General features: G+C 34.3%; 40 protein-coding genes (1 of these 40 running past the window's edge). 14 read left to right on the top strand and 26 right to left on the bottom strand.

What is annotated here, in order from left to right; genetic code table 11:
• Window positions 1-173, bottom strand: the 5' portion of a protein-coding gene (locus tag AAGV28_RS03490; RefSeq protein ID WP_373405435.1) for a helix-turn-helix domain-containing protein. Its footprint begins 67 nt before the window's first position; only the first 173 of its 240 coding nucleotides appear in the window; its start codon is at window positions 171-173; its stop codon lies off the left edge, out of view.
• Between the two features lie 430 nt (window positions 174-603).
• Between AAGV28_RS03490 and AAGV28_RS03485 the strand changes: the two genes are divergently transcribed.
• On the top strand, window positions 604-3,339 hold the full coding sequence (locus tag AAGV28_RS03485; RefSeq protein WP_373405434.1) for a glycosyl hydrolase: 2,736 nt from the start codon (window positions 604-606) through the stop codon (window positions 3,337-3,339).
• Window positions 3,340-3,485: 146 nt separating this feature from the next.
• Here AAGV28_RS03485 and AAGV28_RS03480 read toward each other — a convergent pair whose 3' ends face one another.
• From AAGV28_RS03480 to AAGV28_RS03445, 8 genes are all read right to left on the bottom strand, one after another.
• Window positions 3,486-4,844 (bottom strand): sulfatase-like hydrolase/transferase, encoded by a 1,359-nt coding sequence (locus AAGV28_RS03480; RefSeq protein WP_373405433.1) that lies wholly within the window; start codon window positions 4,842-4,844, stop codon window positions 3,486-3,488.
• 16 nt (window positions 4,845-4,860) lie between these two features.
• Entirely contained in the window at window positions 4,861-6,228 is a 1,368-nt protein-coding gene (locus tag AAGV28_RS03475) for a glycoside hydrolase family 88/105 protein (protein WP_373405432.1), read from the bottom strand.
• Window positions 6,229-6,269: 41 nt separating this feature from the next.
• On the bottom strand, window positions 6,270-7,364 hold the full coding sequence (locus tag AAGV28_RS03470) for a PKD domain-containing protein (RefSeq protein WP_373405431.1): 1,095 nt from the start codon (window positions 7,362-7,364) through the stop codon (window positions 6,270-6,272).
• Window positions 7,365-7,742: 378 nt separating this feature from the next.
• The gene (gene xylA / locus AAGV28_RS03465; protein ID WP_373405430.1) at window positions 7,743-9,068 is read right to left on the bottom strand and encodes a xylose isomerase; all 1,326 of its coding nucleotides are present in this window, start codon (window positions 9,066-9,068) and stop codon (window positions 7,743-7,745) included.
• A gap of 15 nt (window positions 9,069-9,083) precedes the next feature.
• Window positions 9,084-10,565 (bottom strand): xylulokinase, encoded by a 1,482-nt coding sequence (locus AAGV28_RS03460; protein WP_373405429.1) that lies wholly within the window; start codon window positions 10,563-10,565, stop codon window positions 9,084-9,086.
• A 3-nt stretch (window positions 10,566-10,568) separates the two neighbouring features.
• Window positions 10,569-11,567, bottom strand: a complete 999-nt coding sequence (locus AAGV28_RS03455) for a GntR family transcriptional regulator (protein ID WP_373405428.1) — start codon at window positions 11,565-11,567, stop codon at window positions 10,569-10,571.
• Between the two features lie 137 nt (window positions 11,568-11,704).
• Window positions 11,705-12,880: a mannonate dehydratase gene (gene uxuA / locus AAGV28_RS03450; RefSeq protein ID WP_373405427.1), complete on the bottom strand. Its 1,176-nt coding sequence runs from the start codon at window positions 12,878-12,880 to the stop codon at window positions 11,705-11,707.
• An 11-nt stretch (window positions 12,881-12,891) separates the two neighbouring features.
• On the bottom strand, window positions 12,892-13,629 hold the full coding sequence (locus AAGV28_RS03445) for an SDR family NAD(P)-dependent oxidoreductase (protein WP_373405426.1): 738 nt from the start codon (window positions 13,627-13,629) through the stop codon (window positions 12,892-12,894).
• A gap of 671 nt (window positions 13,630-14,300) precedes the next feature.
• On the opposite strand from AAGV28_RS03445, the gene AAGV28_RS03440 reads away from it, so the two are divergent.
• The 7 genes from AAGV28_RS03440 to AAGV28_RS03410 all read left to right on the top strand — a co-directional run bounded on the left by AAGV28_RS03440 (window position 14,301) and on the right by AAGV28_RS03410 (window position 29,593).
• Window positions 14,301-16,523, top strand: coding sequence for a fasciclin domain-containing protein (locus AAGV28_RS03440; protein ID WP_373405425.1), 2,223 nt, complete (start codon window positions 14,301-14,303; stop codon window positions 16,521-16,523).
• An 85-nt stretch (window positions 16,524-16,608) separates the two neighbouring features.
• Window positions 16,609-19,791 carry a SusC/RagA family TonB-linked outer membrane protein gene (locus AAGV28_RS03435; RefSeq protein WP_373405424.1) on the top strand — a complete coding sequence of 1,061 codons (3,183 nt, stop codon included), beginning with the start codon at window positions 16,609-16,611 and terminating at the stop codon, window positions 19,789-19,791.
• A gap of 10 nt (window positions 19,792-19,801) precedes the next feature.
• Window positions 19,802-21,298 carry a RagB/SusD family nutrient uptake outer membrane protein gene (locus AAGV28_RS03430; RefSeq protein WP_373405423.1) on the top strand — a complete coding sequence of 499 codons (1,497 nt, stop codon included), beginning with the start codon at window positions 19,802-19,804 and terminating at the stop codon, window positions 21,296-21,298.
• Between the two features lie 15 nt (window positions 21,299-21,313).
• Window positions 21,314-23,098, top strand: coding sequence for a fasciclin domain-containing protein (locus tag AAGV28_RS03425; RefSeq protein ID WP_373405422.1), 1,785 nt, complete (start codon window positions 21,314-21,316; stop codon window positions 23,096-23,098).
• 37 nt (window positions 23,099-23,135) lie between these two features.
• A complete protein-coding gene (locus AAGV28_RS03420) occupies window positions 23,136-24,611 on the top strand; it encodes a fasciclin domain-containing protein (RefSeq protein WP_373405421.1) in 1,476 nt (491 codons plus the stop codon).
• Window positions 24,612-24,635: 24 nt separating this feature from the next.
• Window positions 24,636-27,821, top strand: coding sequence for a SusC/RagA family TonB-linked outer membrane protein (locus AAGV28_RS03415; RefSeq protein ID WP_373405420.1), 3,186 nt, complete (start codon window positions 24,636-24,638; stop codon window positions 27,819-27,821).
• Window positions 27,822-27,844: 23 nt separating this feature from the next.
• Window positions 27,845-29,593, top strand: coding sequence for a RagB/SusD family nutrient uptake outer membrane protein (locus AAGV28_RS03410; RefSeq protein ID WP_373405419.1), 1,749 nt, complete (start codon window positions 27,845-27,847; stop codon window positions 29,591-29,593).
• Window positions 29,594-29,755: 162 nt separating this feature from the next.
• On the opposite strand, the gene AAGV28_RS03405 is transcribed toward AAGV28_RS03410, so the two are convergent.
• The 6 genes from AAGV28_RS03405 to AAGV28_RS03380 form a co-directional block, all read right to left on the bottom strand.
• Window positions 29,756-30,649: a pseudouridine synthase gene (locus AAGV28_RS03405; protein ID WP_373405418.1), complete on the bottom strand. Its 894-nt coding sequence runs from the start codon at window positions 30,647-30,649 to the stop codon at window positions 29,756-29,758.
• A gap of 148 nt (window positions 30,650-30,797) precedes the next feature.
• Complete coding sequence (locus AAGV28_RS03400; RefSeq protein ID WP_373405417.1) at window positions 30,798-31,754, bottom strand: geranylgeranylglycerol-phosphate geranylgeranyltransferase; 957 nt, start codon at window positions 31,752-31,754, stop codon at window positions 30,798-30,800.
• Between the two features lie 36 nt (window positions 31,755-31,790).
• Window positions 31,791-32,729 carry a mevalonate kinase family protein gene (locus AAGV28_RS03395; protein WP_373405416.1) on the bottom strand — a complete coding sequence of 313 codons (939 nt, stop codon included), beginning with the start codon at window positions 32,727-32,729 and terminating at the stop codon, window positions 31,791-31,793.
• A 98-nt stretch (window positions 32,730-32,827) separates the two neighbouring features.
• Window positions 32,828-33,127 carry a type II toxin-antitoxin system RelE/ParE family toxin gene (locus AAGV28_RS03390; protein WP_373405415.1) on the bottom strand — a complete coding sequence of 100 codons (300 nt, stop codon included), beginning with the start codon at window positions 33,125-33,127 and terminating at the stop codon, window positions 32,828-32,830.
• Window positions 33,128-33,129: 2 nt separating this feature from the next.
• Complete coding sequence (locus tag AAGV28_RS03385; protein WP_373405414.1) at window positions 33,130-33,351, bottom strand: hypothetical protein; 222 nt, start codon at window positions 33,349-33,351, stop codon at window positions 33,130-33,132.
• A gap of 33 nt (window positions 33,352-33,384) precedes the next feature.
• Window positions 33,385-34,488 (bottom strand): diphosphomevalonate decarboxylase, encoded by a 1,104-nt coding sequence (locus AAGV28_RS03380; RefSeq protein WP_373405413.1) that lies wholly within the window; start codon window positions 34,486-34,488, stop codon window positions 33,385-33,387.
• Between the two features lie 199 nt (window positions 34,489-34,687).
• Here AAGV28_RS03380 and AAGV28_RS03375 point away from each other — a divergent pair, with 199 nt between their 5' ends.
• The gene (locus tag AAGV28_RS03375; RefSeq protein WP_373405412.1) at window positions 34,688-35,164 is read left to right on the top strand and encodes a TspO/MBR family protein; all 477 of its coding nucleotides are present in this window, start codon (window positions 34,688-34,690) and stop codon (window positions 35,162-35,164) included.
• A 27-nt stretch (window positions 35,165-35,191) separates the two neighbouring features.
• On the opposite strand, the gene AAGV28_RS03370 is transcribed toward AAGV28_RS03375, so the two are convergent.
• From AAGV28_RS03370 to AAGV28_RS03325, 10 genes are all read right to left on the bottom strand, one after another.
• On the bottom strand, window positions 35,192-35,935 hold the full coding sequence (locus AAGV28_RS03370; protein ID WP_373405411.1) for a hypothetical protein: 744 nt from the start codon (window positions 35,933-35,935) through the stop codon (window positions 35,192-35,194).
• A 72-nt stretch (window positions 35,936-36,007) separates the two neighbouring features.
• Window positions 36,008-37,228: a BaiN/RdsA family NAD(P)/FAD-dependent oxidoreductase gene (locus AAGV28_RS03365; protein ID WP_373405410.1), complete on the bottom strand. Its 1,221-nt coding sequence runs from the start codon at window positions 37,226-37,228 to the stop codon at window positions 36,008-36,010.
• Entirely contained in the window at window positions 37,225-37,902 is a 678-nt protein-coding gene (locus AAGV28_RS03360) for a glycerophosphodiester phosphodiesterase (protein WP_373405409.1), read from the bottom strand. The genes AAGV28_RS03365 and AAGV28_RS03360 overlap by 4 nt, the downstream gene beginning before the upstream one ends.
• A 212-nt stretch (window positions 37,903-38,114) precedes the next feature.
• The gene (locus AAGV28_RS03355; protein WP_373405408.1) at window positions 38,115-39,914 is read right to left on the bottom strand and encodes a glycoside hydrolase family 13 protein; all 1,800 of its coding nucleotides are present in this window, start codon (window positions 39,912-39,914) and stop codon (window positions 38,115-38,117) included.
• 503 nt (window positions 39,915-40,417) lie between these two features.
• Entirely contained in the window at window positions 40,418-42,328 is a 1,911-nt protein-coding gene (acs, locus tag AAGV28_RS03350; RefSeq protein ID WP_373405611.1) for an acetate--CoA ligase, read from the bottom strand.
• 20 nt (window positions 42,329-42,348) lie between these two features.
• Window positions 42,349-42,711, bottom strand: coding sequence for a response regulator transcription factor (locus AAGV28_RS03345; RefSeq protein WP_373390091.1), 363 nt, complete (start codon window positions 42,709-42,711; stop codon window positions 42,349-42,351).
• Window positions 42,708-45,410, bottom strand: a complete 2,703-nt coding sequence (locus AAGV28_RS03340) for an ATP-binding protein (protein ID WP_373405407.1) — start codon at window positions 45,408-45,410, stop codon at window positions 42,708-42,710. The genes AAGV28_RS03345 and AAGV28_RS03340 overlap by 4 nt, the downstream gene beginning before the upstream one ends.
• The gene (locus AAGV28_RS03335; RefSeq protein WP_373405406.1) at window positions 45,403-45,597 is read right to left on the bottom strand and encodes a hypothetical protein; all 195 of its coding nucleotides are present in this window, start codon (window positions 45,595-45,597) and stop codon (window positions 45,403-45,405) included. The genes AAGV28_RS03340 and AAGV28_RS03335 overlap by 8 nt, the downstream gene beginning before the upstream one ends.
• A gap of 64 nt (window positions 45,598-45,661) precedes the next feature.
• Window positions 45,662-46,222, bottom strand: a complete 561-nt coding sequence (locus AAGV28_RS03330) for an acetate uptake transporter (RefSeq protein WP_373405405.1) — start codon at window positions 46,220-46,222, stop codon at window positions 45,662-45,664.
• Window positions 46,223-46,326: 104 nt separating this feature from the next.
• Window positions 46,327-46,746: a transposase-like zinc-binding domain-containing protein gene (locus AAGV28_RS03325; RefSeq protein ID WP_373405404.1), complete on the bottom strand. Its 420-nt coding sequence runs from the start codon at window positions 46,744-46,746 to the stop codon at window positions 46,327-46,329.
• A gap of 349 nt (window positions 46,747-47,095) precedes the next feature.
• Between AAGV28_RS03325 and AAGV28_RS03320 the strand changes: the two genes are divergently transcribed.
• The 5 genes from AAGV28_RS03320 to AAGV28_RS03300 all read left to right on the top strand — a co-directional run bounded on the left by AAGV28_RS03320 (window position 47,096) and on the right by AAGV28_RS03300 (window position 57,344).
• Window positions 47,096-47,704 (top strand): RNA polymerase sigma factor, encoded by a 609-nt coding sequence (locus AAGV28_RS03320; protein ID WP_373405403.1) that lies wholly within the window; start codon window positions 47,096-47,098, stop codon window positions 47,702-47,704.
• Window positions 47,705-47,787: 83 nt separating this feature from the next.
• Complete coding sequence (locus AAGV28_RS03315) at window positions 47,788-48,903, top strand: FecR family protein (protein WP_373405402.1); 1,116 nt, start codon at window positions 47,788-47,790, stop codon at window positions 48,901-48,903.
• A gap of 146 nt (window positions 48,904-49,049) precedes the next feature.
• Window positions 49,050-52,592 carry a TonB-dependent receptor gene (locus AAGV28_RS03310; RefSeq protein WP_373405401.1) on the top strand — a complete coding sequence of 1,181 codons (3,543 nt, stop codon included), beginning with the start codon at window positions 49,050-49,052 and terminating at the stop codon, window positions 52,590-52,592.
• A 52-nt stretch (window positions 52,593-52,644) separates the two neighbouring features.
• Window positions 52,645-54,753 carry a RagB/SusD family nutrient uptake outer membrane protein gene (locus AAGV28_RS03305; protein WP_373405400.1) on the top strand — a complete coding sequence of 703 codons (2,109 nt, stop codon included), beginning with the start codon at window positions 52,645-52,647 and terminating at the stop codon, window positions 54,751-54,753.
• Window positions 54,754-54,971: 218 nt separating this feature from the next.
• Window positions 54,972-57,344, top strand: a complete 2,373-nt coding sequence (locus AAGV28_RS03300; protein ID WP_373405399.1) for a beta-L-arabinofuranosidase domain-containing protein — start codon at window positions 54,972-54,974, stop codon at window positions 57,342-57,344.
• A 122-nt stretch (window positions 57,345-57,466) separates the two neighbouring features.
• On the opposite strand, the gene AAGV28_RS03295 is transcribed toward AAGV28_RS03300, so the two are convergent.
• Window positions 57,467-57,671, bottom strand: a 205-nt coding sequence (locus AAGV28_RS03295) for a hypothetical protein (protein WP_373405398.1), incomplete at its 5' end; no start/stop codon positions are given.

Raw genomic sequence — 57,671 nt, 5'->3', positions numbered from 1 at the left:
GTTTTGCCTTGTTCTATTTTGGCAATATAGGCACGTTCTTTGCCTATTTGGTCTGCTAATTGTTGTTGGGTTAGCTTTTTTTTCTTGCGTTTTTCTTTTATCAATTCGCCATAATAAAAAGACAATGTTTTTTTTTGTGAACTCTTCACTTTCGGCTGTGCCTTGCTTGCCATTTTTTTCGTCTAAATAGTCATTTACAGAGTGTGTTTCTTTTTTAACATTTCTGTTTAGTGGTTTGGTCTTTGAAACTTTTTATAAAGCAACAAAATAGATTGCTTTTGTGCTTAGATTTCTCATTTATTGATATAAGTCAAAACAAACGCTCTTTTGATTATTCATACGGGTTTTTCACTTTTTTGAATCAATTTCAAAATACTCTCAAATGGCATTGTTGTTGATGATACGGCAGTCGTAAATTAAAAGCTATTTTTGAAATAGTAATCCTCTTTATGGTATAGGTAATTAACAGGATGGGGCAGGATGCTTAAGAAGGTCAAGTTTGATAATTTTATATTCTGAATAAAATTTACTCAAATTTTAAAAAATAAGGAGGTTGGATTTTTCAATTTAAGTTTGACCCCCACTAATTTTAATATAAAATCAATGAAAATTAAACTCAATTATCTTCCGTTTATTGTCGGAATTCTGTTTTCTCTAAATGGTGTTGCGCAGGCAAATAAAACAAATTCAGTTTGGCCCGAAACTAAAAATGTAAATAAACCATGGGCTCGCTGGTGGTGGATGGGAAGTGCAGTAGACAAACCTAATTTGAAATCCAGTTTAATCGATTTTCAAAAAGTGGGAATTGGAGGAGTTGAAATCACACCTATTTATGGAGTAAAAGGAGAAGAAAATAATTTTATTGATTATTTGTCGCCAAAGTATATGGAAATGCTGGGCTACACGGTAAAAATTGCCGATAGTTTGGGTTTACAGGTCGATATGGTTTTGGGAACTGGATGGCCGTATGGCGGATCTCAGGTTTCGTTAGAAAACGCTGCAACTAAATTAGTTGTAGAGAAATATGAGGTTAAGATAAACGAACAGTTTAATAAAGAAATAAAAGTAGATCCAGTAAAGGAAAAAGTTCCAGCGCAATTATTAGCGGTTTCGGCTTACGGATCTGATGGTTCTTTTCTTGATTTGACAAGTGAATTGAAAGGAAATGTACTAAACTGGAAAGCTAAAAAAACAAATTATACACTGTATGCTGTTTTTGCTGGTAAAACAGCTCAGCAGGTTAAACGTGCTGCACCGGGTGGAAAAGGCTACACTTTAGATCATTTTTCTACAGAAGCCCTCAATGCTTATGTCGCTCCTTTTGATAAAGCTTTAGTGGGATTTGAAGGAAAACTGAGAGCCATTTTTAATGACAGTTACGAAGTATATGGTACTGATTTCACTCCGTTGTTTTTGCAAGAATTTGAAAAGCGCAGAGGGTATGATTTAAAAAAATACCTTCCGCAGTTGTTGTCTAAAGAAGATTCTGAAATTGGAAACAGAATTAAAAGTGATTACAGAGAAACAATTTCTGATTTATTGTTAAATAAATTTGATTTGCCTTGGACAAAATGGGCGAATTCGAAAAATTACAAAACCAAGTTACAAGCGCACGGTTCACCTGGGAATTTAATTGATTTGTATGCATCTGCTGATATTCCAGAGTGTGAAACTTTTGGTTCTATGCCTTATGATATTCCGGGATTCAGACGTGAAAAAGAAGATATTAGAGATGGCGATGCCGATCCTGTAATGTTGAAATTCTCTTCTTCGGCGGCGCATATTGCTGGAAAACCATTAACTTCTTCAGAGACTTTTACTTGGCTGAGAGACCATTTTAAAACGGCTTTGTCACAATGCAAACCAGAAGTAGAAGACTTAATGCTTAACGGAATCAATCATGTTTTTCTTCATGGTTCTACTTATTCACCTAAAAGAGCCGAATGGCCGGGATGGAAATTTTATGCTTCTGTAAATTTTAATGCTACTAATTCAATTTGGGAAGACGCTCCGGGATTGTTCGATTATATTGCTAATTGCCAGTCGATGTTGCAAGCTGGAAAACCAGATAATGAAACCTTGTTGTATTATCCAGTTTACGATACCTGGGGAAAAAGCTTAGATGGGAATTTATTTTTCCAATTCAAGATTCACTCGTTAAAGGAATGGCTGCATGGAACTCCATTTTACGATACCACAAAAAAGTTGATGGATAATGGTTATGGAGTTGATTTTGTTTCGGATAGTTTTATTACTCAGGCTACGGTAAAAGACGGGATGCTAGTTTTGCCTGGAGGCAGTTATAAATCATTAGTGATTCCTAATTGCGATAAAATGCCATTGGCTACTTTAGAAAAATTGATTACTTTGAAAAAAGCGGGTGCGCATATTATTTTTGAAGGTTTGCCAAAATCAGTTCCCGGGTTTAACGATTTCGAAGCTCAAAACACCAAATTATCGGCATTACTTTCTTCTAATTCGGCTATTATAAATCCGGTGAGTGATTTGTTTAAAGCTTTGGCTGATGCCAATGAACAACCGGAAACATTAGTGAAAACTGGTTTGAAATTCATTAGAAGAGATTTGGATGGAGAAAAAATCTATTATTTAGTGAATCATACTGCTAAAACAATCGAAGGATTTATTCCTTTGGCTGTAGCCAATAAAGAAGTGTTAATTTTAGATCCATTGAATAGAAATGTTGGTAATGGGATGGTTAAGAAAGAAGGACAAATTACTTTGGTAAAACTTCGCATTGAATCTGGTAAATCATTTATTCTGAAAACGGAGAATACAACTTCTGAAAAACCTTGGAAATATTACGAAGCCGTAGCAGAACCAATTGTTTTAAAAGGAGATTGGAAATTGACTTTTGAAAAAGGAGGGCCAACTTTACCCGCTCCGGCAAAAGTTAGTACTTTAGAATCCTGGACTAAAATTAGCCCAGAAACGGAAGCTTTTTCAGGAACGGCATTGTATACTTTACAATTTGATGCTCCAAAAGTAGCTGCTGATAACTGGCAATTAAATTTAGGGGATGTGAGAGAAAGTGCTAAAATTTGGTTGAACGGTGAATATATTGGCGATGCATGGTCAGTACCTTTTACAATCAATTTAGGGAAATTGAAGAAAAGAAAAAACGAATTGAAAGTTCAGGTTACTAATCTTTCTGCCAATAGAGTGATTGACATGGAAAAGAAAGGTAAGGAATGGAAAATTTTCTACGAAATCAATATGGTCGATAAGGACTATAATAAATTTGATGCTACTAAATGGACTCCAATGCCTTCTGGATTGACTACTTCAGTTACTATAACACCATTAAAGAGTTTGAATTAATTTTAACGCGTTGAAAAAAAACTTCCTAAGTACTCCATTTATAGAGTATTTAGGAAGTTTTCTTTTTAAGATAATTTTAATTTTTATGACAATCCCTTACTTCTGCCATTTTTAAAATTGGTGCAACTAAGGATTGTTATCTTAATTTATTCTCCAGCTGAATTGACTTCTTTAGAATCCTTGGCAAATTGAAGGTCTAAATTTTGTTTTAATTTATTGGTCACATTTGGATGAGTCAGCACTAGATTTTCTTTTTCTTCAGGATCTTTTTCGATATTGAAAAGTTCAAAAACAGTTGGTGCATTTTTATGTCTTGTTCTAATTAATTTCCAAGGTTTTTCAATAATGCTTTCCTGTAGATGACCACGAATGTAGATGGCTTGATTTGGGATAGAATCTTTAGTAATAATCGAATTCCAAATGTTTTGTCCTTCAACAGTTGCAGGAATAGATTTGGCTCCAGCCAAAGACAAAATAGTAGGCATTAAATCAGTTACCGAAATGTAATTGTTGTTCAATGAACTATTTGTTTTGTTTTTCCAATAAATGATTGCGGGAACACGTATTGCGCCTTCATAGTTTGAAGTTTTCCAGTCTCGTAGAGGGAAATTGTTACCCAAAACATCATTGGCTGCGTGTCTACCTTTGTATTGATTTCCAGGATTCCATTTGTCCATAGCGCCATTATCACTCATGAAAATAAGGACTGTATTCTTGTCTAAATGCTGTTGTTTTAAAGTTTTCATTATTTGCCCAATGCTATAATCTAAATGCGACATAGCTGCGGCATAATCTCTTCGAGAATTATTTTTAATGGTTTTTAAATAGGGCTTTTTCCATTTGTCATCTTCTTGCAAAGGAAAATGCGGAGCGCTATAACTCAGCTGAATGTAAAAGTTTTTAGAAGGATCTCTTTTGGTTTTAAGCCATGTGATTGCTTCATTTTCGACCAAATCAGTAACGTGTCCTTTTTCGGTTATGAATTCGCCATTTCGATGCCAACTCGGATCTCCATTTTTATATTCATGGCTGTATTGGTCTATTTGTCCATGTAAAAAACCATACGAATAATCAAAACCATAGGCTTTAGGTCCGCTAGATGGATTTAAACCCAAATGCCATTTTCCAAACAAAGCTGTTTGGTAATTTTGTTGGTGCAAAGCTTGTGGCAAAGTGGTAACATCACTAGGAAGCGTTAAGTTGCTTTTGTCGCTTATAGGTGCTACAATCCCCATACGACTTGAGGGTCTTCCCGTGAAAAAACTCGCTCTGGATGGAGAACATGTAGGAGCAGCGTACAAACGATTGAGTTGTGCACCCTTTTTGGCAAGCCAATCGATATTCGGGGTTTTTATTTCTGAACCATTATAACCTACATCATTCCAGCCTGCATCATCAGCAACAATAACTACAAAATTAGGTGTAGTAGGAGTGGCTGTTTTCTGTGCAAAAGATAAAAAACAGCTTGATAATACTACTATGGTGTTTAAGATGAGGCTTTTCATGAATTGTATTTTAAAATTATTTGCGTGCTTTTAACTGTAAGGAACTATCATTGATTTCGAATTCATTGTTTTTAAGCATCATAATGATTTCTGATCCAGCTAAAATTACTGGGCCATAACCATGAGCAGCAAAAACATTTATTGGACGATAGTAGTAAAAAGCAGGATCAAAGCCCATGCCTGTTCCTACGCAAGTTCCTTCCACTTCTCCTTTGTTGTTTACTTTTGTAGCAACTGCATTCCAAGCTAACAAGGCTGCTGGAGCATAAGCCGCCTTGTCAATATAACCTCTATTGATAGCGCGAGTAATCGAATAAGCATAAATAGCAGTTGCCGATGTTTCTAAGTAGGTGTCATCGCGATCAATCAATTGATGCCAGAAACCAGTCCCATCTTGATAGGCAACTAATCCTTTAATGTGTGATTGTAGTTGGCTTAAAACAGCATTGTATCCTGAATGGTCTTTTGGTAAAACTTCTAATAACTCGACTAAGGTCATCACCGCCCAACCGTTGGCACGAGCCCAATGAAATTGTGGATGTTCTTCCATTGATTGTACCCAGCCGTGCATGTACAGGTTTTTTTGGCTGTTATACATTCGCTCTGAGAATTGTTTTACCTGTTTTACAGCATCATCATAATACTTTACATCGCCTGTTAATTTGCCCATTTGTGCTAAAGCAGGAACCGACATGAACAAATCGTCTAGCCATAAAGTGTTGGGTTGAGGTCTGTTTCTGGCCAGCGTTCCATCGGTAAGACGAAATTCTTTAGTACTGATATAGTTCATGAAATCATCAATTAATGGTCTCAAATCGGCTTTTAAACCCGCTCTTTGTGCTTTAATCATCGAGGCGGTAACAGCGCCGCCATCATCCAAAGCGTGTGGTGTTAAAAAACCGTGTATTGGCGATGGAAATTTTGGATTTTTTTGAAGTTGTTTTTTGTAATATGGAGCAATATCAGCGATTAATTTTAATCGTTTGTTGGTGTAATCGGCATATTTTTGATCTCCTGTAGCTTCTGTGGCTAAAAGCATCGCAGCATAAGTTACTCCCCATTCGTAACTGGTTAATCTAAAAGTTCCGGGAGAAAATATAGTGTTTTCGTCTAGTTTTTTTAGATCACTAACTTCCTGTTTCGTTTTATTGTTTATTAAACTGGCAGGTGTTGTTTTTTCTAAAAAATCATATATTTTATCTATAGTTGCTTTAATTTCCTGTGTTGATTTTACCCCATAAGGCGTTGGATAATCGGCTTGCAAAAGGTGCAGTGGTGCGGTAACATCATTAGCCGGTTGCTGTGCATTTGCCAATGTTGGGATTGCTAATATGGTTACAGCAACGCCTATTTTAATTCGATTTGAGAACGGTTTGGTTTTCATTATACTTAAATTTTGATAGTTAGTTCGATTTTTATTAGCTGTTATTTTACGGCCACATCCCAAACTTTTGATAGTTGAGAAGTTCCTTTTGATCCTTTGATTTTTAAAATTACAATATATTTTCCTGCTTCTTTATATCGATGAATAGGATTTTGAGTGGTATCGGTAGTTCCGTCGCCAAAATCCCAATTCCAGGAGTCGATTTCACCTTCCGATTCATCGAAGAAAGCGACTTCTTTTTTATTCATATTTACAATTTTATGAGACCATTTGGCTTCAATATCTTTTTTGAATTGGTTTTCCAACGGCATTAGTTTAAAAGGCAGACTGTAGGAAGCATTTCCATACATTTTGTGTTCTTTTGAAAGGTTCCAGAAACCGTTATTTTCGGTTTTATGAACATCATCATAATCGATTATGGCCCAGCAAAGACCTATGTTTTTGTTTTCTGTTAAGATGGATTCCACTGCTCTCGATGGATCATTTCCGGCATAATCAAAGGGAGTGATCCAGAATTCTAAGGTTAGTTTTCCGCTTTGTCCTGGTTTAAAATCATAATGATAAGAAGCATTGGCGTAAGGTAAATTCTTAATCCAAGGCTGGCTTCCCCAAACCATAGTCCAGTCTTTCTCAACGGCAGGAGTAAAAATATGATAGTTTTGCGCATGAACTCCGTGATAGGAAAAGTAGGCGTCCATGGTATTGGTTAGATTTGGATTGGGATGAAAACGATCAATAAACGGTCCGCCAGATTGGTCGGCATCAACTATTAATTCGAAAGTGTCATTGTGTAATCCTGGCAGAGAAAAATCCCAATAATCATCATAAGCTTCATAAAGAAAATACAAGCGATTGAGTCCTTTAACCCAACCTACTTTTACGCTAACATCCAGGTTTTTTGGGTCGGCATTCGGTTGTTTTCCACTGTCGTCCCACAATTGATCCATTCCAACCACGTAATTATTAGGAACTATTTTCCAATCTTCGCTATTTCCGTCAATGGTTGGAATTTTATTGGCAGGAAATTGAAAAACCTGAAAACTTCTATTGTCTTGTGCATTAGTTTTTATACCAATGGATAGCAAAATTACTATAGATAATTTAAGATTGAAAAAGGATTTGATTCTAAAAAGCATTGGGTATTTATTTAAGGTTTTTGGCTCTTAATGGGCTAAGTTAAAAAAGCCCCAACAAAAGTTAGGGCTTAAAACTAAAAACTCACTCTAAAACTAAACTAAAAACTAAATTATTATTGTCCTTTAAAGGATTAAATTTCTTTTTCCTGTACCAAAATCATGTTTTGCTTTTTTATGCTATTTAAAAAATGATGCAAAATTAATTTTGTTATTATTAATACTTCAATATTAAAATTTTAATTTGATACCAGAATCCTGTACTGTCCTGCTTTTTAGATATTTAATAATAGTCCATAAAAAAAATACCCAACAGCATAAAAAATCTAGCCATTGGGTGTTTTAAATTATAAAAACTTATTTAATTTTAAATGAGTTTTTTTAGATATATTGGTTGATTATGTTTTCGAAAAGCTCTTGTTTTCCGCTCTTTAAATCCAATTCACCATTTTCTATGGCAATTTTGTATAAATCTTCTAAACCTAATTTTCCGTTTTCGAAATCTTTTCCTTTTCCAGCGTCAAAAGAGCTATATCTTTCTGTTCTTAATTTGTCATAAGGAGAAGAAGAAATTATTTTATCTGCAGTTAATAAGGCTCTTGCAAAAGTATCTGCACCACCAATGTGAGCTAAAAATACATCTTCCATATCCGTTGAATTTCTTCTGATTTTTGCATCAAAATTAACTCCACCACCTTGTAAACCACCTGCTTTTAAGAAAACCAACATTGCTTCAGTAGTTTCCTGAATGTTGTTAGGAAATTGATCCGTATCCCATCCGTTTTGGTAATCTCCACGGTTAGCATCTAAACTTCCAAGCATTCCGGCGTTAGCCGCTACTTCAATTTCGTGTTGGAAAGTATGTTGTGCTAAAGTTGCATGATTTACTTCGATATTGATTTTGAAATCGTCCTGTAAACCGTATTTATTTAAAAATCCAATTGCTGTAGCCGAATCAAAATCATATTGATGTTTCATTGGTTCCATTGGTTTTGGCTCAATAAAGAAATTTCCTTTAAATCCTTGCGCACGTGCATAATCTCTAGCTTTTACTAAAAATTGTCCCATGTGGTCTAATTCACGTCCCATGTCAGTATTCAGCAAAGACATGTAACCTTCACGACCTCCCCAGAAAACATAGTTTTCACCATCTAAAGCAATAGTTGCATCCAAGGCTAATTTAACTTGTCCACCTGCTCTGGCTAACACATTAAAATCAGGATTTGTAGAAGCACCGTTCATGTAACGTGGATTTGAAAAACAGTTTGCTGTTCCCCAAAGTAATTTAATTCCTGATTCGGCTTTCTTTTGTTTTAAGTATTCCGTAATAGCTGCTAATCTGCTTTCTGATTCTGCAAATGTTGCTCCTTCCTGAACTAAATCGTAATCATGGAAACAGAAATAATCAAATCCCATTTTGCTAATGAATTCAAATGCAGCATCGGCTTTGTCTTTTGCAGCCTGAATTGGATCGTTTGATTGATCCCAAGCAAAGTTTTGTGTTCCAGGTCCAAAAGGATCAGAACCTTGTCCGCAGAAGGTATGCCAGTAAGCAATTGAAAATTTAAAATGCTCACGCATTGTTTTTCCAGCTACAATTTGGTCTGGATTGTAATATTTGAATGCTAACGGATTGTCAGATTCTTTTCCTTCGAATTTAATTTCGCCAATACCCTTAAAGTATTCTTTACTTCCTATAATTGCCATTTTTTTTGTTTTTAGTTATTTGTTTATAATGAGTTCTAATTCTTTTTTCCAATTTTGATATGCTATTAAATACGGTGTGTTGTTTTTTAATGGCATAAATGTCATTACGTGATCATTTTTGATGATATTGTCACCAAAAGTTTCGTAATCTCCATCAATTAAACCAACTGCTCTTGCAGCTCCAACAGCTCCTGTGGTGTTGTAAATTTCTATTTCGTGACCTATTAATGTGGCTACGGTATTCGAAAAAATTTCGGATCGAAACAAGTTGTCATTTCCTGCTCGAATGACATTTATTTGTGCATTATCGGCTTTCATAATTTCCATTCCGTACACAAAAGCAAAGGCAATTCCTTCCAAAGTAGCACGGTACAAATGCCCGTGTCCGTGTTTGTTGAGGTTTAGATTTAAGAAATGACTCCCAATATTTTTATTGTTAAACATTCTTTCTGCTCCATTTCCAAAAGGAATCACAACCACACCGTCAGAACCTACCGAAACTTCTTCAGCTTTTACATTCATGTTTTCGTAAGAATCCATTCCGCAATGATTGCGCAACCAGCGGTATTGAATTCCAGCGCCATTAATACACAATAATTTACCTACTGTAGGTTTTTCATTGGTATAATTAACATGAACAAAACTGTTGATTCTGGAAGTCTCTTTCGATTTTAATTGGTCAGTTACAGCATAAATTACTCCTGATGTTCCACCTGTTGCAGCAACTTCACCCGGTTTTAAAATGTTTAGTGATAAAGCATTGTTGGGTTGGTCACCAGCACGATAAACTACAGGGATACCAGCAGGAAGTCCTGACTCTTTAGCGCCTTTTTCGTTTAAGAAACTTTGGTTTGTAAAATTGTCTACAATTGTTGGGGTTAAAGACGGATCAATTCCGTAGTATTTCAACAACCATTCGGCAACTTCGTTTTCTTTGTAATCCCAAAGCATGCCTTCGGATAAACCGTTTTTGGTAGTATTGATTTCGCCTGTTAATTTATATGCAATAAAATCGCCAGGCAACATGTACTTGTGTATTTTGGCATAAATTTCAGGCTCGTTTTCTTTTACCCAAGTCAACTTAGATGCAGTGAAATTTCCTGGAGAATTTAGTAAGTGAGTAGCACATTGCTCTTCGCCTAAGTCTTCAAATGCTTTGTCTCCAATTTCTATTGCTCGGCTATCGCACCAAATAATAGAATTTCGCAATGATTTTCCATCTTTGTCTACTACAACTAATCCGTGCATTTGATAAGAAATACCCACTCCAGTTATTTTTGAAGCATCAATATTGGCTTCTTTGATGGCTCTTTTACTTGCTGTACAGCAGTATTCCCACCACATTTCTGGATCTTGTTCAGCCCAATCTTTATGGTAGGCTGTAATTGCCATTTCATCAGCTGGTTCGTTTAGCGTAATGATTTTCTTCCCAGTTGCAGCTTCTACTATAGCTACTTTTACTGAGGAACTTCCTATGTCATATCCTATATAATACATAATTTATAATGATTCTCTAATGGTTAGTTTTGTTGGTACGTAATATTGCATCGGCTCGTCTTTGGTTACAAATTCGGCTGCTTTAATTCCTAATTCATTGAAGTCAGTTGTAACCACTGAAATCCCTTTGTATATGAATTTTTTCATCGGAGTATCATTATAAGATAAAAAACCAACGTCCTTTCCAGGTTCTAAATCTTTTTCTCGGCATTGTTCTAAGAACATACCTAAAATTCGATCACTTACACTGATGTAGGCAATGTCTCTTTCGATAATAAATTCTTTTGGATTAGTAATTACCTTATAATTAAGATTGAAATCGGTACAATATTTTTTGAAATGAGTAATTGTTTCCTTTGGGTGATTCGTAAACGTTGGGTAAACAAAAACAATTTCTTTGTATTTTTTAAAAAGAAGTTCTCCTTGTTTTAAAGCTTCATAAAAAGCTTTTCCAAAGTCTTGAAAAACATAATTGTTTTTCGATTTCGAATGAATATTCCAGTCAATTAATAATAATTTTTCGTTTGAAATTGACGAAAGAGTAGGGGCGATTTCTTTATTATCGAAATTCATTACTACATATTTAAAATACTTACCTGCACTATTATTGATGATGGTTTTGAAATTTTCAATATTATAATGGTGGAATTGTACATCGACAATTATATTTTCGGCTAAATTATTCACAAAAGAGTGGTAAAGTACTTCTTTGTAGGCTTTAAAAGTGTCTAAAACTAACAGTACTTTTCTGGTTTCTCCAATTACAAAATAGCCTTTGTTTGGCACAGAATCAATTAGTTTTTGTTCTTTTAAAATCGAATAGGCTTTAAAAACAGTATCTCTTGATAATTGATTGTTTTTGCAAATGGAATTTACAGAAGGCAATTGTTCGCCTTTAGCTAAAATATTTTCCGAAATAGCATTGTTTATGGAATCAACCAGCTGCTGATATTTAGGAATATCGCTTTCGTGATTGATGTTAAAAGTGAAATTATTTTCCATATTTTAGTTATGCTGTTCTGTTCCGGTATGCAAATATAGATTTTATTTTTACACGAAAAAATATTTTGAGTTTTTTGCATAAAAAAATTCCATTTTGCATTGTGTTACAAAATGGAATTTTTACAAAAAGAGGAATATTATTTTTGGGCTAACTTGTATTTTAGTCCAATTTCCAGTCCTCTCAATTCAGCCAGTCCTTTCATTCTTCCTATTAAGGAGTAGCCAGGATATTGTTCTTTTCCTTCTTCTAATGAATGTAGAAAACCGTGGTCGGGACGCATTGGTAAACTAATTTGTCTTTTATTCATCAATAAAATTAGTTTTTCCATAACTGCTTCCATCGGATTGTCTCCATTAAGATGCTCTGATTCTCTAAAGATGTTTTCATCGGTGCGAATGACATTTCTTAGATGTAAAAAATGAATTCTATCTCCAAAATCATCAATTATCTGAGTCAAATTATTTTTAGGATCTGCGCCAAGCGAACCTGTACAATAGCAAAGACCATTTGCGTTTACAGGAACGGCTTCGGTGATTTTTTTAATATCATCAGCAGTACAAACGACTCTTGGTAATCCCATCACAGGAAAAGGAGGGTCGTCAGGATGAATGGCCAATTTTAAACCCAATTCTTCTGCTAAAGGTGCTACTTCTGATAGAAAGTAAATTAGATTTTCTCTTAATTTATTATCGTCAATATCTTTGTAATTGTCTAATAAAGACAAGATTTGTTCCGCAGTAAAATTGATTTTGCTTCCTGGTAATCCCAAAAGTACATTTTTAAACAAAAGTTCTTTTTCTTCGATAGAAAGTGAAGCACCAAATTCTACCGCTTGGTTTTTTTGTTCTGCTGTGTATTCGTTTTCGGCATTGGGTCTTTTTAGCAAATGAATGTCGAAATAAACAAATGCAATATGATTGTACAATAATGCTTTGGTGCCATCAGGGTTTTCGAAATTATGATTGGTACGAACCCAGTCTAAAATAGGCATGAAGTTGTACGTAATCACTTTGATGCCGCATTGAGCAATATTTCTCAAGCTGATTTTGTAATTTTCAATGTATTGCTTGAAATTACCACAGGCTCTTTTGATTTCTTCATGAACGGGTAAGCTTTCGATTACCGTCCATTCCATTCCAGCTGCTCTTATTACTTCCTGTCTTTCTTGTATGGCTTCAACAGTCCAAATTTCGCCAACAGGAATTTGGTGTAAAGCGGTTACAATTCCAGAAACGCCACATTGTCTAATATCTTGTAATGCGATGGCATCGGTAGGGCCAAACCAGCGCATGGTATGTTGCATTGTTATCATAAGTGTAAATATTAAAATCCGATGCTGTTTCCACCATCAACTGGTAGAACAGTTCCTGTTACATATTTAGATTCGGAAGTGGCATAAAAGTAAACCGCATCTCCAATATCTTCTGGTTCTCCCAAGAATCCCATTGGCGTTCTTCCTAAAACTTTATTTTTTCTTTCTGGGTCGCTGTCTAATGCTTTTGCAGACATTTTAGTTTTAATAAAACCAGGAGCAATACAATTAACACGAATACCAAATGGAGCTAACTCAACAGCCATAGCACGAGTCATGGCTTCAATCGCGCCTTTGCTGGCAGTATAGGCAATTACTTTTGGAATACCATATTGAGAAGCCATAGAGCTAATATTGACAATGCTACCGTTTTTATGTTCTTTCATGTTTTTTACTACTTCACGGCTTACTGCAAAAACACTTAAAAGATTGGTGTGTATAATAGACAAGAAATCTTCGTCGGTAACATCAGCGAATTCTTTTTTTAGATTGATGCCTGCATTGTTTACTAAAATGTCTATTGGAGCTTCTTTGGTTAGTTCGGCAATCATTGCTGGAATTCCTTCTAAATTGTTTAAATCGAAAATTACAGGAATAGCATTAGAGCCAATTTCAGCACAGGCATCTTCTGTTTTTTCTTTAGAGCGTCCTATTATATAAGTCTTGATTCCGTTATCACATAATTTTTTGGCTGTGGCAAAACCTAAGCCAGAATTTCCTCCAGTAACAATAGCAGTTTTAGTATTCATAATTTTTTATTTTATTGGATATGTATTTTATAGAAAGTCAAAAGTAATTGTTTTTTCTAATTTGTACCTAAAATGTTTTAGTAGAAATAGAAAGTCTACATTTTTGTTAGAACTACTTTTAGGCTTTTTTAAAATAATGTCTTTTATTTTGTACCTTTAAAGGTCATTTTTAAAAAGGGTTGTTTTCTGAATAAATCTAGTTTTAAAAGTTGAAACAATCATTTATGGGGAATAAATTTCTTTAGGTATACTTTTTACTAAAGTAAGATGGCTTCATTTCGACAAAATAAAGTCGAAAATTCTTAACAAACTTTACAATGTAATTTTTATTAATTCTTAACAAGTATCAAGTATTGTAGTTTAGTTAACTTTTTTTTAAAAATTTACAAAATATATGTTAAATTAATATATATAGACTGTGGCTTTTCTTAGAATCTATGGTTTATTGAGTTCATCCCAATAAATACAACAGCTTTTTATTGATAAATTATTCGTTAATAGAATGCTATATGTGTATTTAATCTGAGTTTTTTTTAAATATATATAAAAAACAGGATACAACAGGATAGATGTATTAAGGTTAACTAATAAATTTGAAAAGTTAAAACTTGACAAGAAAGAGTTAAAAAAAACACAAATATTTATTCACCACTTTATAAGCTAACCAAACAATGAAGAGAAAATTTAACTACTATTTATTAATTCTACCTCTTCTGGCCTTATTTGCCAGTTGTAGTCGAGACGTATTTGATGAATACTATGGGCGTCCAGATTATTTGGAAGATCCTATTTATCAAAGATTAGAGGAACTCGGTAATTTTAAGAACTTTACAGTCTTAATTGAAAAAGCAGGATATAAAGATATTTTGAGTAAATCAGGATATTGGACTCTATTTGCTCCTAATGATGAAGCGTTTACTAAATATTTCCAAGAAAATGGCATATCTGATGTAAGTAAGATTGATGATGCTACTGCATCTAAAATTGTGAAATATGCCCTTGTGTTTAATGCCTTCCGTACGGACCAGCTTTCAGATTATCAATCAGGAACCGGTTGGATAATTGATCAAGCTTTTAGAAGAAGAACGGCTTATTACGATGGATTCAAATATGATGTCGGTTTTGATGGAGTTAGACGTTTAATAGTTGATGTTAATAGAAATGGTGGGCTGTTGAATGCAACTGTTAATGGCGTGCCAGTTATTGATAATAATAACAAGTATATCACTTATTTCGATAAAGAATATTTTGCTGCAAAAAAACTAAATGCTAGTGACTATAATTTTTTCTATCCAAATGCTACTTTTACTGATTTCAATGTATTAGGTGGTTTTATTAAAGAGGCCAATATTATCGCTGAAAATGGCGTAATACAGGAAGTGACTGAAGTTTCTCTTCCTTTAAATAGTATTGATGTGCATTTAAAATCAGATCCTAATTACAGTATATTCTATGATATTTTACAAAATAATTTTGTAACATATCCATTTAGCTCTTTAATGACAAATAATTACAGAAATTTTTCAGGGAATTCCGAAGATGTTTTTGTAAAGACTTATAATCCTAATTTAGTTTTTTCACCTAATAATGAAAATTATCTTAAGGCAGTTGATAATGATGGTCAAAATGATGCCTATACTTTGTTAGCTCCTAATAATGATGCTATGCAGGTTTTTATCACAGATGTGTTAACCAAGCATTTTAAATATGAAGAGTTGCCACAATATGTATTTCAAGATTTAGTAAATGCACACATGGTTGCTGGAGCAGTTTGGCCTTCGTTAAAAGGTCAGTATCAAAACGGATTAAAAGAAGAATTGCGTTTTGACTTTGCTACTGATGTTGAAGATAAAAAAGTATTGAGTAATGGTTTCTTTATTGGTACAAATAAAGTACAAAAATCAAATATCTTTTTTAGTGTCTATACATCGGCTTATTTGAATCCAAATTACTCATTAGCTGTAAGATTATTTAATGATGGGTCTGGTTACAGAGAAATTGTTAGTAATATAGATTCGAAGTTTACATTGTTTTTGCCGAGTGATTCAGTTCTTCAAGCTCTAGGGTACAGTTATAATACAATTCAGCTGCGTTGGGAATATTTGTCACCAAACGGAGCCATTTCAGAAACCGGAACAGCTGCTAGAAACAGGTTATTGCGACTTTTTTACAATTGTATTGTTCCAACACCAGACGGAGAATTGGATAATATTGCAACTACTTCAGGGGTTATCAGAACAGGTGATAACGAACTGTTTGGTGAATATATTCAATGGGACAATAATAAAATATACGCAGCTGGTACAATCGTGGCTGGAAATGCAGTAAATATTTTAGGTTCAGAAAGACAAGAAAATGGAATTACTTATTTTATAGATAAATTCCCTGAATTTTCAACAGAATTTCAAGGCTTAGCGATAAGTAGGTTGGCCACGCAAAACGCACAATACAGTAGTTTTTTTAATTATTTGCGTAATTCCAATATTTACAGAGCATCAGACGGAAAGATCGATGGTACTGATTTAGGAACTAGCTACACATTTATAGTACCTAATAATGCAGCAATAGCAAAAGCAGTTACTGATGGAGTTTTACCTGCATCACCAACAACAACTATTGCTGGTCAAAGGGATTTAATAGCTGATTTCATTAGATACCATATAATTGTAGCGAGAACAGCTTCAAATGATAATCTAACCAATGGGCTTTTTGAAACCTTAAGAAGAGATTCTAAAGGGGAAAAGACCTATGTAAATATTAACAGTGAAGCAAAAAATTTAAAATTTAGTGATAATTCAGGTACTACTGCTAATTTTATACTTGCAAGTAGCAACAATTTAGCTGACCGATCCTTAATTCATTTAGTTGACAACTACCTTAAACTTACGGAATAACATGATACAAAAATTTAATACTATATTTTCAAAAATAACCGTCGTTTTACTGTTTCTGTTAGCTATTCCAGCAATTTCACAAAATGTGAAGGGAGAGCTAATTCGTGGTCAAGTTTTAGATTCAGGTGATAATCTTCCTATTCCAGGGGTTACAGTTGCTGAACAAGATAATGAAAACCGAACTGTTGGGGGTGTAATAACCGATTTCGATGGTGGTTTTGCCATAAAACTTAAAGATGCTAATCACAAATTGGTAATTTCTGCCATTGGTTATAAAACCAAAACGGTTACCATTGGTGCGTCCAAAAACATTAAGGTAACATTGGTTTCAACTATAGAAGAATTAAAAAGCATAGTCATTACAACCAAAAAGTCTACTGATAATGGTTTGATGAGAATAGCTGAAAGAGACCGTACCACCAGTTCTGTTACTATTAATGCTGCTGATTTAGCTCAAACTCAAGCCGCTTCAATTGACGAAGCATTGCAAGGACGTATGCCTGGTGTAGATATTGTTGCATCCAGTGGAGATCCAGGTGCAAGTATGCAGATTCGTATTCGTGGTACATCTTCTATTTCGGGATCCCAAGACCCTTTGATTGTTGTTGATGGTATGCCTTTTGAAACCCCCGTGCCTTCTGATTTTAATTTCGCTACTGCAGATGATCAAGGGTATGCTGCCTTGTTAAATGTTGCGCCAACCGATATTGAAACGATAACCATTCTTAAAGATGCAGCAGCAACTGCAATTTGGGGTGCAAGAGCCGCTAACGGTGTTTTATTAATTACTACCAAACGTGGATCTGTTTCTGCTCCCAAAATTTCATATACTTTTAGAGGTACTTTATCCAAAGTGCCAAAAGCAATTCCTATGCTTTCGGGTGATCAATATTCACAATTAATTCCCGAAGCTTTTATGAATTTTCGCGGAGTTCCGCTAAATACCTTAACAGTAAAGGAATTCCAGTACGATCCACAAGATGTGTATTATTTTAAAAATTATAGTAATAATACAGATTGGTTAGATGCTATCACCCAGACAGGTGTGTCTAATGAGCATAATTTATCCTTACAGGGTGGAGGGCAAAAAGCAAAATATTTTACTTCTGTTGGTTTCTTTGATCAAAAAGGGGTAACAGTAGGAACTGGTTTTACAAGGGTTAATGCCCGTTTGAATTTGGATTATGAAGTTTCTGATAGAATTAGTTTCCGTGCAAACTTTGCTTATACTAATTCTACAACCAATAGAAATTCTGTTAACCCTTTCGGTTCGACAGATACTGATCGTTTGCGTTCAATTGCTTTTAGAAAAATGCCTAATATGAGTATTTATGAATACAACGAGGCAGGAGAGTTAACACCAAATTATTTTTTACCGTTAAATAATGTACAACGCAGCCTTAATCCTGTTGCTATTGCTAATTTAGCTACTAACGAACAGGTTGAAAATAGAATTGTTCCCCATTTTAATGTTAGGGTTGATTTAGTGCCAAAATTGCTTATGTCGACATTTGATGTTCAATTTGACTTTAGTAACAGAAAGACTACAGTTATTGAGCCTCAAAGCGCTACTGGTTTGTTGTTTACTTCGCCTAATGTGAATTCTACCTCTGAACGTACAGATGATTCAGCTGTTTTAAATACTAAAACAAATCTATTATTTACTCCTACAATAGGAAAAAACCAAACATTACAATCTGTTCTTTCTATTCAAACTAATGATAGCCGTGGTGGAAGTGTTTTCTTCCGTAACACAAATACAGCGTCCTCTTTATTTACAGACACATCCATACCTTCAAGAACTACCTCTGTTATTAGAGATGAAGGATATGGTGAAGGAAGAAGTGTTGGTGCTGTTTTAAATGCCCAATATGGATTGTTAGACCGTTATATTGTGAATGTCGCGATTCGTGGTGACGGAAATTCAAAACTAACAGGTAATAATAGATATGGTTATTTTCCATCAGCTTCTGCGAGATGGAGGATTTCTGGAGAATCATTTATGCAAAAAGTAACTTTTGTTGATGATTTTAGTATGCGTTTAAGCTATGGTCATGCAGGTAATGCACCAAGATATGATTATACTTTCTTTAATACTTATAGGGCATCTGCAAATCCATACATTGATTTAAATGGGGTTGTTCCAAACAATATGGAGTTAACTAGCTTGCGTTGGGAAACCGTTGTTGGGAGAAATTTAGGGTTTAACCTTAATATGTTTAATAATCGTGTTATGTTAGATGTTGATGTCTATAGTAATTTAACAAAAGATTTGTTCTTTGAAAACTTACAAGTTCCATCCATTTCAGGATTCAATACTCTTTCAAACCAAAATGTGGGTACTTTACAGAATTCTGGTTGGGAGATTGGATTGATATCTACCCCATATAAATCGGGTGAATGGAAAATTGATTTTAATTTTAATATTTCCAGTAATCAAAATGTTATCAAGGAAATGTCTGAATTTGTACCTACTGAAAGTGGTTCCTCAATTGTGAATGGTTCTTTTAAGCGTTTTGTTCAAGTGGATAATCCTTTTGGTTCTTTTTACGGTTACCGATTTAAGGGAGTGTATAAAGATTTAGACGCTACTTTGGCTCGTGATGCAGGTGGAGATATAATTACAGGACCTAATGGTGAAACGGTATTTATGCGTTTTAACTATCCAGCGTCATCTTATGTTTTCCAGCCAGGTGATGCTATTTATGAGGATATTAACAAAGATGGTAATATTGATTCTCGAGACGTAGTGTATTTAGGAAATAGTAATCCTAAATTAGCTGGAGGTTTTGGAACAAATTTTTCTTGGAAAGATCAATATAAATTATCATTTTTCTTTTCTTATCGTTTAGGGTTTGATATAGTTAATGGTACTGATATGACCACGACAAATATGCATAATTACGATAATCAAAGTACAGCTGTACTTTCAAGATGGCGTAATCCTGGTGATGTAACTAATATGCCAAGAGCTGTTTTAGGGGGAGGTTTCAACTGGTTGGGTTCCGATCGTTATGTAGAAGATGGTTCCTTTGTTCGTTTGCGAACTGTAACATTCAATTACATTTTCAAAAAAGAATTTATCAAGAAAATGGGGCTAGAGGCTCTTAATTTTTATGTTACAGCTGACAATTTGTTTACTCTCACTAATTATCGCGGACAAGATCCCGAAGTAGGAAGAGAAAGAGGTATTTTTGGAATTACTATAGACAATGCTGCAACTCCACCAACACAAAGATTTTCGTTTGGATTATCTACTCGTTTTTAATTATATGTATATGAAAACTAAAATAAAACTATCTATCCTTGCTCTGTTCGCTTTACTAGCAACAACTTCATGTGATAATTATTTGGACTTACGCCCTCAAGACGGTATTGTTCGTGATGAATTTTGGAAAACCAAAGAAGATGTACAGGCTGCTGTTATAGGGATTTATACGTCCTTGTTAGACAGAAACTTAACCAATCGACTTTTTTACTATGGAGAGTTAAGAGGCGGTTTAGTGTCGGAAGGGACTAACGCTAATGATGAGATTAGAGATATATTGAATACCAATGTATTACCAACGAATTCTATTGTCGATTGGGATATCTTTTATCGTTCTATCAATTATTGCAATACAGTGATTGAATTGGCTCCTAATGTCAAGAATTTAGATCCAACACTTTCTCAAACACAACTTAATAACTTTCTTTCAGAAGCATTGGCTATTAGAGCTTATTTGTATTTTACACTTGCTAGATCTTTCAAGGATGTTCCTTTGAAATTAGACGCATCACTTTCTGATTCTCAAAATTATCAATTACCAACATCGCCACAGAGTGTTGTTTTTGATCAAGTGATCAAAGATTTGGAACTTGCAAAAAGCTACGCTACAGAAGACTATGGTAATAATGCATATAATAAAGGACGAATTACAGTTTATTCAGTTAATGCCTTATTAGCAGATGTCTATTTGTGGACGGAGCAGTACCAAAAGGCTTTTGATGCTACTGATGAAATTGTAAAATCAAATAAATTTGCTTTAATCAATGCAGGGGGCAGTACTTGGTTTAATAGAGTTTTTGCTGTTGGTAATTCAACTGAAAGTATCTTTGAATTGCAATTCAGTCTTCTTGTTCAAAATCCATTAAACGATTTATTGAATGTGTTTCCTCAAGTGAGAGCTACTCCTCTAATTATGGAAAATGTTTATGGAATTGATTTTGATGTTCCATCTAATAGAGATTATAGAGGCGATCAAGCAGCTTTAATTGGTTCAACCGGTGCGATTTACAAATACACTGGTTTGAATAATACTGAATCTAAAGATAGAAATGAAAGTAACACACACTGGTTTGTATATCGTTATGCTGATGTTTTATTAATGAAGGCAGAGGCTGCTGCTAGACTTGTTGGTGAAGGTCAAATTGATAAAGGTCAAATTGCTTTGGATATCATCTCCGAATTACGAACGAATCGTAGAGCGCTAGAAGCTACTGAACGAACTCCGGGTGCTTCTGAAGTTACTGCTCTTATTGATTATATAATGGAAGAACGTGCACGAGAATTAGCTTTTGAGGGTAAACGTTGGTTTGACTTATTGCGTGTTGCAAAAGCCAATCTTTATGAGCGTAAACAGCTATTAATTGATGTTGCTACCGAGAATGCGCCACCTACAAGTATTCAGTCTATTGTGTCAAAACTACAAGACAATAACAGTCATTATTTCCCAATACATTTTTCTGAACTTCAGGTTAATAAGGCCCTTGTTCAAAACCCTTTTTACAAATAATAAACTAATCAAGCCATGGAAAAATTATCAAGATTACCTCGTTTATTATCCGTTTTTTTCTTTTTTATCGCTTTTTTGCTTTTACAAAGCTGTACAGAACTTAAGTTTAAAGAAACTACTGACGAAACACAAAACGTTACTGAATTCCTGCGTGATAACGAAGAATATTCCTTGTTTTTAGAAATGTTAGATATTACTAACTATGCTTCTTATATGAATACCTATGGTACATTTACTGTATTTATTCCTACTAATGAAGCTATAAACAATTATCTTAAAGATTTAGGTTTTACTTCTTTGACTCAAGTTCCTATTGAAGACTTAAAAAAAGTAGTGAAATTACATATTATGGATACCAAATATACCACTGCTTCTTTTACAGATGGTAAATTATTTAACCCAACTTTATTGGGGCAATTTATTATTACAGGTAACACTGTGGTAAATGATGAATCTTTTAGGACTTTGAATAAAGAAGCTAAAATTCTTATCTCAAATTTAGAATTAGGTAACGCAGTAGTGCATATTACTGATAAAGTGTTAAGTGTTGCCGATAAAACATTGGCTCAAACAATTGAAGAAAATCCAGAATTATCTTTATTTACTGAAGTTCTTAAGGCTACTGGCTGGTTCGAAAAATTAAACCAACCTTTAACATTTGACGCTAATAAAGAGGGTAGCTTTCTTACTGTTTTAGTACAGTCTAATGAAGTTTACAATAATACTCAATGGACTAATCCTAAAACTGAAGAGAAATTAACACTTAATACACTCGAAAATTTAAAAATACGTTACAGTCACCTTGGTGATCCAACCAATGCTGCCGATAGTTTGAATTTATACGTTCAATATCACGTAATACCGAAATTGAACTATCTTGCCGATTTTGCTATTACTCCAGTATTTGAGACGAAAGCACCCGCTGAAGTTATTAGTTCAAAATTAATTGGTGGTAAAATTTTTCTTAATCGAGATATTTTTAACGGAGTTTTAGAACCTGGTTTTTCTGTTGATAGACCAACAAGTGATTTGACTTGTTCTAATGGTGTTTTGCATTCAGTGGATGCCAATTTCACCATCATCAAGCGTCTTCCTTTGCCTGTATATTTTGACCTTTGTGATCAGCCAGAATTTGCGAACAATACTGCTAACTACAGAAAACCAGGTGGTGTTAAATTTGGTCTAAGACCTGGTAGTTTTAAAGACGTAACTTGGTGGGTAGGTTCAGGTACAACTTATACTTTAGATTGGGCATATTCTCCAACTGCCGTGAATGGCGATGATTTACGTCCTTTCCGCTTCCGACTTGGTACAGGAATAAATGACCTCGAATTTACTACTCCAGTTATCATTAAAGGACGCTATAAAATTTGGGTATCTTATCGCCAAAATGATAGAGCCAATGCTAATTTGAGAGTGTTTTTTAATAATAAAATTACCTCGAGAGTTCTTAACATGAGAGAAAGACCAAATAATCCATTTGATACACAAGCTGGTATTCCTGATAATGTATTGGAAACGCAAGGATACAAACGATACATATTTCCACATGTTCAAAATGATCTTCAATACTCTAGGTTGGTAGGTATTGTTGAAGTGGAAACTACAGGAAGACAAAAGATAAAGTTTGTAAGTGATCAAGGTTCAGGTTCTGGAGCTAATGATGCGGATCGTTTTGATATCGTGGAATTCCGTCCGGTCGAGATGGATCAGATTTGGCCAAAATTTAGAAAAGGTCTACCTGTTCCTGGACAAAGTAATTTAGTTCCAAAACCCGCACCTGGAATGCCTGAAAACTAATTTTCAATTTTTATTTTATTAATTCAAATTTTCCTCAATGATTAAATTTCATTCTTTTTATAAAAATATTGCTGTTGCAGTATTAATGCTGATAGCTTTTTCTTGTTCCGATCCATGGAACGATAGGAATACCGCTAATGAAGCAAACATTGATAAAAGTTTAGCAGAAGCAATTAGTAGCTCTAGTGAGTTTTCAGAATTTTCAAAAGTTTTGGTAGCAACTGGATACGATAAGGTTTTGGCATCTTCTAAAAATTTTACAGTTTTTGTTCCTTCGAATGCAGCCATGAGTCAAGTCCCTGTTTCAATTATAAATGATCCTGTGGCCTTAAAGCAATTTGTAGGCAATCATATTGCATTGACTTCTTTTTCATCGGTTCGTGATACCGATGAAGTTCAAATAGAGATGCAGAGCAAGAAGTTTTTAATGCTCAAGGGAAGCGCTACTATTGATGATGCAACTATCATTAAAGCTGACATGTTAGCTTCTAACGGGATCTACCATATTATTGATAAACCGCTTACGCCTAAGCTTAATATATGGCAATTTGTTGCGTCACAATCCGAAACATCTATGATGAGTGCTGATTTGCTTGCCTTGAAAGAGTTTAATATTTATCAAGCAGATTCTGTGAAAAAAGCATTGTCTGAATCTGTTGGTGCAGGTTTTTTGTCCGATTCGTTGACGAATTCTTTTTTAACCAATGTGTATAATTTGAATAATGAAAAGAATTCTTATACGCTCTTTTTGATGGAAAATGATGGCTACACAGAGGAAACAGACAAAATGAAAGCCTACACTATTAAATCTACAACGGATTCAACTGCTACTTATGCGAAGTATTTTACGGTTCGTGATATGGTTTTCAACAAAAAATATGAGCCAAGTGAATTACCAAGCACTTTAACCTCCCGCTTTGGTGTAGAATACGATGTAGATAAAACTCAAATTGTGGGAGAACCAATCCGCTTGAGTAACGGTATTGTTTACATCATGAAAAAGGTTGATGTTCCCTTGGCTAAACGTTTAGTGCCAATTGTAATTCAAGGAGAGAGTTTTGATATAAGGTATAATATGAGTAACAGTATAGCATCTATTATCAGGGATTTTTTCTTACCCAGTGCTGAAAATATCAATGATGTTTTTGTTTTGAATCCTGGTTCTGCATTGCCAAGGCTTGTGTATCAAAACAGGTTAAAAGATCTATACAGCACTACCTATAGAGTACATTGGCGTGCTATAAATAATAAAACAACTGTTTTTAGTCAAACTATATCGATTGGAGGTAATTATGTCGTAACCGGTTCTACTTTTACATTTGTTAATCCCCTTAAAACATTAATTTATACTCCTGTGCCAATTAATAATTTTAACGAGGTTTTTGTTGGTGATTTTACACCTTTACAATCCGGTAACATATTAAATTTAACATTATTAGGTGCTAATACAGCTACTAATGGCCAGAATTCTCTTGCTCTAGATTATTTAAAAATTGTTCCAGTAGTTAAATAAATATTATTATAAAAAAAATTGGTTATGCTAAAAATTATAAAATCGAGTGGCTTTGTTTACGCATGTGTTGCATCTGTGTTTTTTGTGCAATTGCATGCTCAAGAAGCACAAGATTCTACTGCAACTTCAATACCTTCATCAAAATTAATTTTGAATGGATACACTATAAAAGGTACTGTGTTCAATGCTAAAAATAAAAAGCCCTTGTCGGGAATTAGTGTCGCTGTAGAAAATTTTACTTCAACTTTTACAGAAGATGATGGAAGTTTCACGATTGTTGTTCCTAATTATGACGCTGTTTTAAAAGTTAGTGGACAGGAATTTCAGACCAAAGTATTCCCTGTGAAGAACCGAAAGTTAGGTTTAGAAATCTTCCTGAATGAGTCTAATTATTCACAAATTTATCAATTATCAAATTCGGCTAGTGGGCATATCATGCAATACAATACTACTGAAGCTGCTACTGTTGTCAATTTCAATCAAAATCAGTGGTCAAATCCTTCGCATGAGAACGTTGGTGCTTTTTTGCAAGGTAAAGTTTCTGGATTGAATGTTACTCGTAATTCTGGGACACCAGGAGCAGGTAATTATCTATCACTTCGTGGATTTAGCTCTTTGTATGGTACTAATAAGCCTCTAATCGTAGTTGATGGAATGATATATGACGACGAGGACTATGGGTCAGGAATTATTTCAAACAATGTTTCTTCACCTTTTGCTAATATTGATGTTAAAGACATCGAGGATGTTACTGTTATTAAAGACGGTAGCTCCCTATACGGTAGCAAAGGCTCAAATGGTGTTATCAACATTACGACCAATCGACCTACCGAGGTTACTACAAAAATTGATTTTGCCATGTATGCTGGTGTAAATGAACGTCCTGAAAATTATCCTTTATTGGATGCTAGTGGTTTGCGTACCCATTTTACAAGACTAGCTAGTTCACAAGGCTTAAGTCAGCAACAGGTAGCTGCTTTGCCTTATTTGAATGATACGGCTGGTTCTCCAGGTTATTATTTATATCAAAACAATACCGATTGGCAAGATCAAGTACTGCAACAATCGATGAATCAAAATTATTATTTAAAGGTTCGTGGTGGTGATGAAATTGCAAAATACGGGCTTTCATTAAATTACCTTGATTCTGATGGTATTGTTGGAGGAACCAATACACAACGTTATGGAACTCGTTTAAATGCTTCATTAAAATTGACAAAAAAATTCAATGTTGATGCTAATTTATCATTTATCAACAACATTCAAAAACAGTGGGCTCAAGGCGGTGAAAATTTTGTCAGTCCATTGTATTCTGCCTTAATCAAAGCACCTTTTTTAAGTACAAATGCAATAGACGATTTAGGTAATGTTTCACCTATACTATCGGAAGTTGATATTTTTAATCGTTCAAACCCGAATGCTATTTTAGCCAAAGGGATTTCCAATAATAATAATTACCGTTTTTTTGGTAACTTAAAATTTAGTTATTTTTTAAATAATTCATTGAATTTAAACTCTATTCTAGGCTTAACGCTTAACAAGGAAAGAGAAAATTTCTTTACACCAGATAGAGGTGTTACAGATTTTCTATTAGGTGATTTTCTTATCAAAAATCAGTCTGGAAGTGATGCGCAAAGCTATCAAAGTTATTTTGTTGATACCTATTTGAACTATTCCAAAAATTTAAGAAATGATCATAACATAGTAACTCGTCTTGGATTTAGAGCTCAATCTAGTAAATCTGAAAATGACTATGTTCGTTCCTTTAATTCTCCAACTGACGATTTTACTTTTATTGGAACTGGAGCGATTTCTAATCCTATCCGCGGAGGTTTGGCCGAAACGAATTGGTTAAATATTTATGCCAATGCCAATTATGACTTTAGAAATAAATATTTTTTAACAGCTTCTTATGCTGTGGATGGTTCTAGTCGCTTTGGTGACGGTATGAATGGTAAAGAAAGGTTGTCTTTAATGACAGCTATATCTGGAGCTTGGATGGTTTCATCCGAAAAATTCCTTAAAAATTCGGAGATTATCAATTATTTAAAGCTACGCGCTTCTGTAAGCGAGACTGGAAATGATGGCTTCAGTGATTATATTGCACAAAAGCAGTATGTTTCTCAAGGATTTTTGGGCTTTCAAGGACTTGTTTTAGGTAATATTGGTAACCCTGATTTGAAACCAGAGCGCCAACGTCAATATAATTTGGGTGCCGATTTTGGTTTGTTAAAAGAAAGGCTAAATTTTACAGTAGATTACTTTAGTAAAAGAACAAACAATTTGACTACTTTTCAGAATATTAGTACTGTTTCTGGTTTTGATAGTGTGTTAGCCAATAATGGTGCTATGAAAACAACTGGAGCTGAAACTTCATTCAATGCTAGGGTTATTTCATCTCCTGATTTTACTTTTGATTTTGGTTTAAACATTGCTACCTATCAAAATAAAATTCTAAACTTGCCAAATGGTGATATATTAAGCAATTTTGCAGGTGCAACTTATATCACTAGTACTGGTATGGATGCTAACTTATTTTATGGTTTGCAAACAAACGGTGTTTATAGTACAACACAAGAGGCTACAGCTGATGGATTGTCAAGAATAAGTGAAACGGGTGAATTAACGGCGTTCAAGGGTGGTGATATGCGTTTTGTTGATCAAAATGATGATAAGATTATTGATGATAAAGACCGTAAAGTTATAGGTAATCCAAACCCTGATTTCTTCGGTAGTTTCAATGGTAACTTTACTTATAAACGTTTTACCCTTAATGCTCAATTCAATTTTTCTGTTGGAAATGATTTGTACAACGGATTGCGTTACAATTTGGAAAAAATGAGTGGTTATGATAACCAAAGTATTGCTGTGGCAAATAGTTGGAGAGCAGAAGGTCAACAAACTAATATTCCAAGACCTGCTTTTGGAGACCCAATGGGGAATTCAGAATTTTCAGATCGTTGGATTGAAGATGGTTCATATTTGCGTTTAAAGACCTTGGTGGTTAGTTATGATTTTAATGTGGAAAAAATGAAGTACATTAAATATATTAAAATCTATACCACCGCTAATAATCTATTTGTTTTTACCAAATATTTAGGGTTTGATCCAGAATTTAGCGCTACTTCTTCTTTGTTTGGACAAGGTGTTGATATAGGAATGGCTCCTCAATTTCGAAGCATACAGTTAGGTTTGCGTCTAGGACTTTAATTTATTATTTATACAATTTACAAATGATACAATCAATTATATTTCAATCCTCAAAGAGAGCTACACTTATTGCTTCTTTTGTTTTTATGCTATGTTTAAACTCTTGTCAAGATTATCTAGATGTGGAGCCACAAACTAGTTTAATCGAAGAAAATGCGTATAAAACTGTTACAGATGCTGATGCTGCTGTTTTTGGTCTTTATGGTAAATTTGTTGGTTTGGCTGATAAGCATGTTATTCTAAACGAAATGCGTGCCGATTTAATGACTACAACAACCAATTCATCTACTTTTTTAAAGCAACTTTCTGAACATAATGTAAGTCAAGATAATCCTTATATTAGTCCTAAACCTTTTTATGAAGTGATTAATAACTGTAATGATATCTTAAAGAACTTTGATATCATGCTTGCCGAAAAGCGTTTTACTCAAGATCAATACAATCAACGCTATGCTGATGTTGGCTGTATTCGCAGCTGGGTATATCTTCAATTAGGAATTCATTTTGGCAGTGTACCTTATATTACTGAACCTATTTCTACATTAGAAGATGCTAAAAATGCTACTAAATATCCTCGAATTCCTTTTTCAGAATTATTGGATAAATTGATTGCTTTTTCAGAAGGTTTAGAGTATAAAAAACCATACAATGCACAAAGCACTATGGTAACCAATGTTGACGGATATTCTACAGCTAAATTTTTTATTAATAAAGAATGTTTGTTGGGAGATTTACATTTATGGAAAGCAAATTATACTACAGCGGCCTCATATTATAAAAATGTTATGGAAACTGCAAGTACTAGTAGTAACGATACGGAGCGTTATGAATCGTATCGTATCAGTATCTTTGGTGACGGGAACAATCCTAATAACAATTATTTTGTAAGGTATTCTCAAGCAGAGAATGCATCTAGTTTGATAACTGGCAATACATTTGGTTGGCGTTCTATGTTTAGTAGGACTAGAGATGCATTGTGGAATACAGAATGGATTTGGTCAATACCATACACTAGTAATCTTTCATGGGATAATCCTTTTATTAGATTATTCTCTAAATCCAAAGGGGATTATTTGGCTAAACCCTCACAAGCATCCATAGATTTATGGAATAGTAACAAACAAGTAGCTATACCTTATGATGCAAGAGGTAGTAAATTAACCTATTTGATGGAAGGTAATGACCCTGTGATTATGAAATACCAATACAAAAGTGATGCAAATCTTACTGGCCCAGCAAATAATGGGGATTGGTTTTTGTATAGAACTGTTAAATTACATTTACGTTATGCCGAGGCAGCCAACCGTGATAACAAGCACCGTATAGCCAGTGCCATTCTCAATAACGGTTTTCAAAACGAATACAATCGTGGTGGTGTGAGTAATACCTCAGGGAATGTAACAAATATCATGCAAACAAAAGAGCCTTATCCTTACGATTTTGATGCACGTCAGGGTGATTTTCCAAGATTTAGAGCTAACTGGCATAGAAATGGTGGAATAAGAAGACGTGCTAATCTTCCTGCAGCACCAGTTGTTGGGGATAGTTTGATTTCTATTGAAAACAACCTGATTAATGAAGCTGCTCTTGATCTTGCTTATGAAGGAAATCGTTGGGAAGATTTAGTGCGTGTTGCCAGACGTAGAAATGATCCTTCCTTTTTAGCTGATAAAATCTTTGATAAATTACAACAAGAAGGAAATCCAGAAGCTGCTAATGTAAAAGCTAAGTTAATGAATCCTAGTAACTGGTATTTGCCATTTAATTGGTAATGTGTAGAGTGAATAATTTGTAGAGAATTAGCCGTTTCAAAATTTTGAAACGGCTTTTTTTTGCAGTAAAGAGCTTGCTTGCATATTGTATGTATTTATAAAAATAAAACCGCCTCAAATTTTAGTTTCGAGGCGGTTACTTATTTTTATAAAAAAGAATTACTAGGTATTCTTCAAATTAATAATCTCTTGATCCGTAAGTAATCTCCAGTTACCACGTGGTAGGTTCTTTTTAGTCAAACCTGCAAAGGCAACACGGTCAATACGTAAGACATCATAGTCAAAATGTTCAAAAATATTTCGAACTACTTTTACATTAGATGTTTTTAATTTCAATCCAATTTCGCTTTTTGCTTCTCCTTCAATATAACTTACTTCTTCCACAAAAACGCGGTGACCGTCTAGTACTAATCCTTTGCTGATTTTTTCTAAATCTTCAAATTTCAAGTTTTTGTCTAAGGAAACTTGATAGATTTTGGAAGATTTTTGATTAGGTAGCGAAAACTTTCTAATCATATCGGTATCATTGGTAAACAATAAAAGACCGGTGGTGTTTTTATCCATTCTCCCTACAGCAGCAATTTTTGAAGTTGTTGAACCTTTTACTAATTCCAATACATTTCTATATTCCTGACCTTCATCAAGTGCGGTAGTAAAGTTTTTTGGTTTGTTTAATAGAATGTATACTTTTTTCTCTGGAGTCAATTTTACTCCATCAAAATTTACATCATCTCCTGGTTTTACTAAGTAGCCCATTTCGGTAACAGGAATGCCGTTTACTTTTACGTTTCCAGATTGAATATAAATATCAGCATCACGACGGGAACACACCCCAGAGTTGGAAATATATTTGTTCAAACGAATTTCGTCTTTTGCTTTTGCTCTTTTAGGAGCTTGATTTGGCTTTTTCTCTATTTTTTTTGCTACTTCTTCAGCGGCTTTCGTAGTTACTTTTGCTTTTTTAGGCCCTTGTGCCCTTTTTTGCATCGCAGGTTTTGGCTTGTTAGAGCTTGGTCTTGAACCTCCTCTTTTATTGTTGCCTTCCTTGTTATTCATAATAATCTATAATTTACTTCATCAGTTAGAACTATTTAGCTCTCTAATCTGCAAAGATAGTATTTATATAGTTGCTAATGGAGAATTAAGAATTATAAAACACTAACTGACTTGTGAATAACTAAGTTTTGTGAATTTTAAATAAACTTTAAAAAGATAAAAGAAGCTTTTTTCCATGCCACAATACGCTTGGATCGATGAGTACTATGCAAAATACTCCAGCAACAATAAGGAATTTCAACACATTGTGCAGCAATAAAAATTGTCCTTTACTATGGGATTTCCATAAATACAGCAGGAAGAAAATTAACACAATCACACAAGCATAAAAATAGATGTCCATATAACCCACATCGTAGATGTCTATTAAAACATATACTGGAATAATGGTGGCTAGGGTTAGTACCGTAATGAGTTGTTTGGCAATAGCTTCGCCATAGATAATTGGTATTGTTTTGTAGTTGTTCACCAAATCTCCTGTTATGTTTTCTAGATCCTTAATCATTTCTCGGATGAGTAATAATAAAAATAAAAAAGTGGCATGTGCCGAAATAACCATAAACTGATTTTTGTAATTTTCTATTTCGTATATAGGGAGTTTAGTATAATAGTATAATAAAATAGCAAAGAATGGGAGTACTGCTAGTAGAGCTGCCATTAAGTTTCCTACAATAGGATATTTTTTAATTTTATGGGAATAAAACCAAATCAGGAAAATATAAGCTGAAAAGAATAAAAATGCCCGCCAGGAAATAAAAGAAGCGATTAATGCGACTATTAAATTCAATGAAAAATAAACGGTAAGCTTAGTGCTTTGACTGACTAATCGGTCTAGCATGGATTTGTTAGGACGATTGATTAAATCTTTTCGGCTATCATAAAAATTATTAATAATATAGCCTGAAGCAATGGTTATAGAAGAAGCAAAAACAATTAAAAAGAGATTGAAATCCAGCAAAATATCTAAGGCTCTCATTTCTGGCGCAAGGATAAAAATAGCCGATAAGTATTGTGCTAAAATGATAATTGGAATGTTATAGCCTCTAACTACAGAGAACAAACTGATAATTTTTAACGCTAAAAGTTTGTTTTTTCTATTGAACATTTTAATTTTTACTCAGTATGGTTTTTACTTGGGTTTCTAAAATTGATAAACTACTTCTAATTTGTAATCTTTTAGCGATTCTTTGGCTCTTTCTAAATCTTCTGTAAATCCTAGAATATAACCGCCACCGCCAGAACCGCAAAGTTTTAAATAATAATCGTTAGTTTCAATTCCTTTTTTCCAAATTTCATGAAATTGTTCCGGAATCATTGGTTTAAAGTGATTTAAAACGACACGAGATAGCTTTTTAGTATTGGTAAACAAGGATTTCATATTACCATCAAGGAAGTTTTCCACACAAGCATCAGTATGTTTTACAAATTGATTTTTCAACATGGCACGGAATCCTTTGTCTTTAAGGTTTTCCATGAAAATATTAATCATAGGAGCTGTTTCGCCTATGATTCCAGAATCCAATAAGAAAACAGCAGCTTTTCCATCAAAACTTTGATTAGGAATTCCAGTTGCCTCAATATGATCTTTCGAATTAATTAAAATAGGAATGCTTAAATAGCTATTTAATGGATCTAATCCAGAACTTTTTCCGTGGAAAAAACTCTCCATTTGGGAAAATATATTTTTTAACTGCAATAATTTTTCGCGAGTCAAATTTTCTAAAACAGTAATTTTGTTTTGAGCATATTTATCGTAAATAGCAGCTACGAGTGCTCCGCTACTTCCTACACCATAACCTTGTGGAATGCTGGAATCAAAATACATTCCAGTATCAATATCATTTTTTAAAGACTTTAAATCAAAGGAAACTAAATTTGTTTGTTCGTTTTCTAAGGTTTCTAAATAATCAGCAAAACGTTTTAAATTGGCATTAGAAGCAATGGCTTCGGCAGAAGGATTCTCTTCTTTTTTCAATGCACCATTATAAAAATTATAAGGAATAGACAATCCTTTAGAATCACGAATAATTCCATATTCTCCAAAGAGTAATATTTTTGAGTAAAATAAAGGTCCTTTCATATAGGTGAAAATTTTTTATTAGTTGTCATATATGTTATCGCCTTTTAATTATTGGTGTTTGCTTGCGCAAACTTATTGTTAGTGGCGATTTCATATTTTTATTTTAAGTCTTTCAATTTATTTGGGTTTTGTCTGGTGTCAAAAAGTGCAACTACGTTTATTCTTTTACTTGTATAGGTATAAAATATAGTTGTTTGTTTTGTAACAACACATTTATGGAATTTCTTATTTGTTGTTGATTTAGGAAAAATTTCAGGATTGGCTCTGATTATTTTTAACGAGTCGTATAGTTTTTTAGCAAATTTAATTCTAACTTTTTTTGACCATTTTGTTTCAAGGTATTCTAAAAGTAATTTTGTCTTTTTCTGAGCATCAATTGAAATTTTAATGTCTCTCATGATTATTCAATATACTTTTGAATGAATTCGTCAAAATCAACAAACTCGCCTCGTTCTATTTGTCTTTCTCCTTTTTCAATTTCAAATTTTTGCTCTTCCGATAATTCATCCCACCAATCTTTTTTATTTGAATTAAAGATGTTTTTAATGGATGCAATAATAGATTCATCATTGGTTTCAGCCAATAATTTTATCAATTCTAATTTCTCTAATTGAATATTCATAATCTAAAATTTACTTTAAAGATACTAAATAAATTATTCTAATTGAGTAGCTCCGTTTCCAATTTCGTCACAAAGGTACTGCCCATTTTGACAATAGCCAACTAATTCGTCCTTAATAAATTGTAATACGCTTTCTTTATTCTTATTTGGATATAAAACATGCACATTTGCACCTGCATCAAGGGTAAAACAAACTGGAATTTGTGTTTCTGTTCTAAATTTCCAAATTCTATTGATGATTTCTAGGGTATTTGGTTTCATTAAAATAAAATAAGGCATCGATGTCATCATCATGGCGTGCAAAGTCAGTGCTTCGCTTTCCACTATTTTGATGAATTCTTCCAGATTTCCATTTTCAAAAACAGCAATCAGTTGGTCTAAATTTTCATGTGCTTGAGTAAATCGTCTTTCGGCAAAAGGGTGGTTGTGCATTAATTCATGCCCTACGGTACTTGAAACCTGTTTTTCGCCTTTGTCAACCAGTAAAATAGTATCTTGATAGTTTTTGAAATTCTCATGAATTGGATATGGAAATTCTACACCAAATAAATCCGAACTTCCTTTAATATTAGCCTGATTTCCCCAAACTACAACTTGACCTTTTACACTTCGGCACGCACTTCCTGAACCCAACCGAGCTAAAAGTGATGCTTTTTGATAAAAATAATCTTCCGTCATTGCTGGATTCAACGCTTTTTCTAAGCTCATCAAGTTCATCGCTAAAGCCGCCATTCCAGAGGCCGAAGAAGCAATTCCTGAACTATGCGGAAAAGTATTTTGGGTGTCAATAGTAAAATGATAGTCTTTCAAAAAAGGCAAATAGATTTCAATTCTTTCAAAGAATTTCTGAATTTTTGGTTTGAAATCTTCTTTTGGTTTACCCTCAAATAGCAAATCAAAAGAAAATTCATTTGTCACATCGAGCGCAGTCGAGATGTGTTTTTTCTCGAAAGTCAATTTGGTAATCGTTTTACAATTGTTCAAAGTAAAACTCACCGAAGGATTAGCCGGAATCTGATTGTCTTTTTTTCCCCAATATTTCACTAAGGCAATGTTGCTGGGAGCGCTCCATTGAAAATGACCGCTTTCTAAAGTTTGAGAATATTGCGACGGAATAAAATCGTTTGCTGTAAACATGAATGATAAAATTTGCGCAAAGATACTTTTTTTGATTTATTAGTTGAGATGCGAATTGGATTTTACCGCAAATTCGCAAATTTTTAAGTAATTTTGGTTTATCTATTTTTCTTGATGAATTGAATCATTAGGGAAATAATTTTTATTAAGCTTTTTTCTAAATTCTCTTACGACCTTAACGGTTTATAAAAACTAAAAAATGAATAAGATTGTCAAAATACTTGCTGCTGTAGTTATATGTCTTGCTATTGGTTATTTTTCTGGAATTGTTACTCGTTCGGCAATTTTAGATTGGTATCCAACATTGGAAAAACCAATTTTTAATCCACCTAATTGGATTTTTGCACCAGTTTGGACTGCGTTGTACATTATGATGGGAGTTGCTGCAGGATTGGTTTGGAATCGAATCAGTATTGAGACCGAAGCTGTTAAAAAAGCAATGGTTTTTTTTATAATTCAATTGGCATTGAATGCTTTGTGGTCGTATTTGTTTTTTGGTTTACGTAACCCAATGTTAGCAGGATTAGAGATTATTGTTTTGTGGTTGATGATCTATGAAACGTATTTACAATTTTCTAAAATCAATAAAACAGCAGGATATTTGTTTATTCCTTATTTGGCGTGGGTAAGTTTTGCTGCTGTGTTGAATGCGAGTATTTGGTGGTTGAATAGGTAAAATTCAATTTAATAATCAATATCAAAATTAATCTGGAGCGTGTATTTTCTTGAATTCAATACTTTTTTTATAAAGAAAATCCATTAATATCAGATCATTTGAATTTTCGGATAAAGTGTTTTTTGATTCAGGATCAAAATTGCAAAAAGTAAGAAAGGGTTCTATTTCTTCTTTTTCTAATTGTAAAGTTTCGGTGTAAAATTTTTCATCAAAGCTGGTTTTAGCTACTTCATTAAATTCTTCGGGATCAACCGCTTTTTCTTTTTTCCCTTTGAATAATCCTCCAAAAAGCATTTTTCCAATTTTCGCAAAATCCATTCCGTTCTCTATCGTGCCATTATTGACACCTTGAACTTTTAAAGCTGTTGCTCTTCTGCGAACTCCAGCTTCCTCTCTTTTTTGGCGCTCTAATTTCTTGTCAAATTCCCAATCAATATCTACTCGATGAATGATAACTTCTTTTAGTTCTTCGGGAGTTTTTTCAATTCGAATAATAATATTATTGGTTTCTAAATCTTCTAAACTTAGTTTAATTCCTTTTAAAGTATAGTCTTTTACATAAAATAGAATACTATCGTTTACACTTGCTGAAAGTATAAATTCTCCTTTTTCATTGGTTCTAGTGCCTGTTTGTGTGTCTTTATTGATTACATCAACATTTTCGAGTACGAAGTTATCCGACATCACTTTTCCTCTAAGTAATTTATGGGTTTGAGAATAAAGGAACGGATTAGTACAAGCAAACAGAAGTAGGAGGAATTTTAGTTTCATCGAATTTTGAAATTTGTAAGTAAAATTACTTTTTTTTGCTGAAGTATTTTGAGCGTTTTGGGTAAATTTATGTTAAATCGCATTTGCTAAAATAAATCCACTGGTCCAGGCATTTTGGAAATTAAATCCTCCTGTAATAGCATCAATATTTACGATTTCTCCAGCAAAATAAAGGTTTTTGTGTAATTTACTTTCCATGGTTTTGAAATTAATTTCTTTTAAATCGATTCCGCCGGCAGTTACAAATTCTTCTTTAAAAGTACTTTTTCCATTGACTTGAAAAACGGAATTGGTTAATTGATTGGCTAAATTTTGTATTTGTGTTTTCGACAAATCAGCCCATTTGGTTTCTACAGGAATATTCGAAGCCAGAACTAAGCTTTCCCAAAGTCTATTGTTTACTTCAAAAGGCGATTTTTTAGCCACCGTTTTTTTAGCGTGTTCTTGTTTTAAATCTTTCAAAAGTTGTTCGGCTTCTTCAGTATCGACATCATTGAGCCAATTCACAAAAATGGTAAACTGATAATTTTTGTCATGTAAAATTCGAGCTCCCCAAGCTGATAATTTTAAAATAGCTGGGCCGCTCATTCCCCAATGTGTGATTAATAAAGGGCCACTTGAAGTTAGTTTTGTGTCTTTTACTTTTACCGAAACTGGTGTGGCAACTCCTGGTAATGCCGCAATTCGAGCATCTTTAATATTGAACGTAAACAAGGAAGGAACTGGATTTACAACGGCATGACCTTGCTGTTGTAGCATTTCCCAAATTTTCGGATTGCTACCTGTAGCCAAGATGAGTTTTCCAACGAGATAATTTTCGTTTTGAGTTTCTATTTTCCAATGATTTTCTCCCGAAATTTCGGGATTGAAAATCGATTGCACTGCTTGTCCAGTTAGCACGCTAATGCCTAATTTTTGAGTTGCTTTTAGGAAACAATCAATAATGGTTTGTGATGAATTTGAAACAGGAAACATTCTGCCGTCTTCTTCAATTTTTAACTCTACTCCGTGTTTTTCAAACCATTCTATGGTGTCCCCAGAACAAAATTGATGAAAAGGACCTCGTAATTCTTTTTCACCACGAGGATAAAATTTAACCAATTCGTTGGGTTCAAAACAGGCATGGGTTACATTGCAACGACCACCGCCAGAAATGCGTACTTTTTGCAATACTTCGGCACCGCGTTCTAAAATAGCTACTTTTAGCTTCGGATTTTTTTCTACGATATTTATAGCAGTAAAAAATCCTGCTGCGCCACCGCCAACAATTATGATGTCAAATTTTTGGTTCATATTCTATCTGGAAAATCAGTAATGATTCCGTTTACGTTAAATGATTGTATTTTTTTTATATCGGCTGGTTCATTAACCGTCCAAGGCAAAACTTCGAAGCCCTTTTCTTGGAGTTGAGCTGTATTTTCTTTACTCAATAATTGAAAATCTGGATGAATGGATTTTGCCTTGATGATTTTGGCGAAAGCCAAAGCTTCGTCTAAATCTGCTTCGGTAAGTACGCCAATAGGAATTTTTGGATTTCTTAAATTTACATCTTGTAATGCTTTCCAGTCGAAGCTTGAAACGATAAAATCGCTGTATTCCCAGTTTTTATCCTGAATGTACTTTTCGATTAAAGTAACCGTTTTTTCGGCGGAATCGAAACTCTTTAATTCGACATTAATAAAACAACGACGATTTACTAAATCAAAAACCTCTTCCAATGTTGGAATTTTATTATTGTTCTCAATGTTTAAATTTTGTAATTCAGCTCTGGTAAATGTATTGACTTCGCCTTTGCTATTTGTGGTTCGGTCGATCGTTTCGTCATGAATAACCATAAGTTCACCATCGAGACTCAAATGTACATCGAGTTCAATGCCGTCGACTTGCAAGTCCATTGCTTTTTGAAAACTAACTAGAGTATTCTCAGGTTCGTATCCTCTAGCGCCACGATGACCTATTTTGAGCATAAAGTTTTTTGACCGCAAAGTTCGCAAAGTTTTACGCAAGGTGCACAAAGTTTGGACTTTTTATTTTTTTGAGTTTTTATTTTTTTGAGTTTTTAGTGGTGAGTTTTGGCACGCAGATTTTAACGGATTTGCAAACTAGCATAGAGAATGTAATGTTTTTAATAAGCTTGGTGAACTTTGCGTAAAACTTTGCTGCCTCTGCGGTAAAATGTTTATTCTAATTCTAAAATTAAAGCCGATTTTCCTTCGATGGAAATACTTTGAGACAAATCAAAAATCATATCGCTAAGTACTTCTTTCCCAGTTTTATAATGTTCAATATTTTCTTTGAAACGGGCAGTTTGAATTTCTTGATACTCGGGATTATTGTTAATCAATACCATCACAGCTTGATTGGTATTGTATCTAAAATATACATAGACATTATTTTCTGGAATATAATGTGTAGTTTTTCCAAAATGTACGGCAGTATTAGTTTTTCGCCAGTGGAATAATTTAGAAGTAAAATCAAAGTATGCTTTTTGATATTCGGAGCGAGTTTCGGGGTTAAAAGCGTTGTTTTCGTCGTTCTCCCAGCCGCCGGGAAAATCTTTTCTAATATCCGCATCGCCTAAATATTGATCGCCAGCCATTCCAATTTCAGAGCCATAATACAATTGAGGAATTCCTCTAATGGTTGCTAATATCGTCATTGCCATTTTGTATTTTCGAATATCATTATTGTAAATATGATGGAGTCTTTTGGTATCGTGATTTTCGCCAAAAACCAATAGATTATTCACATTAGGAAACAAAAAATCTTTCGAAAGCAGGTCGTACACTCTTGTTATTCCTTGATCCCAAGTATCATCATCTTCATTGAAAACAATTTGTATCGCATCCGATAGGGCAAAATCCATTACGCTAGGTAGATGGGAATTAAAATCTTGGATTTTAGCAATTGGACTGTCTTTTTGCCAATACGAAAGGAGTCCTTGATTGCGCAAGGTAATTTCGCCAACGAGATTTAAATTAGGATATTCGTCTGTTATAGCTTTAGTCCATTTAGAAATGTATTCGGGTTCAGAATAGTTGTAGGTATCGACTCTAAATCCGTCTAAATTTGCATATTCAATCCACCAAATGGCATTTTGGCAAAGGTAGGTGAGAACTAAAGGGTTTCGAATGTTTAAGTCGGGCATGGTGGGAACAAACCAGCCGTTAAGGCAAATGGTTCGATCAATTTTTGAAGCATTGATGTCGCTGATGGTACTTCTTTTATGATTGGTTTGGGTGTAATTTTCAAATTGATGAATCCAATCATTTGTTGGTGAATCGTTGACCATCCAATGCGATAATCCCCAATGATTGGTAACATAATCCATGATTAATTTTAATTCACGGCGGTGTACTTCTTCTGATAATCGAACATAATCTTCATTTGTTCCAAAACGAGGATCGATTTTGTACACATCAGATTGACCGTAACTATGATATGAGAATTCAGCTTCGTTGTCTTCGCAAAGTGGTGTGCTCCAAATGGCAGTCATTCCAAGAGATTGTATATAATCCAGATTCTGAATAATGCCTTCAATATCGCCTCCATGTCTTCCTCCAGGCAATTCCCGATTGTATTTTTCGACGGTATTACTGTCGTTATCGTTGTTTTTATTTCCGTTAGCAAAACGATCCGGCATTAAAAGATAAATAGTGTCCGAGGAATCAAAACTTTTACGAAGTGAAGAATTTTTCCATCGTTCTCTTAACTCATATTTTTGGATGAAAGTGGATTTGTCCTTGAGTCTGAATATAAAATCAATTTCGTTGGAACTTATCTTTTGGGTATTGATTGTTACAAAAATAAAATTGGGATTTTCAGTACGTTTTACATTGGTAATAGCGGTGCTATTGGTTATTGTAATTTGGCATTGCGCAATATTAAATCCGTAAAAAAGAATTTGAAGTTCGGGATTATGCATTCCAGAAAACCAAAAAGGAGGTTCTATTCTTTGTATTAATGTATCAGTATTCATAAAATAGGAAATTAAAACAGTTGCATAAAAACAAAGCTTAGGGTTGAAAATTAATTTGCTATTTCATAATAAATTAAGCTACTCGTTGGGTGAAATTGTTTTTGGATATTAAATTTTCGTCAGTTCGAGTGAATTTTCAGAAAACGCGACAGCTTTTTCGGAAAATTTGTATCGAGAACAAGAAAATATTGAATAGAAAACGGTTCTCGATACATTTTTCGCTTCATTTCATTACGCAAAAAACACACGAACTGACGTTTTTGATGATTTCACCCAACGGGTTAAATTAAGCTATCAATAGTTGATTCTTAGTTAACGAATGTAGCAAAAATAAACCGATTTTTGCTCAAATTTGCCTTGAATATTTCTTTTATAAAAACCAACAAGCTGCTCTTGTTATGGAGCAGCTTGTTGGTTTTTCTAATTCAAAGTTAATATTTGCCAACTTTTAAAAAGTTGGCAAATAATATCAATGTGTTTCCAGATAGTTGTGTTAAAAAGTTTTAAATTCTACCATTTTTAATTTCTTCCACAATTTCTGGATTTAATAAAGTACTGGTATCCCCAAAATTAGAATAATCACCTTCGGCAATCTTACGAAGAATGCGTCGCATGATTTTTCCAGAACGTGTTTTTGGTAAACCAGATACAAACTGAATTTTATCTAATTTGGCAATTGGTCCAATGTGATCAGAAATGTGTTGGTTGATTTCTTTAGCCAAATTTTCTTTATCACGTTTTTCACCTGCTTCTTTGAGGATTACAAAACCATAGAGCGCATTTCCTTTAATGTCATGAGGGAAACCTACAATGGCACTTTCGGCAACTGCTGGATGTTCGTTGATGGCATCTTCAATTGGAGCTGTTCCTAAATTATGTCCTGAAACAATAATGACATCATCCACACGACCTGTAATTCTATAATAACCTACTTCGTCGCGCAAAGCACCGTCGCCACTGAAATACTTCCCTGGAAAAGTTGAGAAATAGGTGTCTTTATAACGTTGATGGTCGCCCCAAATAGTTCTGGCAATTCCTGGCCATGGATATTTGATGCACAAACTTCCCACTACTTGATTGTCTTCAATTTCGTTGCGTTTTTCGTCCATTAAAACCGCTTGGATTCCCGGAAGTGGCAAGGTCGCATAGGTTGGTTTTGTTGGTGTAATAAAAGGAATTGGTGAGATAAGAATTCCTCCTGTTTCGGTTTGCCACCAAGTATCTACCACTGGACAACGTTTTCCGCCTACGTGATCGTTGTACCAGTGCCAAGCTTCTTCGTTAATAGGTTCTCCTACAGATCCAATTACTTTTAACGAGCTTAAAGGATATTTTTGAACATAATCAATACTTTCTTTGGCCAAAGCTCTAATGGCTGTTGGTGCAGTATAGAATTGGTTTACTTTATGTTTTTCTATAATTTCCCAAAAACGACTGAAATCAGGATAAGAAGGGACGCCTTCGAAAATAACTGTGGTAGCGCCATTCAATAACGGACCGTATAAAATATAGGAATGTCCGGTAATCCAACCGATATCAGCAGTACACCAGAAAATGTCATTTTCTTCGTAGTTAAAAACATTTTGGAAAGTATAAGCCGTATAAACCATATAACCTGCTGTGGTGTGCACCATTCCTTTTGGCTTTCCTGTTGAACCCGAAGTGTAAAGGATAAACAATGGATCTTCGGCATCCATAATTTCGGCAGCATTGTTGTCTGAGGCTTTTTCTAAAAGTGGTGCTAACCATTGGTCACGACCTTCTTTCATTTGAATGTCAGTTTGGGTTCTTTGAACAACCAAAACGTTTTCAATAGATGGGCAGTTCACTAATGCTTCGTCAACAATTCCTTTGAGATCAATGGTTTTATTTCCACGATATCCGCCGTCAGAAGTAATGACCATTTTACATTCGCTATCGTTGATTCGGGTAGCTAATGCTGATGCTGAAAATCCTGCAAAAACCACAGAGTGAATGGCTCCAATACGGGCGCAGGCCAATGTTGTGATGGCTAGTTCCGGAATCATAGGCAAATAAATACACACACGATCTCCTTTTTGAATACCTTGGCTCAATAAAACATTTGCCATTTTACTTACACGTTGGTGCAATTCATTGTAGGTAATTGATTGTGATGCTTCATCAGGATTATTTGGTTCAAAAATAATGGCTGCTTTGTCTCCTTTTTTAGCAAGATGGCGATCAATACAGTTTTTAGTAATGTTCACTTTTGCATCTACAAACCATTTTATTTCAGCTTCTGCCATGTTGAAATCCACTACTTTGTCCCATTCTTGGTACCAAGTAAAGTTTTCTGAGGCAATTTTGTCCCAAAATTTCTTTGGGTCCTTGATTGACTTTTTGTACTCTTTAAAGTATTCTTCGAAATTACTTATTTTATAACGACTCATGATTTTTGGTATATTTAGTTTTGTTAGTTTATTAATTCCTGTACTTTTTCAACTAGTTTTTTTACTGAAAAAGGTTTGGTTATGTACAAATTTGCACCTAGTGATAGTCCTTTTTCAATGTCTGTCTCTTTATTTTTTGCCGAAAGAAAAATGACTTTGCAATTCTCTAATCGGTCGTCTTTTTTTATTTGTTCCAATGTGCTGTAGCCGTCGACCATTGGCATCATGACATCGAGAATGATAATGTCAGGAAGTTGATTTTTTAAAATGTCCAAAGCTTCTTGTCCATCGCGCGCAATAAATACTTCAAAATTATTCTTTTTAAAAGTATATTCGAGTGACATCACAATATTGGGTTCGTCATCAACAATTAATATTCTTTTCATTTTTCGCTAGTATTGTAATTGGGCAATGTAAAAGTAATAGTTGTTCCATTACTATTTGAACTTTCTGCCCAGATTTTTCCTTTATGGTGTTCAATTATTTTTTTACAAATGGCTAATCCTAAGCCACTTCCAATAGGTTTTTTAATGTTTTGATTTCTAGACTGATAGAATTTATCAAAGACGGCTTCTAAGTCTTCGGGCTTGATTTCTTTTCCGTTATTGTGTATGCTTATCGCAATAAATTCGTGGTCTTCAATAATTTTGATACTAATTCTTCCATCAATATCGGGACAAAATTTTATCGCATTCGAAAACAAATTATGAAGCACCTGAATGATGCGTTCTTCGTCATAAAAAGCTTTGATTTCGCTTGATTTTTTTTCGAATTCAATACTTATATTTTTGTTTAGTATTAATTGTTGTAACGAATCCAATGTGTTGTTGATTGTCCTGGAAATGGTATTCTTAGAAAGATAAATTTTTTGTTTTCCTGTTTCAAATTTTTCTAAATCTAATATTTTATCAATCAAACGGTTCAGTCTGTCTGATTCGGAAATGATATTTTGTAAAAATTTTTGACGTACTTCTGCAGGAATATCTTCGTCATCATGCAGGATTTCAGTTGCGGCTCTAATCGCTGTTATTGGCGTTCTTAATTCGTGAGTTACGGTGTCGAGGAATTCGTCTTTTTGAATGTCTTTATTTATGAGTTCCTTATTGGCAACTTGAAGTTGTTCGGATATTTTTTTTAATTCATTCGAACTTTCAGTCAGTTTTTTGTTGATGACAATATTTTCTTTGGATTCTTCTAAGATGCGTAATACTTCAGGCAGACTGATTTTGTCTTCCTTGGCAACGCTCGCAATTACTATTTTGGCGGAAGCCGTACCAATATGTCCTGTTAATAAATTTTCGGCAAATTTGATAAAACGAGCATCGGCAATCTTGTTGTCTTTGTCAATATCGTATTTTAAATTAAAGATGGTCAGCGCACGTTTAGTCCTTTCGATGCCAAGAAAACGTTCCAGTATTTTTTCAATATCAGAAATATTGGCAGTTCCTTTCCATACATACGCATTCTCATGATTGGTAATGTATTTGTCAATGTCTACAAACATTTCGGCGTAATTGCGTTCTCTGTAATTTCCGCTAAAACTTACCGAAACCGCAAGATAACTGAGTAAATTAACTAATAAACTCCAAAAAACCGCTTGCGGAATAGGGTCCAAATAATCCAATCCAAATAGCTGAAAAGGTTTTAATAACACTATTCCAAAAGGTCCTTCTTGTACAAAGGTACTTGCTGAATTAGTTGTTCCAAGGGCATAAGGAATTAATAAGGTGTAAAAACAAATTAAAAATCCAAGAATAATTCCTGTTACAGCTCCTTTTTTAGAGCCTCTTCGCCAAAACATTCCGCCAAAAAAAGCAGGAGCTAATTGGGCTATAATAACAAAAGACACCAAACCGATAGAAACTAAAGTGTAATCTAAAACAAACACCCGATAGATAATATAAGCTAATATTATCAATGAAAAAATTCCTACTTTACGACTCAGCACAATTCTTTTGGTATTTTTTTCTTGCGAAGTGTTTTCTAACGAACCTATAAAACCATAAGGAATTAAAAGGTTGTTACTAAGCATGGTGGCTAGTGTTATTGATGAAACAATAATCATAGAAATGGCCGCCGAAAATCCTCCCAGAAACACCAATACGGTTAAAAAATTATTGTTGAAATGTTGCGGAATCAGCAATGAATAAGTGTCAGAATTTAAACCTTGATTTCCAAAAAGAATGTTTCCTCCCCAGGCTATTGGAAAAACAAAAATATTGAAAAGCAATAAGTAGAGTGGGAGTAGCCAAATGGCGGTTCGGATGTGTTTTTCTTGATTGTTTTCGACAATAGCGGTGTGAAATTGCCTTGGCAGAATAAAAATGGCAAACATAGAAATTAGACATAGGAAAAACCAATTAAGTCCGTTAGTCAAATTGCCAATAGTGTTTTTTTTATCGAAATTTTCTAAGACTGATGCTTTGTTGTAAATGTCATCAAAACCATCGAAAACAAAGTAGGTGACATAAACACCAATGATTAAAAAGAAGACTAATTTTAAGATGGATTCAATAGCGATGGCGGTTACAATTCCGCGCCTTTTTTCGGAAGCATCTACATATTTATTTCCGTAATAAGAAGCAAATAAGGCTAAGGCAATACAGATGTAAGTGGTATTGTCCATAAAAATATTAGAACTGGCTTCTGTTTTAGATACAATATGAAAAGTATCCGAAATGGCTTTTAGTTGTAAAGCAATGTAAGGCACAATCCCAAAAATAGAGATTAAGGTAACTAAGGCTCCTAATGAACGGCTGTTGCCATAACGCAGCGAAATAAAATCGGCAATGCTGGTTATTTTATTAACTCTCGAAATTCTGATGATTCTTTTAAGAATAATAATCCAAGTTGGAATGATAATTATTGGCCCTAAATAAATAGGCAAATAATCTAATCCAGAATTTGCGGCTAACCCAATACTGCCGTAATACGTCCAGGCGGTACAGTAAACAGCAAGTGAAAAAGAGTAGATATAAGGATTGTTTGTCCATTTAGAATGGCTTCTTTTTTCGGACCAATGTGCAATGTAAAATAGCATTACTACATAAATGGCTAAAATCAATAAAAGCCCAAGACTACTCATAATATTTTTTGATAATTAAGTAGGTTGTGGCAATTGAAAATAACCAAGCCGAAAAAATATAGATGTAGGTAATCGGAAAACCCAACAAAGCTTTTGAGCTATCAAATAATAAGACAAGCGGAATGTTCAATGCTAAAATCATTAACATTGATAGAATAATTAATTTTTGTTCATGTCTTTTTTTCATTGAAATGAAAAGCACAATAGCTTTAGTAAATTAAAGCTATTGTGTGTTTTATGATTTTTATTTTTTACAAAGGCAATACTTGTTTGCCTAGTTTTTCATTAATTACAATTGCGGCAGCTTCATAAAAAGCAAAAAAGCCACATAAAATCCCTTCGTAACCCGCAATGGTGTGAATTTCTTGACTTCCAGTAAAACTGGCTGCTGATAATAGTCCAAATAGAATTACAAGTGAGCCAAAAATAAGTTTTCCAACAGTGTTTCCGTTCAATGTTCCTATAAATAAGGCAAAAGTAAACAATCCCCACATCGCTAAGTAGCATCCCATAGAAGCGCCATCGGGTTTTTCAACTCCCATTAAAGGCAGCAACCATAATGCAACAAGTGTTAACCAAAAGAAACCATAAGAAGTAAATGCAACCGTAGCAAACCCATTCCCTTTTTTCCATTCCATAATTCCGGCAATAACCTGCTGGATTCCTCCAAAAAAGATTCCCATTCCCATAATCATTGCATTCAGCTCAAAGAATCCAGCATTATGAATATTTAATAAAATAGTAGTCATTCCGAAGCCAAAAAGTCCTAGCGGTGCTGGATTGGCAGTAGTGTCTTTTAATATTTGTTCCATTTTGGTTTAAAAAATTTAAGGTTAATTTAGGTTTAATAGACCAGCAAATTCAGATTTTTTGTTTGTAAAACAAAATAAGCTATATATAGTTGTAAAGGATATAGTTATTTTTTAAATCGTTCCCATTTTATGACCATAAATTTATCGCCAAGTTCAGTAATAATCATTCCTGCTCCTGAAAGAATCTCTTTGTTTTTTATATATTCTACTAGTTCTAAGTGATTTAATATTTTATAAGTCGGATGGTAGTTTGTGTTTGCTGGTTTTTTTATATTGAAGGATTTTATCCAGTTGCTAATGCTTACATGCGAAACACCAAGGATCCGTTCTATTTCTCTGTAGCTTAATCCTTCAAGATAAAGTTGTAATGCCTTAGTAACATAGTAATCGTCAATTTTTTTACCTATCTTATTTACAGTAAAAAAGTAGTTGCAATTTTTGCATAAGTACCTTTGTTTATTGTTAATAATTCCGCTTTTTACTGTTTTATTGTTTTGGCATTTTGGGCAGATAATTACCTCCATATATATATAATTTGCATAAATATATTAAATTAACAATTATATTTAAATTTAAATTTTTATTTAATTCAAATTTACTGGAATAAAGGTGGGAAAATAGCTTTAAATGTGAGGTGAATAGAGTTGGGTAAGTTATTTTTATTCAAAGTGAAAAAAAATATATAATTTAATGAGTATATTATAAAAAAAGTGTCCTTTATGTATAAAAGATCTTTTTTATAAATGTGATTTGGTTAGTCATATTAGTTAGAGGGCAAGAGTTGTTATCAAGGTAACAACTCTTCTTTTATTCTTTTAAATTTACACAAATAGGAGTTCTCAGATAAAAGTAAAAAACAATAAATTTTTGAGTTTGAAAAATCAAATTTTAAATAAGGCTGTTCTTGATGACAACGAGTTATGGGTCGAATTAAAAGCGGGAGATGAAAAAGCATTTTCTACGCTTTTTAAAAGATATTATAGCTACTTAATTCAGTATGGGAATTCATTTTCACCATTTTCCGAAAAAATTCAAGATTGTGTACAGGATGTTTTTACTGACATCTGGGTGTATCGCAATAGCCTTAGCGATACTGTGGTAGTAAAAGCGTATTTGTTGTCTTGTGTACGCAAACGCATTGTGCGTTTACAAGAACGAGATAAGGTTTTTAATAAATCAAAATCAGTAGATGCAATTGCTTTTTTGTTTGATTTTTCAGTAGAGCATCAATTAATTTCGGATGAGTTGACCGCAGGAAAAGTAGCTCAACTCAATAAATTAGTAAACGATTTGCCTACTAGACAAAAAGAAGCTTTGTATTTAAGATACCATCACGGTTTGAGTGTAGATGAAATTGCGGAAATATTGAATGTCAATTATCAATCGGCTAATAACTTATTGCATCGTGCATTAGTCAATATTCGTAAGGAATGGAAAGGGACTTTTGGATTACTGATAGTATTATTGACAAATTGTATATGATTTAGAAAAATAAAAATAAAAATAAAATTAATGAGTATATAATCTAGTGGCTGTCCTTTATGGTAGCAGAAACACTTTTTAAAATGAAAAAACGAAATCAATATATAGAAATAGAGGATTTTTTGGCAGACGAATCATTCCGATTGTGGATGAAGTCAAAAAATGATGTAGCGGGTTGGGAAGAATGGACTCTGGAACATCCTAAAAGAGCTAAACTAGTACAAGAAGCTCGTTTGTGGTTATTGGCCATGAAAGTTCCTGAAGACAATTTATCTCAAGAACAGGTCGATGCTGCTTTGCAAAATACCTGGATGAAAATCGAACAAAAAGAGCAAGACCGAAAAATGGAACAAAAACTAATTCAATTGTGGAATACTACTTGGTTTAGAAAAATGGCTGCCATCTTAGTTTTCGGTTTACTTTCAGTTTATGCTTATAATACTTATTTTGCTACGGAAAACGATAATTCGTATTACGAACAAACAGTTGCTAATACTGATAAAGATGGTTTATTGGAACAAATTAATAATTCTAATAAACCACAAATTATAACCTTATCTGACGGAAGTTCGGTATTGTTACAACCCAAAAGTAAGTTGAGTTATCCTAAAGTTTTTACAGGTAATGAGCGAAAAGTGTATTTGTCAGGAGAAGCTTTTTTCGAAATTAGTAAAAATCCTAAAAAACCATTTTTTGTTTATGCGAATGAAATAGTGACTAAAGTAGTAGGGACTAGCTTTCGAATTATAGCTTACAAGAATCAATCTGATGTAGAGGTTTTAGTGCGAACAGGAAAAGTAAAAGTAAATTCTGAAAAAGATAATTTCAGTTCAGGACAAAAAGAAATAGTGTTGTTGCCCAATCAGGCACTTCGCTTTATACGTAAAAATCAAACTTTTAATAAAATTACCAATATTACCTTGGATAAATCCATCACTAGCTCAGTTAGAAGTATTGAACAATTTAGTTTTGAGTTTACAGATATTCCTGTGGCTCAAATTTTTAAAACTATTGAACAAGCTTATTCGGTAGAAATCGATTTTCCAAGGCAGGAATTGCAAAAATGTCATTTAACTACTTCTTTAACAGATCAGCCTTTGCCTGAAAAATTAAAAATTATTTGTAAAAGTATTGGTGAAAATTCTACTTATATCATGAATGGAAATCAAATAACTATAGTATCTAAAGGATGTAATTAAATCAATTTGCCTATGAAATAAAAAAAAGCGCCGATATGCTGTAACATAACCGACGCCTAAAGCTTCATTCTCACTCTGTAAAGTGGGCTTGAAAATGTTTCTTAGAATACCCTCAATTAGTATTAATTAATAAACAAACCAAAATTATGAAAAAAACCGTAGTAAAACAACGATTACTAATCCGACTCATGAAGATGACTTTATATCAATTTGTATTAGCACTAGTTTTCTCGACTGTAACCATGGCAAACAGCTTAGGGCAAGGGAAGTTAGATACCAAAGTAACGATTTCATTATCAGATATGGACTTAAATAAGGTTCTTTCTGAGCTCGGTAAATCAGCCGATGTTAAGTTTTCATACAATTCTAGAATGATTCCTTTTGACCAAAAAGTGAGTGTCGAAGCGACAAATGAAGTTTTGTCGACAGTGCTTTCCAGAGTCTTAAAACCGCTCAATATTTCTTACTCCCTTGTTAGTAATCAAATTGTTTTGCAAAAAGCAAAATCTGATGAAGATACCGCTGTTTCTTTGAGTGAGCAACAACAAAAAACGCTTAGCGGAGTAGTTGTTGATGCTACTGGGCTTTCGTTACCAGGTGCAAGTGTACTTGTGAAAGGTACAAATAATAGTACTTCGACAGATTTAGACGGAAAATTTAATATTAGAGTGGATAATACAGCTGTAACCCTTGTGATTTCATACATAGGCTTTGAAACTGTTGAGATTCCTATCGGTAATAAAACTGATTTTAAAGTAATTTTAAAAGAGTCCTCACAAACCCTTGACGAAGTGGTTGTTGTTGGTTATGGTACTGTTAAAAAATCAGATTTAACTGGAGCTGTTACGAGAGTTAGTGCGGAAGAATTAAATGACCGACCAGTAAGTAATGCCATGGAAGCTTTACAAGGAAAAGCCGCTGGTGTGGATATTACTACTAGCGAACGCCCGGGGACGCTTGGAACGGTTCGTATTCGTGGACAACGTTCATTAACTGCTAATAGCGATCCTCTTTATGTAGTGGATGGTGTGCCTTTATTTTCTTCATCTGCTATTGAAACCTTAAACCCTAGAGACATTGAATCTATTGACGTGCTTAAAGATGCTTCTGCTACAGCTGTTTATGGATCTCGTGGAGCTAACGGAGTTATTATTGTAACTACTAAGCAAGGTAAGTCAGGAAGGTTTAATTTGAATTACTCAGCTACATTAACAACTACTAACATAGTAGATCGTTCACCATCGATGAGTGCTGCTGATTTTATCCAATTCAAACGTTGGGCAGGGTATAATTTAAGTATGACTGACTCAAAAGCATTTCAATATGCACACCCAAATTCTCCTACTATTGCAAGTGATACACAATTATTTGCCAGTTCTTTAGATTTTAACACTACACAAGCTAATGTATTGAAAGGTTGGGAAAGCGGCACTTGGGATCCTTCTAAAGTCACTAATACAGACTGGACAAAATTTGTCACTCAAACTGGAATAATGAATGAACATGTAATCAGTGCAAGCGGTGGATCTGAAAAAGTAAATAGCTATGCTTCATTTGGCTATTTAAGTAATAAAGGAACTCAACGAGGGCAGGACTATTCGCGTTATACCACAAAATTAACCACTAATATTACACCAGTAGATTGGTTTAAATTGAATGCCTCTTTAAACATCTCTTGGAGCGAACAAGATTTCGGTATGTCAACCTTAGGAGGGCGCAGTGGTTCTGTACCGAATGCCATCTACGGAGCAGCTAAATCTATTTTCAATATGGCAACCCCTTATGATGCCGATGGCAATCTATTGATTAATCCTGGAGGAGAGAATGGTGTTTATACGATTATGAATGAATGGGAAAAAAGCACCCAATTGTCACAAACCATGCGTGCTTTAGGTAATATTTCTGCTACTTTTGAAATAGGAAAAATATGGGAACCGCTACAAGGATTAAGCTATAAAATTAATTTTGGTCCTGATTTTCGTCATTGGAGGGAAGGAGTTTATATTGATGGCACCTCTTCACACAGAATCAATTCAAATGGTACTGCGGGAAGAAACTTTGCCAGATTGAGAAACGAACGAGATTTCTCTTGGACTTTTGATAACATGATAACTTACGATCGTACTTTTAGCAAACACAAGATAGGGGCTACTTTACTGCAAACAGCCTCTTCTTGGGATGAAGAATTCTCTTCTTTAGCAGCAAGTAACATTGCCAGACCTTCCTTCTTATGGAATGCTTTAGGCGATATTGATTTGACCAATGCTGATAATGGAGCTAGTATGAATTCTAATATAATACAGCGTCAACTATATTCGTACATGGCTCGTTTTAATTATGGTTTTGATAATCGTTACCTGTTGACTGTCTCAGGGCGTTGGGATGCAGCATCGCAATTATCTGAGGGATACAAATGGGATTTCTTCCCTTCAGCAGCCTTAGCTTGGCGTTTGGATCAGGAGGAATTTATAAAAAACACTGACTGGATTAACAACCTAAAACTTCGTTTAGGATTTGGTACCGTTGGGAACTCTTCTGTAGATCCTTATGACACAAAAGGGAATATTAGAAACTTAAATCTTCCATTTAACGGAATAAGCAATCAAATAGGTTTTACGACTAATGAACCTTATTATACAAATGACCTAACTCCAATGGCAAATGCCGCACTTGGATGGGAGATTACTACCCAATACAACCTTGGGGTTGATTTTGGTTTTCTTAAAAATCGAATTAGCGGTAGTGTTGAACTTTATAGATCCTTTACAGATGATTTAATAATGGGTGTAAATATCCCAACTTTAACAGGTTACAACAGAACTATTGCTAATATAGGTAAAACCAATAATAAAGGAGTTGAAGTTACTTTAAACTTCACTCCAGTACAAACAGCAAGCGGATTTACATGGGAGAGCAGCTTAAATGCGGCTTGGCAAAAAGATGAAATTGAAGAATTAGCCTACGGAAAAAATGATATGGTGGATAATTCTTGGTTCATAGGAGAACAAATCAATGTTCGCTTTGGCTTTGACAATTTAGGTCTATGGCAAGACACTCCTGAAGATCATGTTGAAATGGATAAATGGTTAGCAGCAGCAGCAGCAGCAGCTAATGTATCTATAGAAGATGAGAATCTTCAAAAACGTAAGTTTAGACCAGGTAATGTTCGTCCTAAAGATCAAGACGGAGACTACCTAATGACTGAAGCAGATCGTGTAATCATTGGCAACAGCAATCCAAACTGGACTATGGGATGGAACAATACTTTTAACTATAAAGGTTTTGAGCTATCAACACTATTGTATGGGCGTATGGGCTACACTGCCTCATTAGGCGGAGAAGCATTAACAGGAACGAGCAATCAACGCCAAGTAGATTACTGGACACCTGATAATCCAAATGCAGAATTCCAAAAACCATTGTTAGGACAAGCATCTGCTGGATCAATGGACGCTAACTCAGGACTACTTGGATTTACCAAAGCTTCTTTTGTAAAAATCCGTAACATCTCTCTAGGATACAATTTTCCTAAAGAGTACACTTCAGCAATTGGCTTGGCTAATCTAAAAATATATGCGCAAGCAGTGAATCCAGGTAGCATCTATCAATCAGTAGACTGGTATGATTTTGATACTAATTCAACCATTTTCAACCGCAGTTTTGTTTTGGGAATTGAAGTAGGATTTTAATATAAATAAGTTATAACGAATCTATAAAGTAATAACATTAAAATACAATAAAATGAATAAATTTAAAAATATAGGAATAGGTTTGCTGTTATTAACAGGACTATCTTTCAGTTCTTGTTCTGAAGATTTTCTGGACGAAGAACAAACCAACCGCCTTACCACTGAGTATTTTGAAACTCAAGAAGGACTTGAAGCGTTAACGGTATCGCTTTACGGTAATATCAGATGGCATTTTGGTTTTGAATGGGCTTATGGAATTACACTATATGGAACAGATGAGTTCACCAATGCCAATGACTTAACCAACCAAATGTGGAATACTTACGATAACCGTTTAGCTCCTTTTAGAGCAACACCAGCATTTGGAGCTGCCAATAATAACGCAACAGGTCCAGAAGCATTATGGGATCAAATGTATTTTGGGATTGCATCTGCTAACAGAATTATTGCCAATGCAGATAAAATCACTGATATGACCATCAGAAACCGTTGTCTTGCACATGCTTATTTCCTACGAGGATACAATTATTATCGTCTTACGGCTCAGTATGGAGGAGTAGTGCTTCAAACAACCCCAACTGTTGGGGTTGTGCGTAATTTTACTCGTTCTACTGACGAGCAATCTTGGGAACAGGTGATCTCTGATTTGCGAAATGCTTATAATTTATTTGAAGGCGAAATTTTTACCTATGGAAAAGGAATTACTTGGACAAAAGCTACCGCTGCCCATTTCTTAGCAAAAGCTTTATTGTTCCGTTCATCTGAACGAAATGACGCTTGGAACAGTGCTTATAAAGACACTGATTTAAACGAAGCTATTGATGCTTCTACTTATGCTATTAATGCTCGCGGTCCTTTAACGAGCAACTATAGAGACCTTTTTGGAAACTGGACAGGAGTAGATTCTGCAGCTGAACAACAAAACGAAATTTTAATGGCAGCAGGACATAATGCTGACCCTATTACTGCTGGTCGATTTGGAAACCGTACCTACAATTATTTTGCTCCTCAATTTTCCAATTTTGCTGGAGGATGGGTCAGACGTGGTGTATGGATCGGAAGCATGGATTTCCAGCGTTGTCGTCCTACTGAATACAGCTATGCGGTTTACGATCACGTAAACGATTCTCGTATGTGGAAAACATTCAAAACCGTTTATGGAGCCAATACTATTGTAGGAACTAATCCAAATGGTGTTCAACTTGGAGATCCTGCCATTGTAATGATTTTAAATACTAAAGACGATCGCACTTATGATGGTTATACTTTTGGATCAACAAACCAAAGTCCAACCTGGAGAGATGACAATAGTCGTTTACCACAATGGACGGTTGGATCTCGTCAAACTGCCAGTGCTGGGGCATTGACTACAAAAGTAGGTCATTTTTCTCCTAACTCTTTAGTATTGTATAAAAATGGAACTTATGTAGCTCCAACATTTGGTACAGGTACTAGTTTCAGTAATTTCTTTGCAGGAATCAATAAAACAGAAGATGGATCTCGTCAGGCAGAAAGAGGTGATTCACGTCGTGATGTTACTATGGCACGTCTTGGAGAAACCTACTTAGTTAGAGCTGAATGTTACGCTCGTTTAGGACAATTTGCTCAAGCGATGGGTGATTTGAACACTATTCGTGCACGTGCTGAATGGAAAAATGGAGAAAATAGATCGTACTACAGAGATGGTTCTCAAGCATTTGAGACCAATGGATTGAATACAGGAGCAAATGCAACTAATTATATCAATTCTAATTTGAATATGAATACCTATTATTTGTCTAATCCAACACTTCCTGTTACTACAGCAGCTTCAAGCTTGCAATTAACTTCATTCCCTGCTAATTTACCAGCAGAAGATGAAGCTGTTATAGAAAGAGTTGGAGCAGCAAGTCAATATGAGCGAGCATTACACTTTATCCTTAACGAACGTACCCGTGAATTATTAGGAGAATGGCAACGTTGGGAGACTTTATCCCGAACAGGCACTTTAATTACCCGTGCTAAAGCATTTAATACAGAAGCGTCTGCTATTACAGCTAACAAACACGAACTTCGTCCAATACCGCAAACCTTTATTGATGGTTTAAGAAATGACGATGGTTCAAATTTAACAGATGCTCAAAGAAGAGCTTGGCAAAATCCAGGCTACGTAACAAACTAATAGTTCTTTAGTTCTTAAATTACCCTCAAATTGTATTTTTAATTTTAGAGGATAAATTTTTTATATTTTTTTCAGTCCGAATTAATAAATGTTTTATTTACATTTGTTAATTCGGACTTCTTATTTTAAAAATAAGAGTTAATTAATTTTATAATTCCATTTTGGAAAGTAAATAGGGAGAATTCATTTTTCAAAATAAAATAAGAAAACAAGAAATTATGGTATTTAAAAATCTTAAGAATAATTTTTGGGTAGTTACTTTGCTTACGTTGAGCGCCACTACTTACGGACAGTCGGGACAATTACAAAGTTTTCCGTTATCGTCAGTTCGTTTGTTGGAAAGTCCTTTTTTGAAAGCACAGCAAACCGATATGAAATATATTTTAGAACTCGATGCTGATAGATTATTGGCTCCTTATTTAAAAGAGGCTGGGATAACGCCTTTAAAAGACAATTATGGCAATTGGGAAAATACGGGATTGGATGGTCACATTGGCGGACATTATCTTTCGGCTTTGTCGGAGATGTATGCTGCAACTGGAAACCAACAAATAAGAGAACGTTTGGATTATATGCTGGATTGGTTAGAAAAATGCCAGTTGAAAAATGGAGACGGCTATATAGGTGGTGTTCCTGGAAGCAAGGCATTATGGGCTGATATCGCTAAAGGGAAGATTGATGCAGGTGGTTTTTCGTTAAACGGAAAATGGGTGCCTTGGTACAATGTTCATAAGGTTTACGCAGGTTTAGTTGATGCTTACACATTAACTGGGAATGAAAAAGCTAAAAAAATGCTAATCCAATTATCAGATTGGTGTTTAAAATTAGTTTCAAATCTTTCGGATGACCAAATCCAATTGATGCTAAAAAGTGAGCATGGCGGAATGAACGAAGTTTTTGCTGATGTAGCTGCAATTACGGGTGACAAAAAATATTTGGTTTTGGCTGAAAAATTTTCGCATAAGACTATTTTAGATCCTTTGTTAAAAGATGAAGATAAATTAAATGGACATCATGCTAATACGCAAATTCCTAAGATAATTGGTTTTATGCGTGTTGCCGAAGTGGGAGGCAATACAAAATGGGCTGATGCAGCTAACTTTTTTTGGAAAACAGTAGTCGAAAACAGAACCATTTCTATAGGAGGAAATAGCGTGAGAGAACATTTTAATCCTTCGAATGATTTTTCGTCCATGTTAGAATCCAGAGAAGGTCCCGAAACTTGCAACAGTTACAATATGCTAAAATTAAGTAAGCATTTGTTCCTGGCGCATCCTCAGGCAAAATACATGGATTATTACGAACGTACCACTTACAATCATATTTTGTCATCGCAGCATCCGGATGGAGGATTTGTGTATTTTACGCCTATCCGTCCACGTCATTACCGTGTGTATTCGGAGTCGCAGGAATCTTTTTGGTGTTGTGTGGGTTCTGGTTTAGAAAATCACGGAAAATATGGTGAAATGATTTATGCTCATGATGCGACTAATTTGTACGTGAATCTTTTTATTCCTTCTACTTTAGAATGGAAAGAAAAAGGATTGAAGCTAACGCAAAATGCAAAGTTTCCTTTCGAAGAACAATCGGCTTTTACATTGGATTTGAAAAAAGCACAAAAGTTTGCTGTTAAATTTAGATATCCTTCCTGGATAACGAATGGAGAAATGAAAATTAAGGTAAATGGTAAAGAAGTAGCGATTGAAAAAGATGCAAATTCTTATGTTACAATTCATCGAAAATGGAAATCGGGAGATGTGATCTCGGTGGTTTTGCCAATGCACAGTACCGCAGAACAACTTCCAGACAAATCAGCCTGGGTTTCTTTTGTACGTGGGCCAATAGTTTTAGCGGCTGTTACTGGCGAGACTGATTTAACAGGTTTAAGAGCCGATGGAAGTAGAATGGGGCATATTGCAAACGGATCAATTTATCCAATTGAAGAAGCACCAATGTTGGTTTCAAATACTACCGATTTAGCACAATCTTTAAAAGAGATAAAGAACAAACCATTTACGTATTCGATTTCAGATATTACTTATCAGGATCAATTTAAGAATTTACAATTGGTGCCTTTTTTCCAAATTCACGATGCGCGATACATGTTGTATTGGCCTTATACCACAAAAGAAAAGTTACCTGAATTACAGGCTGCTATGAAGGAAAGAGAAGAGGTAAAAATAAAATTGGAAGCGGTAACAGTAGATTTAGTTACTGCTGGAGAACAACAACCAGAAAATGATCATAATTTTAAAGGAGAACAAACGGATACTGGAATTAACAAAGAACGTCATTATAGAAACGGAAAAGGTTTTTTTAGCTACGAATTGAAAAACCCAAAACTGGAAGCGCGTAAATTAAGATTTACTTATTTTGGTTCGGATAAAAACAAAAATTTTGATATTTATATGAATTCGGTTTTGATTGCTTCGATAGCCATGGATGGAAAAGAAGGCAATCAGTTTATTGATAAAATAATTGAAATTCCAGATGAGGTTTTAAAAGCAAATGCAAAACTACTGGAAATAAAATTTCAAGCGAAACCGAATTCGTCTATTACCGGTATTTACGAAGTACGATTGATGAAATAGTTAAGAATAATAATTTGTAGAATAAACGGATCAACGCTAAATGTTGTGGAGAAACATAAAAACCATACGCTCTAATTATTTTTTACCGCAGAGAGCACAAAGATTTTCAACTAAGAATACTTCTAAAAGCACAAAGTTCGCAAAGCTAAATCAATAGAAAGCTTTGCGAACTTTTGCCTTTTTATAAAAGCTAAGGGTAAAAAACTTTGCGCTCTCTGCGGTAATTTTTTTCTAACTCCACAGGTTTTCGGATTGATCCGAATAAACCTCTTGGAAACAGGAGGTTTTTTTGTTTTGGGAAGTTTGGTTTTTTTCAAAAAGGTATAA

This window comes from Flavobacterium zubiriense (assembly GCF_041729725.1).
Lineage (GTDB): Bacteria > Bacteroidota > Bacteroidia > Flavobacteriales > Flavobacteriaceae > Flavobacterium > Flavobacterium zubiriense.
This window is presented reverse-complemented; position numbering and strand designations above follow the sequence as displayed.

Coding starts and splice junctions, on each gene's coding strand:
- AAGV28_RS03485 (WP_373405434.1), top strand. CDS start 604: ATGAAAATTAAACTCAATTATCTTCCGTTTATTGTCGGAATTCTGTTT.
- AAGV28_RS03380 (WP_373405413.1), bottom strand. CDS start 34,488: ATGTTTACAGCAAACGATTTTATTCCGTCGCAATATTCTCAAACTTTA.
- AAGV28_RS03410 (WP_373405419.1), top strand. CDS start 27,845: ATGATACAATCAATTATATTTCAATCCTCAAAGAGAGCTACACTTATT.
- AAGV28_RS03340 (WP_373405407.1), bottom strand. CDS start 45,410: ATGAGTAGTCTTGGGCTTTTATTGATTTTAGCCATTTATGTAGTAATG.
- AAGV28_RS03470 (WP_373405431.1), bottom strand. CDS start 7,364: ATGCTTTTTAGAATCAAATCCTTTTTCAATCTTAAATTATCTATAGTA.
- AAGV28_RS03445 (WP_373405426.1), bottom strand. CDS start 13,629: ATGAATACTAAAACTGCTATTGTTACTGGAGGAAATTCTGGCTTAGGT.
- AAGV28_RS03370 (WP_373405411.1), bottom strand. CDS start 35,935: ATGAAACTAAAATTCCTCCTACTTCTGTTTGCTTGTACTAATCCGTTC.
- AAGV28_RS03375 (WP_373405412.1), top strand. CDS start 34,688: ATGAATAAGATTGTCAAAATACTTGCTGCTGTAGTTATATGTCTTGCT.
- xylA (WP_373405430.1), bottom strand. CDS start 9,068: ATGGCAATTATAGGAAGTAAAGAATACTTTAAGGGTATTGGCGAAATT.
- AAGV28_RS03415 (WP_373405420.1), top strand. CDS start 24,636: ATGCTAAAAATTATAAAATCGAGTGGCTTTGTTTACGCATGTGTTGCA.
- uxuA (WP_373405427.1), bottom strand. CDS start 12,880: ATGATAACAATGCAACATACCATGCGCTGGTTTGGCCCTACCGATGCC.
- AAGV28_RS03425 (WP_373405422.1), top strand. CDS start 21,314: ATGGAAAAATTATCAAGATTACCTCGTTTATTATCCGTTTTTTTCTTT.
- AAGV28_RS03405 (WP_373405418.1), bottom strand. CDS start 30,649: ATGAATAACAAGGAAGGCAACAATAAAAGAGGAGGTTCAAGACCAAGC.
- AAGV28_RS03315 (WP_373405402.1), top strand. CDS start 47,788: ATGAAAAAACGAAATCAATATATAGAAATAGAGGATTTTTTGGCAGAC.
- AAGV28_RS03365 (WP_373405410.1), bottom strand. CDS start 37,228: ATGAACCAAAAATTTGACATCATAATTGTTGGCGGTGGCGCAGCAGGA.
- AAGV28_RS03420 (WP_373405421.1), top strand. CDS start 23,136: ATGATTAAATTTCATTCTTTTTATAAAAATATTGCTGTTGCAGTATTA.
- AAGV28_RS03345 (WP_373390091.1), bottom strand. CDS start 42,711: ATGAAAAGAATATTAATTGTTGATGACGAACCCAATATTGTGATGTCA.
- AAGV28_RS03355 (WP_373405408.1), bottom strand. CDS start 39,914: ATGAATACTGATACATTAATACAAAGAATAGAACCTCCTTTTTGGTTT.
- AAGV28_RS03440 (WP_373405425.1), top strand. CDS start 14,301: ATGAAGAGAAAATTTAACTACTATTTATTAATTCTACCTCTTCTGGCC.
- AAGV28_RS03300 (WP_373405399.1), top strand. CDS start 54,972: ATGGTATTTAAAAATCTTAAGAATAATTTTTGGGTAGTTACTTTGCTT.
- AAGV28_RS03460 (WP_373405429.1), bottom strand. CDS start 10,565: ATGTATTATATAGGATATGACATAGGAAGTTCCTCAGTAAAAGTAGCT.
- AAGV28_RS03475 (WP_373405432.1), bottom strand. CDS start 6,228: ATGAAAACCAAACCGTTCTCAAATCGAATTAAAATAGGCGTTGCTGTA.
- AAGV28_RS03400 (WP_373405417.1), bottom strand. CDS start 31,754: ATGTTCAATAGAAAAAACAAACTTTTAGCGTTAAAAATTATCAGTTTG.
- AAGV28_RS03310 (WP_373405401.1), top strand. CDS start 49,050: ATGAAAAAAACCGTAGTAAAACAACGATTACTAATCCGACTCATGAAG.
- AAGV28_RS03430 (WP_373405423.1), top strand. CDS start 19,802: ATGAAAACTAAAATAAAACTATCTATCCTTGCTCTGTTCGCTTTACTA.
- AAGV28_RS03305 (WP_373405400.1), top strand. CDS start 52,645: ATGAATAAATTTAAAAATATAGGAATAGGTTTGCTGTTATTAACAGGA.
- AAGV28_RS03360 (WP_373405409.1), bottom strand. CDS start 37,902: ATGCTCAAAATAGGTCATCGTGGCGCTAGAGGATACGAACCTGAGAAT.
- AAGV28_RS03390 (WP_373405415.1), bottom strand. CDS start 33,127: ATGAGAGACATTAAAATTTCAATTGATGCTCAGAAAAAGACAAAATTA.
- AAGV28_RS03385 (WP_373405414.1), bottom strand. CDS start 33,351: ATGAATATTCAATTAGAGAAATTAGAATTGATAAAATTATTGGCTGAA.
- AAGV28_RS03335 (WP_373405406.1), bottom strand. CDS start 45,597: ATGAAAAAAAGACATGAACAAAAATTAATTATTCTATCAATGTTAATG.
- AAGV28_RS03395 (WP_373405416.1), bottom strand. CDS start 32,729: ATGAAAGGACCTTTATTTTACTCAAAAATATTACTCTTTGGAGAATAT.
- AAGV28_RS03455 (WP_373405428.1), bottom strand. CDS start 11,567: ATGGAAAATAATTTCACTTTTAACATCAATCACGAAAGCGATATTCCT.
- AAGV28_RS03330 (WP_373405405.1), bottom strand. CDS start 46,222: ATGGAACAAATATTAAAAGACACTACTGCCAATCCAGCACCGCTAGGA.
- AAGV28_RS03325 (WP_373405404.1), bottom strand. CDS start 46,746: ATGGAGGTAATTATCTGCCCAAAATGCCAAAACAATAAAACAGTAAAA.
- AAGV28_RS03480 (WP_373405433.1), bottom strand. CDS start 4,844: ATGAAAAGCCTCATCTTAAACACCATAGTAGTATTATCAAGCTGTTTT.